The sequence below is a fragment of the Kitasatospora sp. NPDC059599 genome (assembly GCF_042735125.1).
Classification (GTDB): Bacteria; Actinomycetota; Actinomycetes; order Streptomycetales; family Streptomycetaceae; genus Kitasatospora.
Map to the genome: position 1 here is coordinate 6269 of NZ_JBHWCL010000050.1, position 48268 is coordinate 54536.

General features: G+C 73.3%; 45 protein-coding genes and 1 pseudogene. 27 read left to right on the top strand and 19 right to left on the bottom strand.

Annotated elements, in window-relative coordinates; all coding sequences use genetic code 11:
• Positions 1-65: 65 nt before the first annotated feature.
• Positions 66-359 (bottom strand): hypothetical protein, encoded by a 294-nt coding sequence (locus tag ACFV04_RS19025; protein WP_360262119.1) that lies wholly within the window; start codon positions 357-359, stop codon positions 66-68.
• Between the two features lie 38 nt (positions 360-397).
• Positions 398-1201, bottom strand: coding sequence for a PspA/IM30 family protein (locus tag ACFV04_RS19030; protein ID WP_380342823.1), 804 nt, complete (start codon positions 1199-1201; stop codon positions 398-400).
• 300 nt (positions 1202-1501) lie between these two features.
• On the opposite strand from ACFV04_RS19030, the gene ACFV04_RS19035 reads away from it, so the two are divergent.
• Together ACFV04_RS19035 and ACFV04_RS19040 are read left to right on the top strand one after the other, a co-directional pair.
• On the top strand, positions 1502-2101 hold the full coding sequence (locus tag ACFV04_RS19035) for a DUF3043 domain-containing protein (protein WP_380342820.1): 600 nt from the start codon (positions 1502-1504) through the stop codon (positions 2099-2101).
• A gap of 158 nt (positions 2102-2259) precedes the next feature.
• Positions 2260-3000, top strand: a complete 741-nt coding sequence (locus ACFV04_RS19040; RefSeq protein WP_380342913.1) for a class I SAM-dependent methyltransferase — start codon at positions 2260-2262, stop codon at positions 2998-3000.
• A gap of 31 nt (positions 3001-3031) precedes the next feature.
• Here ACFV04_RS19040 and ACFV04_RS19045 read toward each other — a convergent pair whose 3' ends face one another.
• Positions 3032-3232 carry a hypothetical protein gene (locus ACFV04_RS19045; protein WP_360262116.1) on the bottom strand — a complete coding sequence of 67 codons (201 nt, stop codon included), beginning with the start codon at positions 3230-3232 and terminating at the stop codon, positions 3032-3034.
• Between the two features lie 97 nt (positions 3233-3329).
• On the opposite strand from ACFV04_RS19045, the gene cobU reads away from it, so the two are divergent.
• From cobU to ACFV04_RS19080, 7 genes are all read left to right on the top strand, one after another.
• Positions 3330-3902: a bifunctional adenosylcobinamide kinase/adenosylcobinamide-phosphate guanylyltransferase gene (cobU, locus tag ACFV04_RS19050; RefSeq protein ID WP_380342817.1), complete on the top strand. Its 573-nt coding sequence runs from the start codon at positions 3330-3332 to the stop codon at positions 3900-3902.
• Between the two features lie 28 nt (positions 3903-3930).
• Positions 3931-5055 (top strand): nicotinate-nucleotide--dimethylbenzimidazole phosphoribosyltransferase, encoded by a 1125-nt coding sequence (locus ACFV04_RS19055; protein ID WP_360262115.1) that lies wholly within the window; start codon positions 3931-3933, stop codon positions 5053-5055.
• A gap of 162 nt (positions 5056-5217) precedes the next feature.
• Positions 5218-6009 (top strand): adenosylcobinamide-GDP ribazoletransferase, encoded by a 792-nt coding sequence (locus tag ACFV04_RS19060; protein WP_380530341.1) that lies wholly within the window; start codon positions 5218-5220, stop codon positions 6007-6009.
• 257 nt (positions 6010-6266) lie between these two features.
• Positions 6267-7769, top strand: coding sequence for a leucyl aminopeptidase (locus tag ACFV04_RS19065; RefSeq protein ID WP_380342810.1), 1503 nt, complete (start codon positions 6267-6269; stop codon positions 7767-7769).
• Positions 7770-8166: 397 nt separating this feature from the next.
• Positions 8167-9555, top strand: coding sequence for a dihydrolipoyl dehydrogenase (lpdA, locus tag ACFV04_RS19070; protein WP_380342807.1), 1389 nt, complete (start codon positions 8167-8169; stop codon positions 9553-9555).
• Between the two features lie 81 nt (positions 9556-9636).
• Positions 9637-11409: a 2-oxoglutarate dehydrogenase, E2 component, dihydrolipoamide succinyltransferase gene (gene sucB / locus ACFV04_RS19075; protein WP_380530345.1), complete on the top strand. Its 1773-nt coding sequence runs from the start codon at positions 9637-9639 to the stop codon at positions 11407-11409.
• A 208-nt stretch (positions 11410-11617) separates the two neighbouring features.
• Positions 11618-12133, top strand: a complete 516-nt coding sequence (locus tag ACFV04_RS19080) for a DUF4240 domain-containing protein (protein WP_380342910.1) — start codon at positions 11618-11620, stop codon at positions 12131-12133.
• A 77-nt stretch (positions 12134-12210) separates the two neighbouring features.
• Here ACFV04_RS19080 and ACFV04_RS19085 read toward each other — a convergent pair whose 3' ends face one another.
• Positions 12211-13332 (bottom strand): DUF2510 domain-containing protein, encoded by a 1122-nt coding sequence (locus ACFV04_RS19085; RefSeq protein ID WP_380530348.1) that lies wholly within the window; start codon positions 13330-13332, stop codon positions 12211-12213.
• A gap of 199 nt (positions 13333-13531) precedes the next feature.
• Positions 13532-14029 carry a GNAT family N-acetyltransferase gene (locus tag ACFV04_RS19090; protein WP_380530351.1) on the bottom strand — a complete coding sequence of 166 codons (498 nt, stop codon included), beginning with the start codon at positions 14027-14029 and terminating at the stop codon, positions 13532-13534.
• 137 nt (positions 14030-14166) lie between these two features.
• Here ACFV04_RS19090 and ACFV04_RS19095 point away from each other — a divergent pair, with 137 nt between their 5' ends.
• A complete protein-coding gene (locus ACFV04_RS19095) occupies positions 14167-15072 on the top strand; it encodes a TIGR01777 family oxidoreductase (protein WP_380342798.1) in 906 nt (301 codons plus the stop codon).
• 356 nt (positions 15073-15428) lie between these two features.
• Entirely contained in the window at positions 15429-16760 is a 1332-nt protein-coding gene (locus ACFV04_RS19100; RefSeq protein WP_380342796.1) for an NAD(P)/FAD-dependent oxidoreductase, read from the top strand.
• 213 nt (positions 16761-16973) lie between these two features.
• Here ACFV04_RS19100 and ACFV04_RS19105 read toward each other — a convergent pair whose 3' ends face one another.
• Positions 16974-18842, bottom strand: coding sequence for a regulator (locus tag ACFV04_RS19105; RefSeq protein WP_380530355.1), 1869 nt, complete (start codon positions 18840-18842; stop codon positions 16974-16976).
• Between the two features lie 309 nt (positions 18843-19151).
• On the opposite strand from ACFV04_RS19105, the gene ACFV04_RS19110 reads away from it, so the two are divergent.
• From ACFV04_RS19110 to ACFV04_RS19140, 7 genes are all read left to right on the top strand, one after another.
• Entirely contained in the window at positions 19152-19913 is a 762-nt protein-coding gene (locus tag ACFV04_RS19110) for a 3-hydroxybutyrate dehydrogenase (RefSeq protein ID WP_380530358.1), read from the top strand.
• A 128-nt stretch (positions 19914-20041) separates the two neighbouring features.
• A complete protein-coding gene (locus tag ACFV04_RS19115; protein ID WP_380530360.1) occupies positions 20042-21421 on the top strand; it encodes an MFS transporter in 1380 nt (459 codons plus the stop codon).
• Positions 21422-21551: 130 nt separating this feature from the next.
• Positions 21552-23462: a helix-turn-helix domain-containing protein gene (locus ACFV04_RS19120; RefSeq protein ID WP_380530363.1), complete on the top strand. Its 1911-nt coding sequence runs from the start codon at positions 21552-21554 to the stop codon at positions 23460-23462.
• A 95-nt stretch (positions 23463-23557) separates the two neighbouring features.
• A complete protein-coding gene (lipB, locus tag ACFV04_RS19125; RefSeq protein ID WP_380342907.1) occupies positions 23558-24328 on the top strand; it encodes a lipoyl(octanoyl) transferase LipB in 771 nt (256 codons plus the stop codon).
• Positions 24329-24529: 201 nt separating this feature from the next.
• Positions 24530-25483, top strand: a complete 954-nt coding sequence (gene lipA / locus ACFV04_RS19130) for a lipoyl synthase (RefSeq protein ID WP_360262101.1) — start codon at positions 24530-24532, stop codon at positions 25481-25483.
• Between the two features lie 110 nt (positions 25484-25593).
• Positions 25594-25863 carry a hypothetical protein gene (locus ACFV04_RS19135; protein WP_380530366.1) on the top strand — a complete coding sequence of 90 codons (270 nt, stop codon included), beginning with the start codon at positions 25594-25596 and terminating at the stop codon, positions 25861-25863.
• Positions 25864-26025: 162 nt separating this feature from the next.
• Positions 26026-26724, top strand: a complete 699-nt coding sequence (locus ACFV04_RS19140; RefSeq protein ID WP_380342780.1) for a DUF4191 domain-containing protein — start codon at positions 26026-26028, stop codon at positions 26722-26724.
• A 190-nt stretch (positions 26725-26914) separates the two neighbouring features.
• Here the strand turns inward: ACFV04_RS19140 and ACFV04_RS19145 are convergent, their stop codons facing one another.
• On the bottom strand, positions 26915-27382 hold the full coding sequence (locus tag ACFV04_RS19145; protein WP_380530369.1) for an RDD family protein: 468 nt from the start codon (positions 27380-27382) through the stop codon (positions 26915-26917).
• 286 nt (positions 27383-27668) lie between these two features.
• Between ACFV04_RS19145 and glnA the strand changes: the two genes are divergently transcribed.
• The gene (gene glnA / locus ACFV04_RS19150) at positions 27669-29081 is read left to right on the top strand and encodes a type I glutamate--ammonia ligase (protein ID WP_360262097.1); all 1413 of its coding nucleotides are present in this window, start codon (positions 27669-27671) and stop codon (positions 29079-29081) included.
• A gap of 70 nt (positions 29082-29151) precedes the next feature.
• Here the strand turns inward: glnA and ACFV04_RS19155 are convergent, their stop codons facing one another.
• A complete protein-coding gene (locus ACFV04_RS19155; RefSeq protein ID WP_380530371.1) occupies positions 29152-30270 on the bottom strand; it encodes a fatty acid desaturase family protein in 1119 nt (372 codons plus the stop codon).
• Between the two features lie 7 nt (positions 30271-30277).
• Complete coding sequence (locus ACFV04_RS19160) at positions 30278-31333, bottom strand: ferredoxin reductase (protein WP_380530373.1); 1056 nt, start codon at positions 31331-31333, stop codon at positions 30278-30280.
• An 87-nt stretch (positions 31334-31420) separates the two neighbouring features.
• Between ACFV04_RS19160 and ACFV04_RS19165 the strand changes: the two genes are divergently transcribed.
• Complete coding sequence (locus ACFV04_RS19165) at positions 31421-32560, top strand: PucR family transcriptional regulator (RefSeq protein WP_380342745.1); 1140 nt, start codon at positions 31421-31423, stop codon at positions 32558-32560.
• Positions 32561-32903: 343 nt separating this feature from the next.
• Here the strand turns inward: ACFV04_RS19165 and ACFV04_RS19170 are convergent, their stop codons facing one another.
• On the bottom strand, positions 32904-34001 hold the full coding sequence (locus ACFV04_RS19170; RefSeq protein ID WP_380342742.1) for a PP2C family protein-serine/threonine phosphatase: 1098 nt from the start codon (positions 33999-34001) through the stop codon (positions 32904-32906).
• A 163-nt stretch (positions 34002-34164) separates the two neighbouring features.
• Positions 34165-35382 carry a cytochrome P450 gene (locus ACFV04_RS19175; RefSeq protein WP_380530377.1) on the bottom strand — a complete coding sequence of 406 codons (1218 nt, stop codon included), beginning with the start codon at positions 35380-35382 and terminating at the stop codon, positions 34165-34167.
• Between the two features lie 232 nt (positions 35383-35614).
• Between ACFV04_RS19175 and ACFV04_RS19180 the strand changes: the two genes are divergently transcribed.
• Positions 35615-35971: an arsenate reductase family protein gene (locus ACFV04_RS19180; RefSeq protein ID WP_380530380.1), complete on the top strand. Its 357-nt coding sequence runs from the start codon at positions 35615-35617 to the stop codon at positions 35969-35971.
• A 35-nt stretch (positions 35972-36006) separates the two neighbouring features.
• Here the strand turns inward: ACFV04_RS19180 and ACFV04_RS19185 are convergent, their stop codons facing one another.
• On the bottom strand, positions 36007-36477 hold the full coding sequence (locus tag ACFV04_RS19185) for a pyridoxamine 5'-phosphate oxidase family protein (RefSeq protein WP_360268101.1): 471 nt from the start codon (positions 36475-36477) through the stop codon (positions 36007-36009).
• A gap of 143 nt (positions 36478-36620) precedes the next feature.
• Between ACFV04_RS19185 and ACFV04_RS19190 the strand changes: the two genes are divergently transcribed.
• On the top strand, positions 36621-37181 hold the full coding sequence (locus ACFV04_RS19190; RefSeq protein WP_380530383.1) for a DUF1697 domain-containing protein: 561 nt from the start codon (positions 36621-36623) through the stop codon (positions 37179-37181).
• Between the two features lie 136 nt (positions 37182-37317).
• Positions 37318-37863 carry a DUF1707 and FHA domain-containing protein gene (locus ACFV04_RS19195; RefSeq protein WP_360268095.1) on the top strand — a complete coding sequence of 182 codons (546 nt, stop codon included), beginning with the start codon at positions 37318-37320 and terminating at the stop codon, positions 37861-37863.
• A 64-nt stretch (positions 37864-37927) separates the two neighbouring features.
• On the opposite strand, the gene ACFV04_RS19200 is transcribed toward ACFV04_RS19195, so the two are convergent.
• Positions 37928-38890, bottom strand: a complete 963-nt coding sequence (locus ACFV04_RS19200) for a DUF1152 domain-containing protein (protein ID WP_380342731.1) — start codon at positions 38888-38890, stop codon at positions 37928-37930.
• Positions 38891-38985: 95 nt separating this feature from the next.
• On the opposite strand from ACFV04_RS19200, the gene ACFV04_RS19205 reads away from it, so the two are divergent.
• Positions 38986-39579, top strand: coding sequence for a DUF6891 domain-containing protein (locus ACFV04_RS19205; protein WP_380530387.1), 594 nt, complete (start codon positions 38986-38988; stop codon positions 39577-39579).
• 55 nt (positions 39580-39634) lie between these two features.
• Here ACFV04_RS19205 and ACFV04_RS19210 read toward each other — a convergent pair whose 3' ends face one another.
• Both ACFV04_RS19210 and ACFV04_RS19215 read right to left on the bottom strand, forming a co-directional pair.
• Complete coding sequence (locus ACFV04_RS19210; protein WP_380342727.1) at positions 39635-40036, bottom strand: hypothetical protein; 402 nt, start codon at positions 40034-40036, stop codon at positions 39635-39637.
• Between the two features lie 225 nt (positions 40037-40261).
• Positions 40262-41098 carry a hemerythrin domain-containing protein gene (locus tag ACFV04_RS19215; protein WP_380342724.1) on the bottom strand — a complete coding sequence of 279 codons (837 nt, stop codon included), beginning with the start codon at positions 41096-41098 and terminating at the stop codon, positions 40262-40264.
• A gap of 224 nt (positions 41099-41322) precedes the next feature.
• Between ACFV04_RS19215 and ACFV04_RS19220 the strand changes: the two genes are divergently transcribed.
• On the top strand, positions 41323-41844 hold the full coding sequence (locus ACFV04_RS19220) for a SigE family RNA polymerase sigma factor (protein WP_360268082.1): 522 nt from the start codon (positions 41323-41325) through the stop codon (positions 41842-41844).
• 218 nt (positions 41845-42062) lie between these two features.
• On the top strand, positions 42063-43052 hold the full coding sequence (locus ACFV04_RS19225; RefSeq protein ID WP_380530391.1) for a hypothetical protein: 990 nt from the start codon (positions 42063-42065) through the stop codon (positions 43050-43052).
• A 119-nt stretch (positions 43053-43171) separates the two neighbouring features.
• On the opposite strand, the gene ACFV04_RS19230 is transcribed toward ACFV04_RS19225, so the two are convergent.
• The gene (locus ACFV04_RS19230) at positions 43172-44221 is read right to left on the bottom strand and encodes an alpha/beta hydrolase (protein WP_380342718.1); all 1050 of its coding nucleotides are present in this window, start codon (positions 44219-44221) and stop codon (positions 43172-43174) included.
• A gap of 422 nt (positions 44222-44643) precedes the next feature.
• Between ACFV04_RS19230 and ACFV04_RS19235 the strand changes: the two genes are divergently transcribed.
• The gene (locus ACFV04_RS19235; RefSeq protein ID WP_360268073.1) at positions 44644-45387 is read left to right on the top strand and encodes an SDR family oxidoreductase; all 744 of its coding nucleotides are present in this window, start codon (positions 44644-44646) and stop codon (positions 45385-45387) included.
• A gap of 168 nt (positions 45388-45555) precedes the next feature.
• Here ACFV04_RS19235 and ACFV04_RS19240 read toward each other — a convergent pair whose 3' ends face one another.
• From ACFV04_RS19240 to ACFV04_RS19250, 3 genes and pseudogenes are all read right to left on the bottom strand, one after another.
• Positions 45556-45777, bottom strand: coding sequence for a hypothetical protein (locus ACFV04_RS19240; protein WP_360268070.1), 222 nt, complete (start codon positions 45775-45777; stop codon positions 45556-45558).
• Between the two features lie 136 nt (positions 45778-45913).
• Positions 45914-47674 (bottom strand): carbohydrate-binding module family 20 domain-containing protein, encoded by a 1761-nt coding sequence (locus tag ACFV04_RS19245; RefSeq protein ID WP_380530395.1) that lies wholly within the window; start codon positions 47672-47674, stop codon positions 45914-45916.
• A gap of 317 nt (positions 47675-47991) precedes the next feature.
• A pseudogene (locus ACFV04_RS19250) lies at positions 47992-48268 on the bottom strand (hypothetical protein); the annotation flags it as partial.

Genomic DNA, 48268 nt, shown 5'->3' on the forward strand with positions numbered 1-48268 from the left:
CGCGAAAGGGCGGGTCCCCTCCTGGTGGAGGGGACCCGCCCTTTCGTCTGGCAGCAGCCGCAGCGTTACTCGGGGAAGCCCGGGATCACGCCTTCGCCGTCGGCCATCAGGAGGTCGCGGACCTCGTCGATCGTCGCGTCCGCACTCGGCAGGATCAGCTCGGACGGCTCCAGCGAGTCCAGCGGCACCGGGGTGCCGTACTGCTTCACCGCCTCCAGCAGCTTGCCGTAGGCCCGGCGGAAGAGCTCCTCGTCCCCCGAATCCACTGCGGTGACGAGCTCGGAGTCGAGCTCGTTGAGCAGGTTCAGGTGGTCCTCGCCCACCTCGAACTGCCCTTCACCCATGACCCTCATGATCATGCCGTGCGTCTCCCTGGTTCGTGGGGGTCGAGCTCAGATCACTTGTTGTAGTTGATGCGCGGGGTGTCCTGCTGCTGCTGCGGCTGGGCCTCGGGCTTGCCCTGCTCGATCGCGGCCGGACCCGAGGCGGGACCGCCGGACAGCTCGGCCTTCATCCGGGCCAGCTCCAGCTCGACGTCGGACCCGCCGGCGACGCGCTCCAGCTCGGCCTCGATGTCGTCCTTGCGGCCGAGACCGCTGGCGTCGTCGAGCGCGCCCGAGGCGAGCAGCTCGTCGATCGCACCGGCCCGGGCCTGCATCTGGGCGGTCTTGTCCTCGGCGCGCTGGATGGCCAGGCCGACGTCACCCATCTCCTCCGAGATCCCGGAGAAGGACTCGGCGATGCGGGTCTGCGCCTGCGCGGCGGTGTACGTCGCCTTGATGGTCTCCTTCTTGGTGCGGAAGGCGTCCACCTTGGCCTGAAGCCGCTGGGAGGCGAGGGTGAGCTTCTCCTCCTCGGCCTGCAGCTGCTGGTACTGCGTCTCCAGATCGGTGATCTGGGACTGCATGTTGGCCTTGCGGGTCAGCGCCTCGCGGGCGAGGTCCTCACGGCCGAGGGACAGCGCCTTGCGGCCCTGGTCCTCGTACTTGGCCGACTGCTGCTGGAGCTGGGTCAGCTGGAGTTCGAGGCGCTTTCGCGAGGTCGCGACGTCCGCGACACCACGCCGTACCTTCTGCAGCAGTTCGAGCTGCTTCTGGTAGGAGTAGTCGAGCGTCTCACGGGGATCCTCCGCCCGATCCAAGGCTTTGTTCGCCTTGGAGCGGAAGATCAGCCCCATACGCTTCATGATTCCGTCGCTCATGGGCCTCGGGTGCCCCCTTCTCCGGGCTGCGGTCTTATCTCGTTACCAGACACGACGAGTGTATGTGCAGCGAGCCCATCGCCGCAGTGCACCTGCCTGCAACAAGACTGCTACAGCGACCAGGGGTGTTTCCTCCTCCCCCGGGTGGATCCGCCCCTCATCCCCCCCATCGTCCATCCGACTGATCCCCTACGGGAAGCCCCCGGGAAACCCGGTTCGGGCGACCACCCCGCGGTATCGATATGCGTTCGGTTCCGAGGGCACCCGTGGAAGCGGCTCCGCACCCCGTACGCTGGGGGTGTGTTCCGACGCCGTTCAGATGATGCCGCCGCCTCCGCCACCGTGCTGGAGAAGCAGGACGAGACGCCCCAGGCCCGCCACCCGGAGGCCAAGAAGGGCCGCCCCACCCCCAAGCGCAACGAGGCCGAGGCCCACCGGCGCACCCGGGTGACGGTGCCCAAGGACCGCAAGGAGGCCAGCCGCCAGGCCCGCGACCGGATGCGGGGCGAGCGCGAGAAGCAGCGCCAGGCGCTGATGAACGGCGACGAGCGGCACCTGCCGGCCCGCGACAAGGGCCCGGTGCGCAAGTTCGCCCGTGACTACGTGGACGCCCGCTGGTCGCTCGCCGAGTTCTTCCTCCCGGCCGCCGTGGTCATCCTGGTACTGAGCATCATCAAGGTCCAGCAGATCCAGGTGCTCTCCACGCTGCTGTTCCTGCTGTTCTTCGTCTTCGTGATCCTGGACTTCGCCCGCCTCGGCCTCGGCCTGCGCAAGCAGCTCGCCGAGCGGTTCCCGACCGAGAACACCCGCGGCACGGTCGCCTACGGCATCATGCGCACCCTGCAGATGCGCCGGCTGCGCCTGCCCAAGCCGCAGGTGCGGCGCGGGGAGAAGCCCTGACCGCCGAACCGGTCGACTCCGGCTGGGCCCCGCCTTCCTGGGAGGGGCCCGGCCTGTACGCGCTGCCGGGGCAGGGCCACGGCGGCCACGACCGGCTGGCCCAGGAGCGCCTGCTGCCCTCGCGCAGCGGGTCCTTCGCCGGCGGCACCGCCGCCTGGCTGGACCGGCTCGGCGGACTGCGCAACTTCGTCCGCCAGGAACTCGTCTCGCGCCAGCTCGCCGAACAGCTGACCGGCCGCAGCGCGCAGCGGGTCCTGGACATCGGCTGCGGCCAGGGCACCCAGGCCCTGCGGCTGGCCCGGGCCGGCCACCACGTCACCGGGATCGACTCCGACCCGGTCGCGCTCGGCGTCGCCCAGGGGGCGCTCGCCGAGGAGCCGGCGGAGGTCCGCGGCCGGCTGCAGCTGCTCAGCGGGGACGGCCACCAGTGCGGGCGCTGGTTCGGCCCGCGCAGCTTCGACGTGGTGCTCTGCCACGGCGTCCTGATGTACCTGCCCGACCCGGACCCGATGATCGCCTCACTGGCCCGGCTGCTGGCCCCCGGCGGACTGCTCTCGCTGCTGGTCCGCAACCGCGACGCGCTCGCGCTGCGGCCCGCCGCCGCCGGCGACTGGCGGGCCGCGCTGCACGCCTTCGAGAGCGACCGGTACTACAACCGGCTCGGGCTGGCCGCCCGCGCCGACCGGCTCGCCGACCTCTCCGTCACCCTCTCCGAGGTGTCGGTGCCGCTCCGGCACTGGTACGGCGTGCGGGTCTTCACCGACAACGCCCCCGACGACGCGGCCCCGCCGGTCGACGGACGGCAGCTGGCCCAGCTGCTGGAGGCCGAGGACCGGGCCGGCCGCACCGACCCGTACCGGCAGGTCGCCGCGCTGCTGCACGTGATCGGGGCGAAGTAGGGCGCCTGCCGCGCCCGCCCCGGCCGAGGGCCTACTCCTCGTGCAGGCTCATCGCGTAGACGACCCGGTCGTCCTCCAGGAGCACCGCGGTGTCGACGCCGTCCTCCGCGAGCTGCTTCCAGGACTCGCCGATCCAGGTCTCGGCGTCCCCCTGGCCGGCGAACTCCTCCTGGCTGCCGCCGGGCGTCACCGCGCTGCCGTCCGCCTTCTCGTACCGCCACGTCCACGCCATGCCCGGCTCCTCCCACTGACGACACTGCCTGTGTTGCTGCGCACCTTAGCCTGCCCGGCCGGATCTTCCGTATGCCTCGTCCGGCAGGATGTCCGGCATGGCGACCCTCCCCCCGCTCCCCCGCACGCTGCTGCTCGGCGGCGCCCGCTCCGGCAAGTCGACCCGGGCCGAGCAGCTCCTCGCCGACCGCCCGGACGTCCTGTACGTGGCCACCGGCGGCACCCGGGACGGGGACGACGAGTGGGCCCGGCGGGTCGCGCTGCACCGCGAGCGCCGGCCGGCGAGCTGGCGCACCGCCGAGACCTGTGACCTGGAGGCCGTGCTGGCCGACACCGCCGATCCGGCGCCGGTGCTGGTCGACTGCCTGGCGCTCTGGCTCACCGCCGTGATGGACGAGTGCGACGCCTGGGACGACGGGGTCTGGGAGGACCGGGGCGAGGCCGCGGTGCAGCGGCGCTGCGAGGCACTGGCGGCGGCCTGGGCGGCCACCGGGCGGACGGTCGTCGCCGTGAGCAACGAGGTCGGCATGGGTGTCGTCCCCGCCACCGCCGCCGGGCGGCGCTTCCGCGACACCCTGGGCCGGCTCAACATGGCCGTGGCGGACGCCTCGGAGCGGGTCCTGCTGGTCGTGGCGGGGCAGGTGCTGACCGTCAAGCCAGCCGCGGGCTGAACATCTTCGGCGTGTAGCCTTCCGGACGATGGACACGACCGTGGATCTCGATACGTTCTCCTCGCTCGTCGAGCGCCCCGACGAGAGCGCCCGGCGGGCCGCCGACGAACGCTGGCAGGCCGCCGACCGACCGCGCGGCGGGCTCGGCAGGCTGGAGGAACTGGGCAGCTGGCTGGCCTCCGTGCAGGGTCGCTCCCCGGTGCGCCCGGTGTCTGCGCCCAAGGTGCTGCTGTTCGCCGCCGACCACGGCGTGGCGGCACTCGGCGTCTCCCGGATGCCCGCCGTCGGCGGCACCGCGGCCCGGGTGCGGGCCGTGCTGGACGGCACCGCGCCGGTGGCCAAGCTGGCCGCGCGCTACGGCGCCGACGTGCGGGTCGTCGACGTCGCGGTGGACGTCGACCCGGCCGACTTCCCGGACGAGGTGGTCGCCCACCGGATCCGGCGCGGCTCCGGGCGGATCGACGTCGAGGACGCGCTCACCCCGGAGGAGACCGCCCGGGCCTTCCGGGCCGGCATGGCCGTCGCCGACGAGGAGGCCGACGCCGGCACCGACCTGGTACTGCTCGGCGACCTCGGGGTCGGCTCCACCACGGTGGCCGGCGTCCTGGTCGGCGCGCTGTGCGGAACGGACGCGGCGGCGGTCACCGGGCGCGGCTCGGGCATCGACGACCGGGTCTGGATGGTCAAGTGCGCCACCATCCGGGACTCGCTGCGGCGGGCCCGGCCGGTGCTCGGCGACCAGCTGGCGCTCCTCGGCGTCACCGGCGGGGCCGACTTCGCGGCGATCACCGGCTTCCTGCTGCAGGCGGCCGTCCGGCGGCTGCCGGTGGTGCTGGACGGTGTGGTCGCGGCGGCCTGCGCGCTGGTCGCGCAGCGGATCGCCTTCCGCGCACCCGAGTGGTGGCGGGCCGGGCAGTCCAGCGGCGAGCCGGCCCAGGCGAAGGCGTACGACCGACTGACCCTGACGCCGCTGCAGGACCAGGGGATCACCATGGGCGAGGGCGTCGGCGCGCTGCTCGCGCTGCCGCTGCTGCAGGCGGCGGGGGACGCGCTCTCGGACGAGACCCCGAAGCCGTTCGTACCGGCGGCGCCCGCCGCGCCGAAGGAGCAGCCGAGGCTGCCCTCGGCGGCGGACCTGCTGCGGAAGCTGTAGGCGGCAGGGCCGACCGGGCGCCGGAGACCCAGGGCCGGAGACCGGGACCGGGACCGGGCCGTCGCCTCGGTCCCGCGCGATTTCCCGCGCCCCCGGGCGGACGCCCGGCAGTCCGGAGAACGCCCCGCGCAGGGGCGTTCCCGCGGTGAGAGGAACGCGTTGATGACGGACCGCACTGCTCGGGCCACGTGGGAGGACGGGCTGCGGTTCGGGTTCGGGACCCTGTCCGTGCTGCGGGTGCGGGTGGAGCGCTGGGACCGGGCGGCGGGGGCCCGGGCGATGGCGACGGCCCCGCTGGTGGGACTGGTGCTGGGCGCGCTGGCCGCCGGGGCGGGGGCGCTGGTGGCCTGGCGGGCCGGCGGGCCGCTCGGGGCGGTGGCCTCGGTGGGCGTGCTCGCCGGGCTGACCCGGGGCTTGCACCTGGACGGCTTGGCGGACGTCGCCGACGGGCTCGGCAGCGGGAAGCCGGCCGAGGACGCGCTGCGCATCATGAAGCAGTCCGACATCGGCCCGTTCGGCGTGCTGACCCTGGTCCTCGTACTGCTGGCCCAGACCGCAGCACTGGCCGGTCAGTTCGGGCACTCGCCGCTGCGCGGCGCGCTCGCGGTGCTCGCCTCGGCGACGGCCGCCCGCTGCGCGCTCGCCTGGGGCTGTCTGCGGTCGGTGCCCGCCGCCCGGCCGGGCGGGCTGGGCGCGGTGGTCGCGAGCACGGTGACACCCGCCGGGGCGGTCGCCGGGACGGCCGGATCGGCACTCGTCCTGGCCGCACTCGGACTGTTCGACGGATGGTCAGCTCTCCGTCTCCCGCTGGCCCTTGTGTTCGGGGTCGGCTGCGCCCGACTGCTGCTCGGGAGGTGCGTGCGGCGCTTCGGCGGAATCACCGGGGACGTGCTCGGGGCGATGGCCGAGACCGCCGCGACGGGAGCGCTGTTCGCCCTGGCGTTGCTCGGCTGACACCGGGCGGCGCGTGATCCCAGCATGCGGACTACCATGCGTGGAGCACCGCAGCCCTGCACCGTGGCAGGTCCTGCCCGCCCGGCGCGTTCCGAGGAGCCGGGGCCTCCGGTGTGCGCGGCCGCTCCGGCGGGCGCGCGCAACCAGGGGGCCCGGACCCGGAGGCCCGCCGGCGGACGGCCTGCGACGGCGGGCTGCGCCGGTGCGGCAGCCGCGCCGCGACCGGCCGTGGACCGCGAAAGAACAGGACGCATTACGTGACTGCATTGTCTGTGAGCACCTCCTCCGCCGCCTCGCTGCGCGCGGACGCCCTGGTGGTCGGTGTCGCCAAGGGCCCGAAGGGCATCGTGCTGGCCCCCGGCGCCGAGGCCGTGAACGAGGCGTTCGAGGGCAAGCTGGCCGAGGTCCTCAGCACCCTGGGCGCGACCGGCGCCGAGGGCGAGGCCGTGAAGGTCCACTCCCCCGCCGGCCTGAAGGCCGCGCTCGTGCTCGCGGTCGGCCTCGGCGAGGCCGGCGAGGAGGGCTACGGGCTCGAGGCGCTGCGCCGCGCCGCCGGTGTCGCCGCCCGCGCCCTGGCCGGTGCCAAGAAGGCTGCGCTGGCCCTGCCGGCCGAGTCCGCCGCGGAGATCGAGGCGGTCGCGCTGGGCGGCCTGCTCGGCTCGTACGCCTTCGGCACGTACAAGGGCAACGGCAACGGCAAGGAGCCGGTCGGCGAGCTGGTCCTGCTGGCCGCCCGCAAGGGCAGCAAGGACGCCAAGGCCGCCGTGGAGCGGGCCGCCGCGCTCGGCGAGGAGATGAACCGCGCCCGCGACCTGGTCAACACCGCCCCGAACGACCTGAACCCGAAGAGCTTCGCCGCGATCGCCCAGGCGGCCGGCAAGGAGCACGGCCTCAAGGTCGAGGTGCTGGACGAGAAGGCGCTGACCAAGGGCGGCTTCGGCGGCCTGCTGGGCGTCGGCGTCGGCTCGACCAACCCGCCGCGCCTGGTGAAGGTGGCCTACACCCACCCGAAGGCCAAGGCCACCCTGGCGTTCGTCGGCAAGGGCATCACCTACGACTCGGGCGGCATCTCGCTGAAGCCGGCCGGCCACAACGAGACCATGAAGTGCGACATGGCCGGCGCCGCCGCCGTGTTCGCCGCCGTGGTGGCCGCCAAGCGCCTGGGCCTGGCCGTCAACGTGACCGCCTGGCTGGCGCTGGCCGAGAACATGCCGTCCGGCTCCGCCACCCGCCCGGGCGACGTGCTGCGGATGTACGGCGGCAAGACCGTCGAGGTCCTGAACACCGACGCCGAGGGCCGTCTGGTGCTGGCCGACGCCATCGTGCGGGCCGGCGAGGAGAACCCGGACGTCATCGTCGACGTGGCCACCCTGACCGGCGCCATGGTGCTGGCCCTGGGCAACCGCACCTTCGGCGTGATGGCCAACAACGACGAGCTGCGCGACGACCTGCACGCCCTCGCGGGCGAGGTGGGCGAGCAGTCCTGGCCGATGCCGCTGCCCGCCGACCTGCGCAAGGGCATGACCGAGTCGACCATCGCCGACCTGGCCAACATGGGCGAGCGGATGGGCGGCGGCCTGGTGGCCGGTCTGTTCCTCAAGGAGTTCGTGGCCGAGGGCATCGACTGGGCGCACCTGGACATCGCCGGCCCGGCGTTCCACGAGGGCGCCCCGTTCGGCTACACCCCGAAGGGCGGCACCGCGAGCGCGGTGCGCACCCTGGTCCGCTTCGCCGAGCGGACGGCGAACGGCAAGGCCTGATCAGGCACCCGCCGAGACGGGGCCCGGCGCGTGCGCGCCGGGCCCCGTTCGCGTCCCGGTCCGGTTACCTACGAGTAGGACGGGCGGCCGGGTCGCACCCTTGTTCGCTGCGGGCGAAACTTTGTTCCACAGTGCGGAAGAGACCGCCGCGGATGGCGCGGAAGACCCCCGTCCGGCGGCTGTCAATACTGCGCTGAGCTGCGATGATGCCCATCCGTGGGGGGTATTCCCGCCCCGGTGACCACTCCGTGGGACACCTCGGGGGTGGACCCGGACATCAGCTACCGCGAACAAGTGCGAAGATGTATTTCCGGCACGACTGGGCGCCTCACAAAGGCTTCCGACCCACCGGACCGTACCGGCCCGGCGACCCACCCCATTGCATGGAGGACGTGACGTGGCGAACGACGCCAGCACCGTTTTCGACGTAGTCATTCTCGGAGGCGGAAGCGGCGGTTACGCCGCGGCGCTCCGCGCCGCTCAGCTGGGCCTGAGCGTCGCCCTGGTCGAGAAGGGTGAGCTGGGCGGCACCTGCCTGCACCGCGGCTGCATCCCGACCAAGGCGCTGCTGCACGCCGCCGAGATCGCGGACGAGACGAAGGAGGCCGCCGAGTTCGGCGTGCTGGCCACCTTCCAGGGCATCGACATCAACGGCGTCCACAAGTACAAGGACGACGTCATCGCCGGCCTGTACAAGGGCCTGCAGGGCCTGGTGGCGTCCCGCAAGGTCACCTTCATCCAGGGCGAGGGCAAGCTCTCCTCGCAGACCTCGGTGGACGTCAACGGCCAGCGCATCGAAGGCCGCCACATCGTCCTGGCCACCGGTTCCGTGCCGCGCTCGATCCCGGGCCTGGAGATCGACGGCAACCGCGTCATCTCCTCGGACCACGCCCTCAAGCTCGACCGCATCCCGAAGTCAGCCGTCATCCTCGGCGGCGGCGTCATCGGCGTCGAGTTCGCCTCGGTCTGGAAGTCCTTCGGCGTCGAGGTCACCATCGTCGAGGCCCTGCCGCACCTCGTTCCGCTGGAGGACGAGAACTCCTCCAAGCTGCTGGAGCGCGCGTTCCGCAAGCGCGGCATCAAGTTCGAGCTGAAGGCCCGCTTCTCGGGCGTGGAGTACACCGAGACCGGTGTCCGCATCTCCACCGAGAACGGCAAGCAGATCGACGCCGACCTGCTGCTCGTCGCCATCGGCCGCGGCCCGGTCTCGGCCGGCCTCGGCTACGAGGAGAACGGCGTCGCGATGGACCGCGGCTACGTCCTCGTCGACGAGTACATGCGCACCAACGTGCCCACCATCTCCGCGGTCGGTGACCTCGCCCCGACCCTGCAGCTGGCCCACGTCGGCTTCGCCGAGGGCATCCTGGTCGCCGAGCGCCTGGCCGGCCTCAAGCCCGTGCCGATCGACTACGACGGCGTCCCGCGCGTGACCTACTCCAACCCCGAGGTCGCCTCCGTCGGCATCTCCGAGGCCAAGGCCGTCGAGCTGTACGGCAAGGACAAGGTCGTCACCCTCAAGTACAACCTGGCCGGCAACGGCAAGAGCAAGATCCTGAAGACCGCCGGCGAGATCAAGCTCGTCCAGGTCAAGGACGGCGCCGTGGTCGGTGTCCACATGGTCGGCGCCCGCATGGGCGAGCAGGTCGGCGAAGCCCAGCTGATCTACAACTGGGAGGCCCTGCCGGCCGAGGTCGCGCAGCTCATCCACGCGCACCCGACCCAGTCCGAGGCCCTGGGCGAGGCGCACCTGGCGCTGGCCGGCAAGGCCCTGCACGCGCACGACTGATCGCGCCCCACCCCCCTTTTCCGGTACTTCCCGTACGCAAGTACTTCCCGTACGCAAGACTTGATAGGAGTCGCTGAAACCATGGCGGTCTCAGTAACACTGCCCGCGCTGGGCGAGAGCGTTTCCGAGGGCACCGTCACCCGTTGGCTGAAGGCCGAGGGTGAGCGTGTCGAGGTCGACGAGCCGCTGCTGGAGGTCTCGACCGACAAGGTCGACACCGAGATCCCGGCCCCCGCTTCCGGCATCCTCTCCTCGATCAAGGTCGGCGAGGACGAGACCGTCGAGGTCGGCGCCGAGCTGGCGATCATCGACGACGGCTCCGGCGCCCCCGCGCCCGTCGCCGCCCCGGCCGCCGAGGCCGCGCCCGTTGCCGCTCCGGCTCCGGTCGCTGCTCCGGCTCCGGTCGCCGCCCCGGCCCCGGTCGCCGCCCCGGCCCCCGTCGCTGCCCCGGCCCCGGTCGCCGCCCCGGCCGCCCCGGCCGGCGACGCCACCCCGGTGCTGCTGCCCGCCCTGGGCGAGTCCGTCACCGAGGGCACCGTCACCCGCTGGCTGAAGGCCGAGGGTGAGACGGTCGAGGTCGACGAGCCGCTGCTGGAGGTCTCGACCGACAAGGTCGACACCGAGATCCCGTCCCCGGTCGCCGGCACCCTGGTGAAGATCCTGGTCGGCGAGGACGAGACCGCCGAGGTCGGCGCCCAGCTCGCGCTGATCGGCGCCGCGGGTGCCGTCGCCGCCGCCCCGGCCCCGGTCGCCGCTCCGGCCCCGGTCGCGGCCCCGGCCCCCGTTGCCGCTCCGGCTCCGGTTGCCGCTCCGGCCCCCGTTGCCGCTCCGGCTCCGGTTGCCGCTCCGGCCCCCGTTGCCGCTCCGGCTCCGGTCGCTGCCCCGGCTCCGGTCGCTGCCCCGGCTCCGGTCGCCGCCGCTGCCGACAACGGTGACGCCTACGTCACCCCGCTGGTGCGCAAGCTCGCCGCCGAGCACGGTGTCGCGCTGTCCTCCGTCGCCGGTACCGGCGTCGGCGGCCGCATCCGCAAGCAGGACGTCATCGCCGCCGCGGAGGCCGCCAAGGCCGCTCCGGCCCCCGTCGCCGCTGCCGCCCCGGCCGCCGCGCCGAAGGCCGCCGCCGCGCCGTCCGCCCTGCGCGGCCAGACGGTCAAGATGACCCGCATGCGCAAGGTCATCGGCGACAACATGATGAAGGCCCTGCACGAGCAGGCCCAGCTGACCAGCGTGGTCGAGGTGGACATCACCAAGATCATGTCGCTGCGCGGCAAGGCCAAGGACTCCTTCCTCGCCCGTGAGGGCGTGAAGCTGTCCCCGATGCCGTTCTTCGTCAAGGCCGCCGCCCAGGCGCTGAAGGCCCACGCGGTCGTCAACGCCCGGATCAACGACGCCGAGGGCACCATCACCTACTTCGACACCGAGAACATCGGTATCGCGGTGGACTCCGAGAAGGGTCTGATGACCCCGGTCATCAAGGGTGCGGGCGACCTCAACATCGCCGGCATCTCGAAGAAGACCGCCGAGCTGGCCGGCAAGGTCCGCGACAGCAAGATCACCCCGGACGAGCTGTCGGGCGCCACCTTCACCATCAGCAACACCGGTTCGCGCGGTGCGCTGTTCGACACCGTGATCGTGCCGCCGAACCAGGCCGCCATCCTGGGCATCGGCGCCACCGTCAAGCGCCCGGTCGTCATCGAGGCCGACGGCGGCACCGCCATCGGCATCCGCGACATGACCTACCTGTCGCTCTCCTACGACCACCGCCTGGTGGACGGCGCCGACGCCGCCCGCTACCTGGTCGCGGTCAAGGAGATCCTGGAGGCCGGCGAGTTCGAGGTCGAGCTCGGCCTCTGACCCCTCCACGGTCCTGCGGAACCCCGCGTCGTCCCCGGACGGCGCGGGGTTCCGCCGTTCCCGGCCGCGTCCGGCCGTTCCCGCGGCCCGATCTGCCGCTGCCGGACGCCGATCCGCGGTCCCGGACCCCCGATCCGCCGTTCCCGGCCCGGGCCACGCCGGGTCATGGCATGCGCGGACGCGGACGAACGGGGATGCTGGAGCGGTGATTGACGAGACGGACTTCTGGCAGATCATCGACGAAACCCGGGACGCCGCCGACGGCGACCCCGACGAGCAGGCCGACCGGCTGGTGGAGCAGCTCGTCCGACTGACCCCGGACGACGTGATCGACTTCGCCCGGCTCTTCGAGGCGCGGTTCCAGCGCGCCTACCAGTACGACCTGTGGGGCGCGGCCTACCTGCTGCTGGACGGCGCCTCCGAGGACACCTTCGACTACTTCCGCTGCTGGCTGATCGCCCAGGGCCGGGAGGTCTTCGAGGGCGGGCTGATCGAACCGGACGACCTGGCCGACCTGTTGCCCGAGTTCGACGAGGAGGAGGACGGCGAGGCCGAGGACATCGGCTACGCCGCCGACGAGGCGTACGAGCGGCTGACCGGGCTGCCGCTGCCCGAGGTGGGCGGGCGGCAGGCCGGACGGCCGTCCGGTCCCTCGCTGGACTTCGACGACCCGGACGTCATGGCGAAGCGCTTCCCCAAGTTGTGGGAGCGGTACGGGGACTGAGCGGGCCCGCCGCCCGGGTGTCGGGCCGGCCGCTGCCCCGGGGGGCGGGCCGGCCCGGGCTCGGGCCGGCCCGGTGCTCAGGTGGAGCTGCCGGACGAGCTGTCCTGCTGGACGCCCTTGAGGATCTGGTCCAGTACCGAGGGGTCCGGCGCGGACGGGTCGTCGTCCACGCCGCCCTCGAAGACCACGTAGCCGCCGCCCTTGGCCGGGACGGCGGCCAGCAGGACGTACCCCTGGGTGCCGTCCGAGGTGCGGATGTGCCAGCGCGTGGCGTAGCCGAGCACGCCGGCGACGCTGACGTAGCCGGAGCCGTAGTCGGTGTGCGAGGTGATCCCGGTGAAGATCTGCCCGGCGTAGGTGGGCATCGTGGCGTCGGCGGCCGCCTTGGGGGTGGCGCCCTGGACGGTGTCCTTCTCGACCGAGAACTGGCCGCGGATGCAGGAGTTGCCGTCCGCGCAGGTGTAGCGGCCGCTGCCGAGGTAGACCGTGGAGTGCGCGGAGTCGGCCACCGCGTCCCAGCCGTCGAACACCGGGACGGTGATCGCGTGCTGCGGGTCGGGGACGGTGGTCTTCAGCACCGGTGCGGGCTTGGGCGCCGGCACCGTGGGGCTGGTGGTGGGCCGGGTCGGGGTGGGGCTCGGGGCGGGGCCGTCGCTCTGGGTGACGGTGACCGTGGGCGCCGGGGTCGGGTCCGCCTTCGGGTCCCCGCCGCCGGTGCCGAACACGATCGCGGCGGTGATCGCGCCCACGGCCAGCACGCCGACGGAGATGCCGATGGCCAGGCCGGACCTGTTCCCGGCGGGGGCCGGGGGCGGGTAGCCGGGCCCCGGGTAGCCGTAGCCCGCGCCCTGGGCCGCCGGGTAGCCGGCCTGCCCCGGGTACCCGGCCTGCCCCGGGTACCCGGGCTGTCCCTGGTGGGCCTCCTGGCCCGGGTAGCCGTAGCCGGCCGCCGGGGAGCCGTCCTGCCCCGGGTAGCCGTAGGCCGGGGGCGTGGTGGCGCCGCCGGGGTAGCCGTAGCCGGGCTTCCGGTCGGAGGGCTGCCAGGCGGCCTCGGTCGGGGCCTCGGCGAGCGGTCCGGCGCCGCCCTGGAGCGGCCTGACCTCGTTGGTCCAGGCGTTGCCGTCCCACCAGCGCTCGTGACCGGGGGTGCCGTCCGCACCCGGAACCGGGTACCACCCGGGAGGCGTCGAGTTGCTCACGGCCGTACGGTACCCGCCGGGGCGGCGGTCCAGACAGGGCGAGCGGGTCACGACTCTGCACCGCCTCCGCGCCGCTTCGAGTCGGCTTCGACCCCGCTCCGAGTCCGCTCCGGGTCCGCTCCGGGTCGGCTGCGGGTGCGCCCCGGTGCGGCGGGCGCGCGCCGTCCGGGACGCGGGTCGCCGCCGGGGATCCCGGGGCTCAGTCGACCAGCCGCCGGGCCATCAGGACGTCGTCCACGTAGGACCCGTCGATCAGGAACTCCTCGGCCAGTGAACCCTCGACGGTGAACCCGCAGCTCTCGTAGAGGCGGCGGGCCGGGGTGTTCCAGCCGAGCACCCGCAGGGTCATCTTCCGGGCGCCCTCGGCCCGGGCCGCGTCGCAGACCGCCTCGACCAGGAGGCGGCCGACGCCGCGGCCGCGGACCGTGCCGTCGACGGCCAGGCCCTGGATCTGGCGGACGTGGCCGTTGGCGGCCAGCCGGGTCGGCGGGATCCGGCGGACGTAGCCGACGATCCGGCCGCCCAGAACGGCCAGCAGGTACTGCTCGGGGGTGTGGCGTTCGTCGAAGACCGCGTCGTCGGCGGGCGGTTCCGGGGAGACGTCGGACAGGGTGGACCAGGCGGCGCGGTTGAGGACGGCGAGTTCGCGCTCGTCCTCGGGCCGCGCCGGACGGATGATCAGATCGTCGTCGGGCATGCGCGTCATGCTAGTGAGGCGCCTGCGGACGTGACGGGCGGTCGGGACGGCCGGGATGGCCGAGAACCGTGGGAACGGCGGGGCCCGTCGGCAGGGTCGGAAGGCCCGGGACGCCCGGGAACTGCGAGGATGGGCGCATGCGCATCGCTGTCACGGGTTCCACGGGATTGATCGGTTCGGCGCTCGTCCGCTCCCTGCTGGCGGACGGCCACGAGGTGGTCCGGCTGGTCCGGCACCGGTCCAGGACGGGCCCGCAGCCCGACGGCAGCACGGCGATCGGGTGGAACCCGTTGCTCGGCGAGGTCGAGCGGGACGGGCTGGCCGGCGTCCAGGCGGTGGTGCACCTGGCCGGCGCCGGGGTCGGCGACCGCCGCTGGACGGACGCCTACAAGCGGGAGATCCGGGAGAGCCGGGTCTACGGCACCGAGACGCTGGCCGTGGCGCTGGCCGAACTCAAGGAGCCGCCCCGGGTCCTCGTGAGCGCCTCCGCCGTCGGCTGGTACGGGCAGACCGACGACCGGGTGATCGACGAGGACTCCCCCGCCGGCGACGACTTCCTGGCCGAGGTCTGCCTGGAGTGGGAGGCGGCGGCCAGGCCGGCCGAGCGGGCCGGGATCCGGGTCGTCCACCCGCGCACCGGGATGGTGCTGTCCGCGGCCGGCGGGGCCGGCGGGCGGCTGTTCCCGCTGTTCCGGCTGGGCCTGGGCGGTCGGCTCGGCAGCGGGCGGCAGTACTGGAGCTTCATCTCGCTGCACGACGAGGTGGCCGCGCTGCGCTTCCTGATCGACCACGACGACCTGTCCGGCGCGTTCAACCTGACGGCGCCGAACCCGGCGACCAACGCCGAGCTGACCACCGCGCTCGGGCGGGCGCTGCGGCGGCCGACGCCGTTCCCGGTGCCGGAGGCGGTGCTCAAGGTGGTGCTGGGCGAGCTGGCGGTCGAGGTGGTCGGCAGTCACCGGGTGGTGCCCCGACGGCTGTCGGACGCGGGTTTCCGCTTCACGCACCCGGACGTGTACTCAGCGGTGCTCGCGGCGCTGTGACGTACTCGCGCGGGGCTCCGTGCGTACCTCCGACTACGGCATCCACCCTGGCCAGGGGCATATGCCGGTCGGGGGTCGGACGGGGCTCCGGGAGGGGGCGCACGGGAGCACACAACGGGCGCGCCGCACGCCCCCGGTGACCGTACGCGCCCGCCGACCCCGAACCCGGCCGCCACGGCGCACTGTCCGTGACCGCGCCCCCGTCCGGTGCCGCACAACCCCTGCCGGCCTTCGAATCCGGCTCGATGCGCTTGTCTGATGCTCACACTGACTGGGCATCACCCTCCTCGGACCGTGTCCCGGCACCCCGCTGCCTGCGTCGGCCGGAGCCCCGGGACCAGGGAGGGAGCACCCCAGTGCCCACGTACGACTTCACCCGCCGCGCTCGTCGGCCGTCCGACCCGGACGTCGTCGTGGTCGGCGCCGGACTCGCGGGCCTGGCCGCCGCCCGCGCGCTCACCGGCCACGGCCTCGCCGTTCAGGTCCTCGAAAGCAGCGACCGGATCGGCGGCCGAATGGCCACCCGCGAACTGGACGGATTCCGGCTCGACGACGGCAGCCACCTGCTGAACACCGCCTTCCCCGAGCTGCGCCGCACGCTCGACCTCGACCGCCTCGACCTGCGCCCGCTCGCACCCGGCGTACTCGTGCACAGCGGCGGCCGCCGGTACCGCGCCGGGGACCCCCAGCTCACCACCGCCCGGCAGGCCGCCATCCGGGCCCCGCTCGGCAGCCCGCTGGACAAGGCCAGGCTCGGCAACTGGCTCGGTCGGCTCGCCACCACCCCGATCGCCCGGCTGCAGGCCCGACCCGAGACCACCACCGCCCGCGCGCTGGCCGGCCACGGACTCGCCCCGCGCACCGTCGACGGCTTCCTGCGCCCGCTGCTCAGCGCCCTGCTCAGCGATCCCGCACTCGGCACCAGCAGCCGGGTCGCCGACCTGGTGCTGCGCTCGTACGCCCGCGGGCGGCTCTGTCTGCCCGCCGGCGGAATCGCGGCGGTGCCCGCCCAGCTGGCCGCCACCCTGCCCGCCGGCACCGTCCGCACCGGGGTGCAGGTCACCTCGATCAGCGCGGACGGCGTGGAGACCCTCCACCACGGGCGGATCGGCGCCCAGGCCGTCCTGGTCGCCACCGACGCCCGCTCGGCCGCCGCACTGCTGCCCGGGCTACGGCTACCGGACTTCCACCCCGTCACGACCTTCTACCACGCGGCCGACCGGGCCCCGGTGGGCGAAGCCGTGCTGCTGCTCGACGGCGACCGGCCGAACGGGCACCCGCCGCTGGTCTCGCACTCGCTGGTGCTCAGCGAACTGCACCCCTCGTACGCCCCGGCCGGACAGGCACTGGTCGCCACCACGCTGCTCGGGCGGCGCGCCTTCGACGCGGGCGGCCCGGCCGGACTCGAACCGGCCGTCCGGGCCCGGCTCGCCGAGCTGTACGGCACCGCGACGGCGGGCTGGCAGTTCCTCAGCGTGCGGCACGTCCCGGACGCGCTGCCCGCGATGCCGCCGCCGCACAACACCCGGCGCCCGGTGCGACTGCTGGCCGGGCTGTACGTCGCCGGGGACCACCGGGACACCAGCACCGTGCAGGGCGCGCTGGTCTCCGGGCGGCGGGCGGCCCGGGCGGTGCTGCGCGACCTCGGCGTCCCGGCCGACGCGCGGGAGGTGGAGGCGGCGGCCTGAGGGCGCCGCGTTCCGGGCCCCGGGGCCGACCGCTCCGGGCCCGGGGCGGCTCCGGGCCCGTCACGCCCGCGCCTTGCCGGGCGGCGGCCCAGGCGGCGGGCCGCAAGCGACGGCGGCCCGCAGGCGACGGGCCGCAGGGCGCGGGGAGGCCTGCGCCCCGGGCCGGGAGGCGGTGAGCGCCCGGCCCGGGAGGCGGCCCGGACCCCACCCCCGTCAGATCACCCCCGCCTGGCGGGCCGTCTCCTCGAAGGCGCGGGCCACCGGGCTGCCGCGGTAGGGCGTGAGGCGGCGGTGGAAGTCCCGGACGTACTCCAGCGAGCGGGCCGAACGCATCTCCCCCGCCGCCCGCAGCGCGTCGGTCGCCATGGTGCAGGCCTCGTCGAGGTCCCCCATGCCGAGCCGGGCGGTGGCCAGCACCAGCCGGCAGAAGATCCGGCTGCGCGCGTAGGCGGGCGAGCGCAGCCGCAGTGACTTCTCGGCGTGCTGCGCGGCGGTGCGCCACTGCTGCAGGTCGCGGTAGCAGTGGGCGAACTCGTCGGAGAGCTGTGCCTCGTCGAAGTACCGTGCCCAGGCGGGGAGTTCGTCGCCGGTGCGGGCCGCCGCCAGGGCCCGTTCGGCGCGCACCAGGGCGGTGGTGCAGGACCGGACGTCGCCCAGCAGGCCGTGCCCGCGGGCCTCGGCGGCGTGCATCAGCGACTGGACCACCGGCGGGACGGCCGTGCCCACACCCTGCTGGGCGACCCGGGCGAGCTGGACCGCCTCCCGGCCGTGGCCGAGGTGGACGGCCTGCTGGCTCATCGTCACCAGCACGTAGCCGCCGAGCGCGCGGTCCCCCGCGGCCTGGGACAGGCGCAGCGCCTGGACGAAGTAGCGCTGGGCGAGCCCGTGCGCGGCGATGTCGAAGGACGTCCAGCCCGCCAGCCGGGTCAGGTCGGCGACCGCGCCGAACAGGGCCCGGCCGATCTGCTCGCCGTAGCGGCCGCGCAGCATCGGCTCGGCCTCGCTCTCCAGGTAGCGGACCAGCGCCTGGCGGGCGTGGCCGCCGCCGTAGGCGTGGTCGAGCGCGCGGAAGAGGTCGCCGACGGCGCGGATGGCGGCGATGTCGCCGCGGCCGACCCGCAGGGCGGGGCGGGACTCGCGGGCCGGGTCGGTGTACGGCGGCTCGACGGCGACCGGTGGACGGCGGCTCTGGGTGGGCACCCGCCCGATGGTGGGGGCGGTGCCGGTCGTCCCTGCGGTGCTGCGCGCGGTGGGCGCCCCGGGCAGGCCCACGGCCGGGCCGCGTGCCGGGCTCACGGGGGACGCGCCCGGCGCGCCCTGTGCGGCGCCGGTGGCGGGGCCTGAGCCGGCGGGCGGCGGGCCGGTGGCGGTGTCCTGGCGGGTCAGCGTGGAGCCGTCCCGGGCGACCCGCTCGTCGGTGCGGCCGATCAGCCAGTCCCGGCTGGGCACGACCAGTCCGGCCGGGGTGAAGGCGATCCGGCGCAGCTCGGACTGCGGGCCGTTGTCCTTGCGCCACATGCTCGCCACGATGTCCACCGCCTCCTGCGGGGTCTCGGCGAACTCCAGGCCGGCGTAGACCGGGGCGCAGGCGTCCAGGCCGAGGTCCTGGGCGGTGAGGCGGCGGCCCAGGCGGCGGGTGAAGACCTCGGCGATCAGGGCCGGGGTGGCGCCGCGGGGCTGCTGGCCGCGCAGCCAGCGGGTGACCGAGGTCTTGTCGTAGCGCAGGTCGAGGCCGTGTTCCAGGCCGAGTTGGTCGACCCGGCGGGCCAGGCCGGCGTGCGAGAAGCCGGCCTCCTCGATCAGCGCGGCGAGCTGGCCGTTCTGCGGGGCCGGGCCGGAGTGGCCGGTGCTCCGCGCGGGCGCGGGTGCGACGGGGCTCTCGTGCCGGTCGGGTGTGGCCTGCTCGGGCAGCCGCATTTCGTCGGCGGTCGGGTCGTCGGCGGTCAGCGTGTCGCCCGTCAGGGCGTCGGGGGCCAGGGCGTCGGGGGCGTCCGGAAGGCTCCGGCCGACCGGACCTCGGTGCCGGCCGAGCGGGTCGAGCGGTCCGTACGCCGGGTTGTCGGTTGCAGGCCGTTGGGGCATGTCTGTCAACACCTCTCGGACGTCGCACCGGGCTCTACCAGCACTTCGGCGGCCTGGGGCGGCGCCCCCTGTCGGGAATCGGCGTGAATGTAGCGAGCATTCGGGCGCTATGGGCGGATCTGACCGAGCAATCCTCCGAACGGGTGAAGCAACCGCGCCCATTGTGGGGAAGCGGGGTCACCATGGGTTTGGCCTTCCGCGGTCGAACCGTCGATCGAGGGTCGTAGTGGTTGCCGCCACAGCCCGGCGGAACGCTGTGGTGGCCCGCCACATGGGAGGCGGGGCGCCGGATTCCTACCGTTCTCGGCCATGGACACCACTACAGCCCGTCCGCTCGACGGCCGTACCGCGCTGGTCACCGGGGCCGCCTCGGGCATCGGCCGGGCCTGCGCCGAGGCCCTCGCCGGGGCCGGGGCCCGGGTCTACGTCGTCGACCTCGCGGCCGCCCCCGCCGAGGAGGTCGCCGAGCGGATCGGCGGGCTCGCGATCGTCACCGACCTCGCCGACCCCGGGGCCGTGGACGCCCTGCCGGACGACGCCGACATCGTGGTCAACAACGCCGGACTCCAGCACGTGGCGCCCGTGCACAAGTTCCCGCCCGAGCGCTTCACCCTCATCCAACGCGTGATGGTCGAGGCCCCGTTCCGCATCCTGCGCCGGACCCTGCCGCACATGTACGCGCGGGAGTGGGGGCGGGTCGTCAACGTCTCCTCGGTCCACGGCCTGCGGGCCAGCGCCTTCAAGTCCGCGTACGTCACCGCGAAGCACGCCCTGGAGGGCCTGAGCAAGACGGTCGCCCTGGAGGGCGCGCCGCACGGCGTGACCAGCAACTGCATCAACCCCGGCTACGTCCGGACCCCGCTGGTGGAGAAGCAGATCGCCGCCCAGGCGCTCGCCCACGGCATCCCCGAGGACGAGGTGGTCGAGCGGGTCATGCTCGACCGCACCGCCGTGAAGCGGCTGATCGAACCCGACGAGGTCGCCCAGCTCGCCCTCTGGCTCTGCTCCCCCGCCGCCTCGTACATCACCGGCGCCAGCCTCCCGGTCGACGGCGGCTGGACGGCGCACTGACCGCGGGGCCGTGGCCCCGCACGCCATGAACCGATCGCACGGTATGTGGCCCGCCCACATAGGCCTCCGCCCGGCGGATTCCTACCTTGTGGCGACATCGTCTCCCCCGGCCCTGGAAGTGGTGGCACATGAACGCCCCTGCAAGCGGTACGGCTGCGCGCACCTCACTCCCGAGAGTGGTGGCGGCCAGCCTGATCGGCACGACCATCGAGTGGTACGACTACTTCCTCTACGGCACGGCCGCGGCGCTGGTGTTCGGGAAACTGTTCTTCCCGCACAGCGACCCGCTGACCGGGACGCTGCTGGCGTTCCTCACCTACGCGATCGGGTTCGCGGCGCGGCCGGTCGGGGCGCTGGTGTTCGGACACTTCGGCGACCGGGTCGGGCGCAAGAAGCTGCTGGTGCTGAGCCTGCTGCTGATGGGCGGGTCGACCACGGCGATCGGCCTGCTGCCGACGTACGACTCGATCGGCGTCGCGGCGCCGGTGCTGCTGACCGCGCTGCGGCTGGTGCAGGGCTTCGCGCTCGGCGGCGAGTGGGGCGGGGCCGTGCTGCTGGTGTCGGAGCACGGGGACCGGCGCCGACGGGGCTTCTGGGCGTCCTGGCCGCAGGGCGGGGCGCCGGCCGGGAACCTGCTGGCGGCGGGGGTGTTGTCGCTGATGACGTCCGTGCAGTCGGAGTCGGCGTTCCTGTCCTGGGGGTGGCGGGTGCCGTTCCTGCTGTCGGCGGTGCTGGTCGGGGTCGGGATGTGGATCAGGCTCGCGGTGGACGAGTCTCCGCTGTTCCGGGCCGCGCTGGCGGCCCGGCGGGACCGGGCGACCGTCGAACAGCCGCCGCTGGTCGGCGTGTTGAGGCACCACTGGCGGGAGGTGCTGGTGGCCATGGGGGCGCGGATGGCGGAGAACATCTCGTACTACGTGATGACGACGTTCGTGCTGACCTACGCCGTCACGCACGCGCACTTCGCCAAGCAGAGCGCGCTGAACGCCGTACTCATCGGCTCCGCGGTCCAGTTCGCGCTGATCCCGCTGTTCGGCGCACTGTCCGACCGGGTCGGCCGCAAACCGGTGTACCTGGTGGGCGCGGTCGGGGTCGGGGTCTGGGCGTTCGTCTTCTTCGGCCTGGTGGACACCCGCTCGTTCGGGTCACTGGTCCTCGCGGTGACCGTCGGGCTGGTCTTCCACAGCGCGATGTACGCGCCCCAGGCGGCCTTCTTCTCCGAGATGTTCGCCACCCGCCTGCGGTACTCGGGCGCCTCGATCGGGGCCCAGTTCGCCTCCGTGGCGGCCGGCGCCCCGGCACCGCTGATCGCCACCGCCCTGCTCAAGGACTACGGCAGCGCCACCCCCATCTCGGTGTACGTCGCCGTCGCGGCGGCGCTCACCGTCCTCGCCGTGCTCTGCGGGCGGGAGACCAGGGGGCAGGACCTCGCCGAGGCCGGGGCGCCGCAGGGCCCGGAGGGGCAGCCGGCGGACGCCCCGGCAGCCGGCAAGCCCGCCGTCGCCTGAGGTTCGTGACCGGAAAGCCCGCCCCGGCCCCCGGACGACGGCTGCGAGGACCGCCGTCGCCCGGGGGCCGAGCCGCTACCATCGCGATTCCCCGGAATCGACGGACCGACGCCGATTGGCGGCACGCACCATGACCCACCCTCACGAGAGCGCCGCGCCCGCGCTGCGGCGGCTGCTCGACCTGCTCGCCTCGGGCGCCGCCACCGAGGACTTCGCCGACGTGCTGGCCGACGCCCGCCGCCGCGGGGCGCCGGCCGCCGTCCTCGCCGAGATCGACGACGCCACCTGGCAGGCCCTGCGGGTCCACCGGACCCTGCGTCAACACCGACGCCGGGAAGCAGAGTTGACCGCCCTGTTCGACACCGCCGGGGACCTGGCCGCCTCCCGGGAGCCGGACACCGTGCTCCAGGCGATCGTCCGCCGGGCCCGGATGCTGCTCGGCACCGACACCGCCTACCTGACCCTGCCGGACGAGACCGCGGGCGACACCTACATGCGGGTCACCGACGGCTCGGTCTCCGTGCTCTTCCAGACCCTGCGGCTCAGCCTCGGCGACGGCCTGGGCGGACTGGTCGCGCAGACCGCCCGCCCGTACGCGACCCCCGACTACCGCGCCGACGAGCGCTTCCACCACACCGGCACGATCGACGCGGGCGTGCTGGACGAGGGCCTGGTCGCGATCATCGGGGTGCCGCTGCTGATCGGCGGACAGGTCATCGGCGTCCTGTTCGCCGCCGACCGCACGCCGCGCGCCTTCTCCCCCGACGAGGTCGCGCTGCTCTGCACGCTGGCCGCACACGCCGCGATCGCCCTGGACACCGCCAAGTCGCTCGCCGACACCCGGGCCGCGCTCGCCGAGCTGAACACCGCCAACGAACTGGTCCGGGCACACTCCGCCGCCGTCCAGCGCGCCGAGCAGGCGCACGACCGGCTCACCGACCTGGTGCTGCGCGGCGCCGAGGTGCCGGACGTCGCCGCCGCCGTCGCGGCACTGCTGGGCGGCGAGATAGCGGTCCTCGACGCCGAGGGCGAGCCGCTGGCCGGCCGGTCCGCACCCGCCGCCGAGCTGGCCGGGGCGGTCGCCGCCTCCCGGACCGAGGGCAGGTCCGTGCTCCACGGCGAACTGTGGGTCTGCGCGGTGCTGGCCGGGCACGACGCGCTCGGCACCCTGGTGCTGCGCGGCAGGCCCGACCTCGACGACGCCGACCGGCGGCTCTTCGAACGGGCCGGCGTGGTGACCGCGCTGCTCCTGCTGCTGCGCCGGTCGGTGGCCGAGACCGAGAACCGGATCCGCGGCGAACTGCTCACCGACCTGCTGACCGCGCCGGAGCGCGACCCCGCCGGGCTCACCGCGCGCGGCCGCCGGCTCGGCGTCGACCTCGCCCGGCCGCACCTGGTGCTGGTCGCGGAACCGGCCGAACCCGCCGGCGCGGACCGGGGCCGGCTGGCGGGCGCGGCCCGGCGGTACCTGTTCGGCTCCCGGGGTGTCAGCGCCGAGCACGGCGAGGCCGTGGTGCTGCTGGTGCCCGTCGAGGCCGGCACCGCCGGGGATCCCGAGGAGACCGCCCGGCAGGCCGCCGAACAGCTCGCCCGGCTGGCCGGGTTCCCGGTCACCGTCGGCGGGGCCGGCCCGTCCGCCGGCCCCGCCGCACTGGCCGCCGCCCACGCCGAGGGCCTGCGCTGCGTCCGGGCGCTGCGCGTGCTCGGCCGCGCCGGGGAGGGCTCCTCGGCCCGCACGCTCGGCTTCCTCGGGGTGCTGCTCGGCGACGGCCACGACGTGGACGGCTTCGTCGGCGCGACGCTCGGCCCGCTGCTCGCGTACGACGCCAGGCGCGGCACCGAGCTGGTCCGCACCCTGCGCGCCTACTTCGACTGCGGCGGCAGCCTCACCCGGGCCAAGGACGAGCTGCACGTCCACGTGAACACGGTGGTCCAGCGGCTCGACCGGGTCGAGGCGCTGCTCGGGCAGGACTGGAACCACCCCGAGCGGTCCCTGGAACTCCGGCTCGCGCTGCGGCTGCGGCTGCTGGCGGGAGGCTGAGGATCCGGCCGGGCCGGGGCGTACAGTGGCGAGGTTGGTCTCGAACGCCTGGCAAGGAGCTCAAAGCGGTGAGCGAGAACGTGCGTTTTGTTCACATGGGCATAGGTGAGCGCACCGTGTCCTATCAGGAGGCGTGGGAGGAGCAGCAGCGGCTGCACGCGCTGCGGGTCGCGGACGAGATCCCCGACACCGTCCTGCTGCTGGAGCACCAGTCCGTGTACACCATGGGCAAGCGCACCAATCCCGCCGACCTGCCGCTGGACGGCACCCCGGTGGTCGAGGTCAACCGGGGCGGCGAGATCACCTGGCACGGCCCCGGCCAGCTGGTCGGCTACCCGATCGTCAAGCTGCCCGACCCGATCGACGTCATCGCCTACGTCCGCCGGCTGGAGGAGGCGCTGATCCGCGCCGCCGCCGAGTTCGGCATCGGGACCACCCGGGTCGAGGGCCGCAGCGGCGTCTGGGTGCTGGGCGACTCCCTCCCGGACGCCGTGGTCGACCCGGCCCAGGTGGTCGACATCGGCAGACTGACCCTGCGGATGGGCCTGCCGCTGGGCATCGACCCGCGACTGGCCGGCCCCGAGTACGCTCCCTCCAACGCCGGGCAGCGCGGCGACGACCGCAAGCTCGCCGCCATCGGCGTGCGGGTCGCCCGCGGGGTGACCATGCACGGCTTCGCGCTGAACTGCGACCCGGACATGACCTGGTTCGACAAGATCGTGCCGTGCGGCATCCGGGACGCGGGTGTGGCCTCGCTCTCCGGCGAGCTGAAGCGCGGGCTCCCCGTCGCCGAGGCGGCGCCGGTCGTCGAGCGGCACCTGGCGGAGCTCTTCGCCGAACTGCCCGAACCGGCGCTCAGCCGCTGACCCGCCCGGCACCCGGCCGGCGCCCCACGCCGGTGCCCGGCCGCCCACCCGGCGGGCACGGCCCGAGGGAAAGCCCCGAGCACTGGGAATCTACTCACCGGTAGTCGTGTTGCCCTGCGATTGCAGGGCGGCAGGCCCGGCGAAGGCCGTACAACCACAGGCGTACCCTGGGGGTACCCCGTCTAGTTCTAGGAGTCGCACGTGTCCGCTGTCGCACCCGACGGCAGGAAGCTTCTCCGCCTGGAGGTCCGCAACAGCGAGACCCCCATCGAGCGGAAGCCCGAGTGGATCAAGACCCGCGCGAAGATGGGCCCGGAGTACAACGCCCTCCAGTCGCTGGTGAAGAAGGAGGGGCTGCACACGGTCTGCCAGGAGGCCGGCTGCCCCAACATCTTCGAGTGCTGGGAGGACCGCGAAGCGACCTTCCTCATCGGCGGTGACCAGTGCACCCGCCGCTGCGACTTCTGCCAGATCGACACCGGCAAGCCCGCCGAGTTCGACCGTGACGAGCCGCGCCGGGTCGCCGAGTCCATCGTCACCATGGACCTCAACTACGCCACCATCACCGGCGTCGCCCGCGACGACCTGGAGGACGGCGGCGCCTGGCTGTACGCCGAGACCGTGCGCCAGGTGCACGCGATGACCGCCGACCGCGAGAGCGGCCGCACCGGCGTCGAGCTGCTCATCCCCGACTTCAACGCGGTGCCCGAGCAGCTGGCCGAGGTCTTCTCCTCCCGCCCCGAGGTGCTCGCGCACAACGTCGAGACGGTGCCGCGGATCTTCAAGCGGATCCGTCCCGCGTTCCGCTACGAGCGCTCGCTGGACGTCATCACCCAGGCCCGCGCGGCCGGACTCGTCACCAAGTCCAACCTGATCCTGGGCATGGGCGAGACCCGCGAGGAGGTCAGCCAGGCGCTCGCCGACCTGGTCGGCGCCGGCTGCGAGCTGATCACCATCACCCAGTACCTGCGCCCCTCGCTGCGCCACCACCCGGTGGAGCGCTGGGTGAAGCCGCACGAGTTCGTCGAGCTCCAGCAGGAGGCCGAGGAGCTGGGCTTCGCGGGTGTCATGTCGGGCCCGCTGGTGCGTTCGTCGTACCGGGCCGGCCGGCTGTACCGGCAGGCGCTGGAGCGGCGCGAGCAGGCCGCCGTCTGACGGTCGGGTCGACTTTGAGCCATTGGAAGGGCGGAGCCGCGGCTCCGCCCTTCCGGGTTTCACCACGCTTTGACTGCCTGGTCACGGACTGGTAACACGGGGTGGGGACGATGGACGCACAGCGAGCGTTCGATTCTTCTCAGCCACAAGAGGAGCTGTTCGGCATGGGAATGCGGATCCGGTCGGTGAGGGTGGCGCTGCGGTTCGCCGAGAGCGTCCTGCTGGCGCCCGGCCAGCAGCACGCGCGCCGCAACGCCTGGGCGGCGGTGTGCGAGGACCGCCGGCACGCGGCGGACCGGCGGCACGAGGCGGACCGCCGGCACGCGGCCGCGACGGTCGAGACCGCCGGCACGGCGGGGACCCGCTCCACCCGGCACTGAGACCGAGCGGCGGAGTCCACGACCCGCGGGGCCCCGGCGGTGACGGTCCGGCGTCGGCGAGGGCTCCGGACGTCGCTGTGCGCGACGACGTGCAGGCACACGGGTCACGGTTCGGGCGAACGGGTACCCGGGCTTGGATATCCCCTACCGGTGCCACGTACCATGAGCGTTATGGCGAGGGAAACATCCGAGAACCCCGGGCGACTGAAGCAGATCCGCCTGGCGTACAACATGACCAAGAAGGTCGACACCAAGATCGGCCTGATCATCGCCGGCGTCGGCCTGCTGACCTTCGGCGTGTTCCTCGCCATCGGCTTCGCAATCGACCACCCCGTCTACCTGGGCATCCTGGGCTTCATCGTGGCCGTGCTGGCCATGGCGATCGTCTTCGGGCGCCGGGCCGAGCGCGCCGCGTTCGGACAGATGGAGGGGCAGCCGGGGGCCGTCGCGGCGGTGCTGAACAACATCAAGCGCGGCTGGAGTTCCAACACCACCCCGGTCGCGGTCACCCGCAACCAGGACGCGGTCTACCGCGCGGTGGGCCGGGCCGGCATCGCTCTGATCGGTGAGGGCAACCCGAACCGGGTGCGCCAGCTGCTGGCCTCCGAGAAGAAGAAGATGGCCCGCGTGGTCGGCGACGTGCCGGTGCACGACATCGTGGTGGGCAACGGCGAGGGCGAGATCCCGCTGAAGAAGCTGCAGGTCCACCTGATGCGCCTGCCCCGCGCCATCACCGCCGCCCAGGTCACCGAGACCAACGACCGCCTGCGCGCGCTGGGCGATCTGCTCTCCAAGGCGCCGATCCCCAAGGGCCCGATGCCCAAGGGTGCCCGGATGCCCAAGGGCGGCCAGGCCCGCTGACCCTCCCCCGCCCCTGACGACACGAGAACGGCCCCGCCGCGGAAGCTCCGCGGCGGGGCCGTTTCGGTGTCCTGGGGTTCCGGGGTTCCGGGGCTCCGGGGGCGGTTCGCCGCTCCGGGGCTCCGGAGGCGCGTTCCACTCCGGACGTCGCTCCGCGTCGCGCGCCGGCGGAGCGGACCGGCGGCCGGTGCTAGATCCGGACCTCGACCGTGCCGACCGCCTTGTCGTGCAGGCCCCGGGTGTCGCGGTCCCAGACCAGCGGGGGCACCACCAGGCAGAGCAGCAGGGTGCGCAGCAGGACCTGCGGGATGGACGCGCGGCCGCCGTCCAGGCGCATCACGCGGAGGCCGAACAGCCGCTTGCCGACCGTCGTGCCGGTCGTGGCCAGCAGCAGGGCCGCGACCAGGAAGTACAGCGGGCTGGTCCAGAGGTTGGCCTCGGCCTGGTCGCCGCGGGCGATCAGGCCGTACGAGATCAGGGCGACCAGCCAGCCGTCCACGAACAGGGCGCCGATCCGGCGGCCGGGGCCCGCGATGGAGCCGGGGCCCTCCTCGGGCAGCCCGAGGCGCTCGCCGCGGTGCCCGAAGTCGGTGCCCATCTTCTCGGCGGCCGCCTTAGGGCCGTCGATCCACGATCCCAACGCTTCTCTGGTGTCCACGAATCCACACTAACCGGGCTGACGGCCCGCACCGTCACCGGCACCCCTCCCCCGCGGGACACCCTCCCCGACCGGGTGAATCCGGCTCCGGCGGCTTTCCCCGCAATCTTCCAGTGGTCCAGACCACTTGGGGGAGGCCGCCCAGGTCGGCGAGGCGATTTGCCCGATCCCGTACGGCTTTGCCGCCCGTCCGGGGGCTGCGGTTAACATCGAGGAAACGAACGGGTCACCGACTGGAAACGACCCATTCCTAGGGTGAGCCCAATTCGCACGCCGAGGAGGATGGATGTTCAACAACGCCGCCGAAGTGAAGCAGTTCATCCAGGACAACGACGTCAAGTTCGTCGATGTCCGGTTCTGCGACCTGCCGGGCGTCTTGCAGCACTTCTCCGTACCTGCGGCGACCTTCGATCCGTCCGAGATCCTGATGTTCGACGGCTCGTCGATCCGCGGTTTCCAGGCCATCCACGAGTCCGACATGGCACTCGTGCCGGACCTCGCCACGGCCCGGCTCGACCCCTTCCGGGCCGAGAAGCACCTCAACATCAACTTCTTCATCCAGGACCCGGTCACCGGCGAGGCCTACAGCCGCGACCCGCGCAACGTCGCCAAGAAGGCCGAGGCGTACCTCGCCTCCTCCGGCATCGCCGACACCGCGTTCTTCGGGCCCGAGGCCGAGTTCTACGTCTTCGACTCGGTCCGCTTCGAGACCAGCGCCAACGCGTCCTTCTACCACATCGACTCGGAGGCGGGCGCCTGGAACAGCGGCGCCGCCGAGGGCGACGCCCGCGGCTACAAGGTCAAGTACAAGGGCGGCTACTTCCCCGTACCGCCGGTCGACCACTTCGCCGACCTGCGCGCCGAGATGTCGCTGGAACTCGCCAAGGCCGGGCTGGAGGTCGAGCGCCAGCACCACGAGGTCGGCACAGCCGGCCAGGCCGAGATCAACTACAAGTTCAACACCCTGCTGCACGCCGCCGACGACCTGATGCTGTTCAAGTACATCATCAAGAACGTCGCCTGGCGGAACGGCAAGACCGCCACCTTCATGCCGAAGCCGATCTTCGGCGACAACGGCTCGGGCATGCACGTCCACCAGTCGCTGTGGACCGACGGCTCGCCGCTCTTCTACGACGAGCAGGGCTACGCCGGCCTCTCCGACACCGCCCGCTACTACATCGGCGGCCTGCTGCGGCACGCCCCCTCGCTCCTGGCGTTCACCAACCCCTCGGTGAACTCCTACCACCGCCTGGTGCCGGGCTTCGAGGCGCCGGTCAACCTGGTCTACTCGCAGCGCAACCGCTCGGCCGCGATCCGCATCCCGATCACCGGCTCCAACGCCAAGGCCAAGCGCATCGAGTTCCGCGCGCCGGACCCGTCCTCCAACCCGTACCTGGCCTTCTCCGCCATGCTGATGGCCGGCCTCGACGGCATCCGCAACAAGATCGAGCCGCTGCAGCCGGTCGACAAGGACCTCTACGAGCTGGCCCCCGAGGAGCACGCCAACGTCCCGCAGGTGCCCTCCTCGCTCCCGGCCGTCCTGGAGGCCCTGGAGGCCGACCACGAGTACCTGCTCGCGGGCAACGTCTTCACCCCGGACCTGATCGAGACCTGGATCGACTTCAAGCGCACCAACGAGATCGCCCCGATCGCGCTGCGGCCGCACCCGCACGAGTTCGAGCTGTACTACGACCTGTAAGAGGCCCCAATGCGGCCGTACCCGGCGGTGCCGCCGGGTACGGCCGCAAGCTCTGAACCGACACCGGGAATCAGCCCGCGACGAGCGCCTTCTCGCGGGCCGGTGTCTTGACCTTGGGCTTCTTGTTCGGGAGCGAGAGCCGGACGACCTTGTGCCACGCGGAGAACACCTGCTTGGGCAGCGGCCCGGTGACGTACTCCAACTCGTACTTCTCGAACAGCGCGCGCACCTTCACCGCGACTTCGGCGTACCGGTTGCTCGGCAGGTCCGGGAACAGGTGGTGCTCGATCTGGTGGGACAGGTTGCCCGTCATGAAGTGCATCGCCCTGCTGCCGCTGATGTTCGCCGAGCCCATCATCTGGCGCAGGTACCACTGGCCGCGCGTCTCGCCCTTGACCGACTGGCGCTCGAAGACCTTTACGCCCTCCGGGAAGTGCCCGCACATGATCACCGAGTGGGACCAGACGTTGCGGACCACGTTCGCGGTGAACGTGGCGGCGAGCGTGGTGAGGAACGACGGGCCCGACAGCAGCGGGTGGATCACGTAGTCCTTGAGCACCTGCTTGCGGATCTTGCGGCCCACGGCCTTGGCCCGTGCGCGGAACTCCGGGTTCCTGCGGCGGCGCTTGTGCAGGTTCTTGCCGAGTTCGAGGTCGTACGCGGCGATGCCGTACTCGAAGAAGCAGGCGTTGACGAAGTTCCACAACGGCTGGCCGAGGTGGAACGGGTGCCACTTCTGGTCCTCGTCGACGCGCATGATGCCGTAGCCGAGGTCGTTGTCCTTGCCGATCACGTTGGTGTACGTGTGGTGCAGCTCGTTGTGCGAGTGCTTCCACTGCTCGGCCGGCGAGACGTGGTCCCACTCCCAGGTGGTGGAGTGGATCTTCGGGTCCCGCATCCAGTCCCACTGGCCGTGCAGGACGTTGTGGCCGATCTCCATGTTGTCCATGATCTTCGCCACGGACAGGCCGGCAGTGCCGAGCAGCCACGCGGGCGGGAAGATCGAGAACAGCAGCACGCCCCTGCTGGCCAGTTCGAGCTTGCGCTGCGCCGAGATGACCTTGCGGATGTAGGCAGCGTCTTTCTCGCCACGGTCGGCGATCACCTCGTCACGGATCACGTCCAGCTCGCGGCCGAGCTCCTCGATCTGCTCCGCGGTCAGGTGGGCGGTGGGGTCGATGGCGGTCAAAGTGCTTCTACCGTTCGATGTCGCAGGGGCCCGCCGCGGCGGACACGCAGGTCTGGATGAGGACGCCCGGCTCGGCCTCGGTGATCTCGCCGGTGCGCAGGTCGCGGACGGCGCCCGCCTTGAGCGGCGTGACGCAGCCGAAGCAGATGCCCATGCGGCACCCGGAGGGCATCAGCACGTCGGCTTCCTCGCCGATGTCCAGCAACGGCGTGGCGCCGTCCGCGTCGACGGTCTTGCCGGTGGCACTGAACGTGACCTCGCCGCCGTCGCCGGCGATGACGATGCGGGGGCGGAACCGTTCGGTGTGCAGGCGCTCTCGGACGCCGTGCTCGGTCCAGTGCTCCTCTGCGGCGTCGAGCAGGCCCGCGGGCCCGCAGGCCCAGGTCTCGCGCTCGGCCCAGTCGGGCACGAGTTCGTCGAGACGGGCGATGTCGAGCCTGCCGCCCGTGTCGGTGTGCACCTCGGTGAGGCGCAGCTTCCTGTCCGCGACCAGGTCGTGCAGTTCACTGCGGAAGATCACGTCTTGCGGCTGTGGCGCGCAGTGGATCATGACGACGTCGTCGAACTCGGTGCCGCGCAGCATGCCCATCACGGGCGTGATGCCACTGCCCGCCGTCAGGTAGAGCACCTTGGCGGGCTTGGCATGCGGCAGCACGAAGTCACCGGTCGGCTGGTCGAGCTGGATCAGCGTGCCCGGTGTCGCCCTGTGGACCAGGTGGTTGCTGACCTTGCCGTCCGGGATCGCCTTCACGGTGATCGTGATGCGGCCGTCCCGGCGGTTCGTCGGTGACGTGATGGAGTAGGCACGCCACAGGCGCCTCCCGTCGACCTCGACCCCGATCCGTACGTACTGACCGGCCGTGTGGCCGCGCCAGCCCCGTCCCGGCCTGATCACGACGGTCGCGGCATCAGCCGTCTCCGGGTGCACGGCCTCGATGCGCCCACGCAGGTCGGCGCCCGCACGCAGCGGGCTGATCAGGTCGAGGTAGTCCGACGGCAGCAGCGGCGTCGTGACCATCTCCAGCAGTTTCCACGCCCTGCTGCGGAGGGCTGCACTCGTCATGACTCCAGCTTGCTGCGCCTCAGGGCGTAAAGTCCTGACCGTAGGACGTAAATCTGGTCGGCTGAATTGTTCGCAGGGAACAAGAACGTGAGCCATGCAATCCGGAGGGCCAGCGAGCTGGTACTGGACGAGACGACGGTCACCGCGCTTCGGGCCGCGCTGACGGCCACCGCCGACGAGGTCGTCCAGGCAATCATCGACGAGGTCCCTCCCTATGCGAACGCCCTTTCGGGCCGCATGGGCGGCACCATCCGCCGAGCCGTCCGCACCGCCCTGGGGCACTACCTGGACCTCGCGAGCGGGAACGCCACGGGTGGCGACGCCGGTGACGCAGCCTACGAGCTGGGCCGCGGCGAGGTGCGCGACGGCCGTTCGATGGACGCCCTGCTCAGCGCCTACCGCGTCGGCGCCCGCGTGGCCTGGCGATGCCTCGCGGCGGGTGCCGTACCCGCAGGTCTGCCCGCCGCCGAAGTCGCCAAGTTCGCCGAGCTGACCTTCGCCTACATCGACGAGCTCTCCGCCGCGAGCGCCGCGGGCCACGCCGACGAACTGGCCGCCCGGGGCAGGGCCCACGAGCGCCACCTGGAACACCTGGCCCGCGACCTCCTCGTCGGCGCGAGCCCGGACGTGCTGCTGGTCTCCGCTCAACGGGCCGGGTGGCAGCCCCCGGTTTCGCTGACCGCAGTCCTGCTGCCCGCAGCCCTGGCCCGGCCTGCCTACCGCCTGCTCGACCCGGGCACTCTCGTCCTCGACGATCTGCCGGACGCCACCGGTGCACTGCTCGTCCCGGACGCCGACCGGTCACACCTCTTGCGACAGCTGACCGACCGCACCGCCGTGGTCGGCCCGGCACGGCCGTGGACCCGTGCGTCCGCCTCGTACGCACGAGCCGTACGTGCGCGCTCCCTCTCCTCCGACATTCGCGATACCGAGGAGCACCTGCCCGAGCTGGTGCTGAGCGCCGACGTGGACGCGTTCGCAGACCTGCGCGCCCGAGCCCTCGCACCGTTGCGGACCGTGCCCGTCGCGACCGCACGGAGGCTGGAGGAGACGTTGCGGGCGTGGCTGCTGCACCAGGGCAGGCGGGACGAGGTGGCGGCGGCATTGTTCGTCCATCCGCAGACAGTCCGGTACCGGATGGCGCAGCTGCGGGAGCTGTTTCCGGATCTCGCCTCGCCGGACCGGGTCCTTGAACTGACCCTGGCGGTGGGTCTTCGGGGCAGCTGACGCGTACGTCGACCGTCCGCGACCGCGTCCGCGTCCGGACCGGACCGGACCGGACATCATGCTCAGCGCTTCACCACTCGTCTCGTCCGTTGAAACCGCTGCGTGTGCACCGGCTGTGGAACGATCCTCCACAAGGTCCCTGTCTCCGCAGGTCAGAGACATGTTCGAGTATGACGACGACCTGTAGGCCGTACGGCGTTCCGAAGCCCCCGCCCCGGTGGACCGTTCACCAGGGCGGGGGCTTCGGATGTTCGGGGCCCGGGCGGGCCTGGCGAGCCGGGCAGGCGGGCCGGGTGAGGACACCGGCCGGGCCATGAACGTCGGGGCTCCGGGACGTCCGGGGCTACGGGACGTCCGGGGTGAGGGCGAGGACGGCGAGGTCGTCGGCGAGCAGGCCGGCGTACCGGTGGACGTCCTCGGCCAGGAAGGAGACCAGCCGGTCCGGCGCGGTGGTGCCGAGGGCCGCGAGCCGCGGGGCCAGCGGGTAGAAGGCCCCGGTGGCGTCCCGGGCCTCGCTGACGCCGTCGGTGTAGAGCAGCACGGTGTGGCCCGGGGGCAGGGCGACGGCGGTCGGCTTGCCGCACTCCTCGACGGGCCCGAGGTGGCCGAGGCCCAGCGGGAGCTCGTCCGCGCAGGACACCGGGGCTATCGCGCCGCCGGTCAGCAACAGCGGGGTGGTGTGGCCGCGGTTGACGATCTCCACGCAGTCGGAGCCCGGCCGGTACTGCAGCAGCACGGCCGTGGCGAACAGTTCGTCGTCGCCCCGGTCGGCGGCGTCGCGCAGGACCGCGCGGTCCAGCTGGTCGGCGAGGTCGACCAGCCCCGGGGTGTCGTACGCGGCCGCCCGGAACGCACCGAGGACGTCGGCGACCGTACGGACCGCGCCGAGGCCCTTGCCCCGGACGTCGCCCAGCAGGACCCGCACGCCGAAACGGGTGTCGCACACCTCGTACAGGTCGCCGCCGACCAGCACCTCGGCCTGGGCCGAGCGGTAGAGGCCGGCCACCCGCAGTCCGCCGGCCCGCTCGGGCACCGGCCGCAGCACGGTCCGCTGCAGGGTCTCGGCGACGGTGCGGGCCTGCAGCAGGTTGCGGTTCTGCCGGGTGCGCTGCCACGACAGGGCGGTGCCCATCACGCCGGAGAGCAGCGTGGCGATGTAGACCCAGACGTGGTGCTGCTCGTTGATGTGGCCCGCACGCAGGGCCAGGACCAGCTGGAGCACCAGGGAGCCGACGGTGGCGGTGGCGGTCAGCACCGGGCCGTAGCTGAACGCGGCCACCACGGGCAACGCGGTGAGCAGGAAGCCGGCGGCGACGGCGTCCGGGACGACCGCCTCCGCGACCAGGTCCAGCACCAGCAGGACGACCGGCAGCCACGGGACCCAGCGCGGCACCCGGGGCTCCAGCGCGGCGGGGCGCGACGGGCGGGGTGCTGTGGGCACGGCGGGACCTCCTGGCCGGTGGCCGCTCCGGACGATGAGTCCGGAATAGCCGGTTTCGTCCCTCCATGCTCTCCCACGAACGGCCCAGTCACGAACGGCCGAACGTCCCGTTCTCCGGGCCGGCCCGTCCGGGCCCCGGGCGTGGCCGGCGGTCGGGACGCGGTCAGCGCACGGTCACCGGCAGGGTCTCGTACCCGCGCAGGACCAGGCGGTCCCGCCGGGTGGCGACACCGCCGGGGGCGAGCCGCGGGAAGCGGTCCAGCAGTGCGGGCACGGCGACCTCCGCCTCCAGCCGGGCCAGCTGGGAGCCCAGGCAGAAGTGCTGGCCGCCGCCGAAGCTGAGCGGCTGGCTGTCGGTGCGGGTCGGGTCGAACTCGTCGGGGCGCTCGTACCGGGCCGGGTCGCGGTTGGCCGCGCCGATCAGCAGGGTCACCTCGCTGCCGAGCGGAACGGGCAGCCCGTCCACGGCCAGGCCCTCGGCCAGTGCGACCCGCCCGGTGGCCTGCACCGGGGAGTCGAAGCGCAACACCTCGTCGGCGAAGCCGGCCGGGGCGACCGCGCCGTTGCGCAGCCCGGCGGCCGCCCCGGGGTGGCGGAACAGCAGGGCGAGGCCGTTGCCGAGCAGGTTGGTGGTGGTCTCGAAGCCGGCCACCAGCAGCAGCACCAGGTTGGCCAGCAGTTCCTCGGCGGAGAGCCGCCCGCTGTCGTCGGCGGCGATCCGGGCGAGGTCGCTGACCAGGTCGTCCTGCGGGCGGGCCAACCGCTCGGCGGCCAGTTCCGTGAAGTACCGGGACAGCTCGTCCGCCGCCCGGTCGGCCGCGGTCAGTTCACCGAGGTCCTCGCTGATCTCCAGGACGGCGGTCAGGTCGGAGGCCAGGCCGCGGAACAGGTGACGGTCCCGCTCGGGGACACCGAGCAGCTCGCAGATCACCCCGACCGGCAGCCGGTAGGCGAACGCGTCCATGAAGTCCACCGGCGAGCCGTCGGCGCCCTGCTCGGCCATCCCCTCCAGCAGCCGGGCCACCGCCGCCTCCACGGCCGGGCGCAGCGCGGCGACCCTGCGGGCGGTGAACACCGAGGCGATCAGCGAGCGGACCCGGGGCTGGTCGGGGGCGTTGCGCTGGAGGATCGAACGGCCGAAGAGGGCGAGCGAGGAGTGCGCGAGGAACTCCGGGGCCAGGCCCGCCATCATGTCGGCGGTGGCGACGCCGAAGGCGGGCGTGCGCAGCACCCTGTTGACGGCCGCGTAGCCGCTGACCACGAACACCCCGTCCCCGGCCGGGGCCACCGGGCCCAGCTCCCGTGCCTTCGCGTACAGCGGGTACGGATCGGCCTTGACCCCGGTCTCCGTCAGCAGCTCGATGATCGTCGCACCGTCCACGCGGTTCTCCCCTCCCGAGATCACGGGATCGCCCGCCCCGTCCTGGTTCGTGAACCACCGGCGGCCGGGCCGGAGTTCCCGTCCGGGACGGTCCGGTGCCCGGCGGGTGCGCGGCGGGTGCGTGCCCCGGCGGTTCGCCGCCGGGGCGGGCCGGGCGGTTCAGGCGGTTCGGGCGGTTCGGCGCCGGTCACGGCGGGGCGGGGCCCGGGGCCGGCTCGGTAGGCTGGCCCGCATGGAGATCTGGATCAACCCGCGCTGCGGCAAGTGCCGGAGCGCGCTCGGCGAGCTGACCGCCGCCGGGGTCGAGTACACCGTGCGGCGCTACCTGGAGGACCCGCCGACCGCGGCCGAGCTGGAGCAGGTGCTGGAGCGCCTCGGCCTGGAGCCGTGGGACATCACCCGCACCGACGAGCAGGTCGCGAAGGACCTGGGGATGAAGGACTGGCCCCGGGAGGCGGATGAGCGGGCCCGCTGGATCGCGGCGATGGCCGAGCACCCCATCCTGATCCAGCGCCCGATCATCACCGCGGACGACGGGCACGCCGTCGTGGCCCGCACCCCCGACGCCCTCAAGTCCGTCCTGCCGTGAGCCCCGCCCGCTGACCGGTCGGGCCGTCCGGCCGGTCAGTGCAGCCGGACCGTCTCCACCGGGCGGCCCGGGTGCCAGTTGTGGACCAGCAGGTGCTCGCCCTCGACCGCGGTGTGCACCACCTGGTCGAGCTCCAGCCGGAAGGCGTGGAACGGGGTGGGCGGCGGCTGGGGCAGATCGGCGGCGAACGCGGCGAGTTCGGCCTCGTCGGTGATCTCGACCGCCCGGCCGGAGACCTTGGAGTCCCCGCCGGCCATGGTCTCGTCCCCCGGGTGCGCGTGCAGGGCGAAGCGGGCGTCGCGCTGGAGGTCGCGCGCCTTGACCGCGCCGTACATCGACCCGATCCACAGGTCGGCGCCGACGAACTCGACCTCCGTCCCGCTGACCCGGGGCGAACCGTCCTTGCGCAGCGACGCCAGGACGTGGTGCTTGTTGGCCTCGAAGCGGGCCCGCACCAGGGGCGCCAGATCGGGAGCCTGCTGCTCGAAATCCTGCCAGGTAGCCATGGCGCCAGTCTGGCACCGGGCACCGACAACCGCCGTCCGCGCGGCGCCGGCCGGGCGGCACCGCGGGCCGGTGTCGTCCCGCGGACCGCTGTCACAGGGCGTTGTCACAGGCCGCTGTCACAGGCCGGTGCCACACTGGCGGGGTGACCACCACGACCACGTACATCGCGTTCCTGCGGGCCATCAACGTCGGCGGCCGGACGGTGAAGATGGAGCGGTTGCGGGCGCTCTTCGCCGAACTGGGGCTGGCGGGCGTCCGCTCGTACATCCAGAGCGGCAACGTCTTCTTCACCACCGACGGGCCGGCCGGCCCGGCCGAGCGCGCCGCGCTGACCGGGCGGATCGAGGAACACCTGGAGCAGGCGCTCGGGTACCCCGTGCCGGTGATGCTGCGGACGGTGGACGAGGTCGCCGACCTGCTCGCCGCCGAGCCCTTCCGGGGCGTCGAGGTGACACCGGACGTCCGGCTGGTGGTCGCCTTCCTCTCCGAGCCGCTGCCCGCCGGACTCGCCCTCCCGCACCGCTCGCCGAAGGGCGACGTCGAGGTGCTCGGCGCCGATCCGGGGGCCGCCTACGTGGTGATCCACCTGCAGGACGGCAAGTGGGTCACCAAGGACATGTTCGGCAAGGAGTACCGGGGCTCGGTCACCTCCCGGTTCCTGCACACCACCGAGAAGATCCTGGCCGCCGCCCGCAAGGCCTGACGACCCGTACGGCCTGCCCGAACGACGCGGAACCGCGTGGCCGGGGGCGGCGTCTGGACTGCCGTGACGTACGAACCACGCGCCCGCGGACGGCGTGATCTGGACAGCCCGAGTCGGCCGAGCCGACAATTCGGCCATGACGCCTCCTGAGTTCCCCACCGGCCGGCACCGGCCCTCCGACGCCGAACGGGACCAGGCGCTCGGGGTGCTGAAGGACGGCGCGGGCAGCGGGCGGCTCTCGCACGACACCTTCCTCGGCCGGATGGACATCGTCCTGCAGGCCACCAGCCGCGGCGAGTTGGACGCGGCGGTGGCCGGGCTGCCGACCGGTGGGCCGGTCGAACGGTTCGTGCTGCGCACGGTCGGCCGGGTCTCCGGCTTCGGAGACCGGCTGAACCGGGCCTGGCGCACCGAGCGGCTGCCCGGGCTGAGCCTGCCGCAGGCCGGCGCCGCACTGCTGACGATCGGCCGGATCCCCGGCTCGGGGCTGCGACTGCACGACGCCTCGGTCTCCCGGAACCACGCCGAACTCCGGCACGAGGACGGCTGCTGGGTGCTGTACGACCTCGGCTCGACCAACGGCACGCACGTCAACGGACGCCGGATCGCGGGCGGCGTCCGGGTCGGCCCGGGCGACCAGGTGCGCTTCGGGAACCTGGAGTTCCGGCTCGCCGCGCTCTGAGGCGCCGCGCCGCCCTGGTCGGCCGGTGCGGTGAGTGCGGGAACTGCCGCGTTGGCCGCTGCGGTCAGTGCGGGAACTGCCGGGGCGGCCGCTGCCGGGGGAGTTCGTCCTGGAACTCCGCGATGGCGGTGGCGATCTGGCGGGTCACCACGGTCCGCTCCAGCCGGTCCAGGTAGAGGTGCTCGGCGGCCAGCGCCTCGACGGTGACGCCGAAGTAGACCGCCATCAGCGGGTTGACGAACAGGTCGCTGCCCTTGGTCCGCTCGGTGAACCGGACGTCACCGAACTCGCCGCGCAGGGCCGCCGCCACCGAGCCGTTGACGATGCTGGGGTGCTCGGGGAAGGCGGCCCGGGCGTGCTCGACGGCGTCCAGGTAGAGCGCCCCCTCCCGACTGTCACGCGGGACGGAGAAGGCGCCGAGGTAACCGCCGGCCCGGTCCAGCGCGGCGAGGTTCTCCAGCACCAGCGCGTGGTTGACGCCGTGGAAGGCGTCGATGCCGAAGCCCAGGCAGGCGACCAGCCGCTCGGGCACCTCGGTGAGCCCGGCCACCGCTGCCAGGCTGGCCATGTCCTCCTCGGGGGTGCCGAGTCCGGCTTCGTCGCCGCGCATCAGGATGTCGGTGCCGCCGTCCACCAGCAGGACGGCGTCGACGCCCAGCCGGGCGACGAGTGAGCGGTAGGCGTCGCGCAGCGGCTGCACGCCCACCGACGGGAAGGCCCACACGGTGTCGGGCATCCGGTGCCGGTGCAGCCAGCGGGCCAGCGTGCGCTCCGGGAAGTAGCCCTCGGGGCCCGGGGTGTCCGGCCGGACCATGGCCACGTCGGGATCCGCCCATACCTCCAACGGCAGGCCGTAGAGGTGGGTGAAGGAGAAGTTGGCCAGGTGCACCTGCTTGCCCGCGGCCCGCAGGGCGAGGGCGATCGGCAACCCGGCGTACACGTCGAATCCGCCGCCGGCGCCGGCGATCAGGATGCTCTCGGCGGCCAGCAGCCGGGTGATCAGCGGGGGTTGCAGCAGTGAGGTCACCGGCGGACGGTAGCACCGCGCGGCCCGGACGGCCCCGGTCGGGCCGAGCCCAACCCTCCCGGCCGACTGTCGGTGGCGGGTGCGAGGATGCGGACATGACCCAGGAGACGGCTCTCACCCCCGACGTACTGCGCGAAGCCCGGGAACGGGCCGCCGAGTTGATCCGGTGCGGCTTCCAGGAGCCGGACGAGATAGCCGAGTCCCTGATCGAGGTCCTCGACGACCAGGGGCTCACCCCGGAGGAGGCGGAGCGGATCGTCGCCCCGCTGTGGAGCGCGCGGCTGGCCGAGCAGGCGGCGTGGCCGCGGGTCACGGACGTGGACCGTCTGGCCGACGCCTTCGACGCGCTGGAGGACCAGGGCGTCGTCGCGGCCATGGACTTCACCTGCTGCGCGGGCTGCGGTTACGCGGAGATCGGTGGCGAGGCCGAGGAGGACTCCTCCGGGTTCGTCTTCTTCCACCAGCAGGACACCGAGTCGGCGGCCGCCGGACAGGGTCTGATGCTGCGCTACGGCGTGTTCCGTTCCGACGGGGAGCCGGCCGAGGTCTCGGAGCGCCGGACGGCGGGGATCGGACGGGTCGTGGTCGGCGCGCTGGAGGCGGCCGGCCTCTCGGTGGAGTGGGACGGATCGCCGCACACGGCGATCCGGGTCGCTCCGTTGGAGTGGCTCAACCGCCTTCCGGAGTAGGCGGTCGGGGGGCGCCGGGGAGGGTCGAGGGCGGCGGGTGGGCGCCGGGGAGCGGTCAGTCGCGCTCGACGTGCACCTCGGCGAAGTGGTCGCTCTTGTCCGCCTTGCGGATGGTGACCTTGACGTTGCCGACGGCGGTCTCGGAGTCCTTGTCGACGGTCTTCTTGGTGTCGCCGATGGTCACCTCGGCCGAGCTGTCGGTGATGTGAGCGATCGTCATCTTCATCGGGTTGTCGCCGCCGAAGACCTTGACGGTCTTGGAGGCGTCCGCGCCGTCGGTCTTGATGCCGACGGTGCACTTGTGGTCGTCGAGGCAGAGCGCCACGCCGCCCTCACAGGCGGCCAGTCCGGCGCCGAGCGTCAGGACGGCGCCCGCGGCGAGGATCGCCGAGCCGAACCGGAAGCGGGTCCGGAGGCTGGTGCGGTGGGCCTTGGCAGTGCTGCTCGCTGTGGTCATGTCCTCGACGGTAGTGGACCGGACACGCCCAGCCATCGGTCGTCGGCGGGAGGCCTGCCCTGGTGCAGCCCGGATCGGCCGGGCGATCGAACCCCGAGAGCGGTGGGTCGAATCCCCTAGGGGTCATCGGGAGTTGTCCGGCGGACCGGCTGTCCGACGGGCTGCAGCATATGCCGGAGGCTCATGCCACGCGCGTAGATCGAAGGCCCGCGAAAACGCCGGCGGTCAGTCGGCGACGCTCCCCAGGCCGCCGAAGCCACTGCCGGCGCCGCCCCCGAGGCCCTCCCCCGGGCCGTCCTCAGCGCCGCCACCCGGTCCCCACAGCGGCGCGGTGCAACGCTGGTAGGTCGCCTGCCAGTGCGGCCAGTTACGGGCCACGTCGTCGTCGCACTCGGCCAGCAGCCGCTCCACCGCAGCGGGATCGACGCCGTCCAGCAGCCAGGCCAGCGCGTCCGCCGTGCCGGGCCCGTCCGCCACCCGCAGCAGGTCCAGCAGCTCGCCCAGGCCGCCGAGCCGGGAGCCGTCGGCCACCACCCGCTCCATCCGGGGCAGCAACTGGCGCTCCTCGATGCGCAGGTGGGTCTCCAGCCGCGCCGCCAGGTCCTCCATCGCGTACGCGACCGGCCAGGCGCTGCCGGTGTCCCGGCTGGCGATCCGGACCAGCGTGGTGACCCGGGTGAACGAGTGGTCGAGGTTGTGGTGGTCGGCCTCCAGCCAGTTGAGCAGCAGCCGCAGCTCGGGCGCGAAGCGGCGCACGATCGGCCAGATCCGGGTGTCCTGCTGCTCGTGGTGGCAGGTCAGCATCGCGGTCATGAAGGTCCAGTGCCGCAGCAGCGCCTCCCCCTTGTCCTCCTCGTCGGGCTGGAGCAGCCGCAGCGCGTTGGGCAGCCGGGCGAGGTCCCGGCGCAGCGCGGCGTGCACGAGCCGCAGCCCGGCGAACCGCACGGTGGCCGGGTCGTCGTCCGTGGTGCGCCCGCACGCGTCCGCACCACGGGGGGCGACGCCGGGCTGTCCCTGCGCGGGCACGGCGGGGGCGGGCTGGGGCAGCAGGTGGATCGGCATGGGACTCTCTTCACGGCTTGGGGCAGGACGGGTGGTGGCGGCCGGTGAGGACCACCCCAGCCAAGGTGCCCGCAGTCGATCAGAAGCGAATCAATGTCCGATTGACGCGCAGGTCAGGACGTTTATCGGAGCGGACGCAACGCTCTGCGGCGCCCGTCCCGTGCTACCGGGCGAGGGCCCGCGCACCGGGCGCGCCCGGGAGTCCAGGGGAACAGCGAGGCCGCATGTCACCGGAGCAGGAGCAGTCGTTCGACGAGTTCGTCGCGGGGCGGTACGCCGCGCTGCGCCGCACCGGCTACCTGCTCTGCGGCGACTGGCACCTCGCCGAGGACCTCGCGCAGACCACGCTGGTGAAGCTGTACTCGCGCTGGGGCCGCCTGCGCGACCCGGAGTCCGCGGCCGGGTACGCCCGGACCACGCTGGTCCGCACCTACATCGACACCCGGCGCCTGCGCCGCTCGCACGAACTGCCCTCGCCGGACCTGCCGGAGCCGCCGGCGACCGGGCCGCGGGCCGCGGCCCCGGCCGACCCGGAACGCCGGCTGGCCCTGCTGGCCGCGCTCGCCAAGGTCACCCCGGCCTACCGGGCGGCGCTGGTGCTGCGGTTCTGGGAGGACCAGTCGGTCGAGGCGACGGCGGCGGCCCTGCGGCAGAGCACCGGCACCGTGAAGTCCAACACCAGCCGGGGACTGGCCCAGTTGCGCGTGATCCTCGGCGATTCACTGTTGGAGATCGCGGCGGGCTGAGCCCGGCCGGGCGGGGCCGGACGCACGACGCGACGGTGCGCACGACGGGACCGGACGCACGAGGGGGCGGGACGCACGAGGGGACGGTACGCACGAACCGGCCGGCCACACCCGCCGGCCGACGGGACCGGGCCCGCGACCGCCGGAGCCGGGCGCAGGGGCGCAACGGGTCGCCCGGGACGAGCGAGCGACGAGCGAGAGACGAGAGGGAATCGGGATTGAACGGGGACGATCCGGCGTTCGACGCCGACGACATGGGCGCGCTGTTCCGCGCGGTCCTGGACCAGCCGGAGCCGGCCGCTCCCCCGGAGCTGCTGCCGGAGGTCCGCCGCTCCGGCAACCGGCTGCGCCGCCGGCGCCGGCTGCTGGCGACGGTCGCGACCGCGGCGGCGGTGGGCCTGCTGGCCACGGCGGGCTGGGCGGTCCGCGGGCGGTCCCCGGCGGAGCACGACGGCCGGGTGCTCCTCCCGGCGGCGAGCGCGCCCGTCGCGCCGTCCGTCGCGCCGAGTCCGTCCGCGTCGGCGTCGCCGACGCCGTCGGTCACGCCGTCCCCGATGGCCGGCGGCACGGCCGGGGGGACGGACGACTGGACGGAGGACGGGACGGACGGGACGGACGGGACGACGACCGTGGGCGTGGCCACGGAGGGCAGCCCGGCCCTGTTCGCCCTGCTGCGCGCCCACCCGCCCGAGGAGATCGGGAAGGCCTCCAGGGGCGTCAGCTCGGAGAACTTCCTGCTGACCAGGAAGGACGGCGGCACGGTCGCGGTGACCAGGCGCCTGGACGGGCCCTCCGGGGCGCTCGGCGGCGCCACCTCACCGTGCGGAACGCCCATGCCGGGCAGCTCGGGCCCGAAGAGCCCGGAGGGCGAGGACTGCGTGGGCATGAAGCTGCCGGACGGCTCGATGGTCTGGGCGATGCACCCGGTCTCGGTCACCCCGCGCGGCCGGGAGGCCGCGCTCCGGCTCGTCACCCCGGACGAACTGGCCTACACCCTGCTGTTCGTCCGGGCCGAGGCCCGGCCGTACCCGCAGCCCGACGATCCGACGGTGGCGCTGCCGCAGCTGTTGATCCTGGCCGGGCAGTCGGGGTTCCGGAAGGCGGTCCAGGACGGCTGGGGGGACCCGGTCACCGCGCCATCCAGGACCCGCCCCTCGGCCGGAACCCCCGGCCCGTCCACCTCGCCCCGTCCGCCCGCGCTCCCCTGACCGCCCGCGGGCGGGCCCGGGGTCCCGGCCGTGGCGCCCCGGCGTCCCGGCGGCCGAGACCCGGCGAAACGCCGGGAACGGCAGGAACGGCAGGAACGGCAGGAACGGCAGGAACGGCCTCAGTCGGCCGCCGGCCCCGCCAGGTTCTTGCTCAGCCACTCCAGGGTGTCCGGGATCATCTTCTTGAAGTCCGAGGTCAGGTGCTTGCCGCCGGGCTGCTCGTAGTACGTGATGCCGACCGGCGCGGCGGCCTTGGCCACCCAGGACTTGACCACCTTGGTCTCGTACGGGTTGGCGCCGCCCGCGGTGACCAGCATCTTCACGTCGGCCTTGCCCTGCGCGACCAGCACGTCGGGGTTGTTGGCCGCGCGCTCGGCGTCGTGGCCCTTCCACAGGCCCGAGTCCGGGATGAAGTAGCCGTCGATCGGCACCGCGGCCTTGTAGACGTCCGGGTACTGCAGGGCGAGCTTGGCGCTGCAGAAGCCGCCGGTCGAGGCGCCCATCACGCCCCAGCCGTCGCGGCCCTGCACGGTGCGGAAGTTGGCGCGGACGAAGTCCGGGATGTCCTGGGCCATCCAGGTGCCCATCTTGGGCTGGCCCGGGATGTCGGAGCAGTCCAGCGCGTTCTTCTCGTCGCCGTTGAAGTTCTGCACCGGCATGACCATGATGAACGGGTGGGCCTTGCCCTCCTTGACCAGCCGCGCGTTCTCCTCCTGGATGGGCAGCTGGTTGTCGGTCCAGGTGTTGTAGCCGTTGCTCTGGCCGCCCGCGAAGAGGGTGAGCACCGGGAAGCCGGTCTTGGCGAACTTGGGGTCGTTGTACTCGGGCGGCAGCCAGACCCAGACCTTGCCGGCGACACCGGACTTGGCGCCGGTCACGGTGGTCAGGAAGATCGGTCCGGCCGTGGTGTCCCGGGCCTTGGCGAGGTTGGCGTTCGGGCCGGTCGGCATCAGCACCTTGCCGGGCGTCGGCGCCGCACCGTCCGGGGTGCCCGTGCCGCCGCCCGCCGGGGTGCCCGAGGCGCTGCCGCTCGCGGCCGGGGAGGCACCCGACGTGGCACTGTCCCCCTTCCCACCACCGGAACTGCCGCAGGCCGCGAGTGAGGCGGCCAGGGCGAGCACGGCGGCGCCGGACAGGACGGCACGGGAACGGGACGACTGCCTAAGCACGGTGAGGACTCTCCGACCGATGTCGCGCCCGGTCCGTCTGACCGGGCGGCGGCCCCCCGGTGGGGCCGGACAGACCCGGGGGCACGACGCTGGCACGACCCCCGGAGTGGTGGCCCGCCGTCCCTCGCGGGGGCGTGCCTTCCTGCGATCTTATGACGTGGGCCGGGGTGGCCCGGTTGCGCGGTGACCACCGGAAATCCAATGTTTGTTCGCGATCAGGCAAAATCCTTCACCACTCCCGTCAGGCGGCGGGGGCCGGGCGGCGGGGGTCACCGCGGGGGCACAGCGGCGGCCCCGTCCGGGCGCCGGATCTTGGGTGCTTCCGACCGGTGACGGCGGCCCGCGGATCGGGAACGATCTCAGCGAGCCGACGTCACCGGCATCCCCGCAGCACCGGCGACACCGTCCCCGAGGAGAGCCCCATGCCCCAGCAGATCGCCGTCGTCACCGGAGCCGGGAGCGGCGTCGGCCGGGCCGTCGCGGTCGAACTGGCCGCGGCCGGCTGGCTGCCCGTGCTGGCCGGCCGACGGGCCGAACCGCTGCACGGGACCGCCCGGCTCTGCGGCGCTCCGGCCGACGTGGTGCCGACCGACGTCACCGACCCGGCCGCCGTGGACGCCCTGTTCGCCGCGACCGTCGAGCGCCACGGCCGGGTGGACCTGCTGTTCAACAACGCCGGCAGCTTCGGCCCGGCCGTCCCGGTGGAGGAGTTGGAGGTCGAGGCCTGGCGGGCGGTGGTCGACCTCAACCTGACCGGCGCCTTCCTCTGCGCCCGGGCGGCGTTCCGGCAGATGAAGGCCCAGGACCCGCAGGGCGGCCGGATCGTCAACAACGGCTCGATCTCGGCGCACGTCCCGCGCCCGCACTCGATCGCCTACACCGCGACCAAGCACGCGGTCACCGGCCTGACCAAGTCGCTGTCCCTGGACGGCCGTCCCTACCGGATCGCCTGCGGGCAGATCGACATCGGCAACGCGGCGACCGACATGACGGCGGCGATGGGCGCGGGCGTCCGGCAGGCGGACGGCCGGATCGCCCCCGAGCCGACCATGGACGTGGCCGACGTCGCCCGGACCGTTCGGCACATGGCCGCGCTGCCGCTGGAGGCCAACGTGCAGTTCGCCACCGTGATGGCGACGGCCATGCCGTACATCGGGCGCGGCTGATCCGGCTCCGCGCCGTTCACTCGTCGCACGCGTCTCGCACGTCCTGCGCATCTCGCATGTCTTGCGCGTCTCGCACGTCCTGCGCGTCTCTCACGTCTTGCGCGTCTCGCACGTCCTGCGCATCTCGCACGCTTGCGCGTCTCCCGCGTTTCACGAGTCCCGCGCGTCTCACTCGTCGTGCGAGTGCCGGTAGCGCAGCACCCCGCCGTCCTCCTCCAGCCGGTAGACGCTGGTGGTGGGCCAGTACTCGCCGCTCTCGGCGGCGGGCAGTTCGGCGCGGAGCACCATCCGCAGGGCGGGCGGCGGGGCGTCCGCGTGGACGCGCTTGCGGTGTCCGTCCCAGCGGCCGCCGCACAGTTCGAGGTCCAGGACGAGGGGGGTGGTTCTCATGCCGCGATGGTGCCAGCGCCCCCGCGTCCGCCGGAGGTTTCGGAGCCTGCGGCCACCCGCACGAGGGAACCCCGTCAGGCCAGGCTGACGGGGTTCCGGGGGTGCGGGGGCTACGGCGCCGGGCTGCGGCGGAGGGTCACGGCCGCCAGGTGTCGTTCAGCGTGACGACCCCGCCGGCGGGCACGGTCGCCGTCCGGTTGGCACCGGACTCCCAGGTCACCGCGCCGCTCGCGTCCTTGCGGACGTACTTGTACTGGACGGAGGTCCCGGCCGGCAGCGAGAGCGCCAGCGACCAGACCGGGTAGCCGGCGGAGGACAGCGGCAGTGCCTTCGCCGGGTCCCAGCCGCCGAGCGCCGCGGCGTCGCCGACCACGTAGACGTCCTGCCCGTACGCGGTGGTCGCGTTGACGTCGAACGAGGCGCCGGAGACGCCCGCCCCCGGCTGGACGTACAGCGCGACCGCGTCGCCCGCGCCCACCGTCGCGGTGAACTGCCCGTTGGCGCCGACCTGGTAGGTCGGGCCGGTGCAGCCGCCGCCCGGCTGCGGGTCGCCGTGCTGGACGTCGCAGTAGGTGCCGGCCGGCAGCCCGGTCTGGAAGGTCCGGGTGATCGCGCCGCTCTCGTGGTTGAGCGCGACGTAGCCCTTGTTGCCGCGGCCGAAGGCGATCGCGTTGTTGCCGTTGGACCACCAGTCGGTCACCCCGGTGCCCGCCACGGCGTTGCGGAAGCCGACCATGTTGGCGACCTGCCGCCAGGCGTGGGTGCAGTTCCAGCCGTCCTGGTAGCAGGCGTTGACGGTGCCGCCGTTGGGCGGGCCGTCGTCCTTGTTGGTGAAGGAGTAGCCGGAGTAGACGTTCGGCGAGCCGTAGGTGGAGGCCAGCAGGAAGACGTTGGCCAGCGTGTAGGTGTTGCCGTAGGTGTAGTTGAGGGTGGAGCCGTTGCGCTCGGTGTCCCAGTTGTCGAGGAAGCTGCGCGCCTGGCTGCTCGGCAGGTAGCCCCAGGAGGCGCCCCAGCCGTTGAGGTTCGCGAGCTTGTCGGCGGTGAAGATGCGCTTGAGGTCGGTGCCGACCCGGAACTCGTCCACGTCGCCGTTGCCGGTGTACTCGGACGGCTGGATCGGCTCGCCCGCGCCGTAGATGACCTCCTGGACCCAGTAGGCCTTGGGGTCGGCCGTCTTGGCCTTGATCGCGGCGAGGTCGGCGGCGGCGATGTGCTTGGCCGCGTCGATCCGGTAGCCGTCCACCCCGAGCGAGCCGAGGTCGTCGAGGTAGTGCGCGATGGTGGTCTGGACGTAGGAGCTGCCGGTGTCCAGGTCGGCGAGGTTCACCAGCTCGCAGTTCTGGACGTTCGAGCGGTCCTGGTAGTTGCCGATCGGCTGGCGGCAGGAGTGGAAGTCCTGGTCCTGGTAGGTGCCGGGGTAGTCGTACTTGCTGTACGCGGTGCCGCCGGTACCGGTGCCGGAGCCGGCCGACATGTGGTTGACCACCGCGTCGGCGATGACCTTGACCCCGGCCGCGTGGCAGGTGTCGACCATGTTCTTGAAGGACGTGCGGTCGCCGAGCCGTCCGGCGATCCGGTAGCTGACCGGCTGGTAGGAGGTCCACCACTGCGGTCCCTGGATGTGCTCCTGGGGCGGCGAGACCTCGACGAAGCCGTAGCCCTTCGGGCCGAGCGTCGAGGTGCAGGCCTGGGCGACGGAGTCGAAGCGCCACTCGAAGAGGGTCGCGGTGACGTCCTTGCCGTTGTTCGCGGGCGGGGCGGCCTGGGCTGCGGGGGCGCCGACGGCGGTGCCGAGCGAGAGCGCGAGCGCCGCCGAGGCGGCGAGTGCGCCGGCCGCGCGGGCGGGCCTGGGGGTCCCCCCGGCCGAAGGCCGGGGGGAGGTGGGGGTGGTGACCACGTCGTCTCCTGGGGGTGGCTGGGGGTGGGCAGCCGGAGGTGAAGCCTGCAGGAAGTTTCTGTAACTTGCCGGAAACTTGCAGCGCTGAACCTAGGGTCGCCGGGAGACACCGTCAAGGCCCTGGGAAGATACGTTTCTGCATCGCCGTCCGCCACGGCCCGCCACCCGCCGCACCGACCTCCACCCCACCACCACACCACCGCCCACGGGTGGCGGGCCCGACCCGCTGCCGGACACGGCAAGGGCCCGGCAGCCGTAGCCGCCGGGCCCCTCACCTGTCCTGGTTCACCGGCCCCTCAGGAGGAGCCGACCCGGGTTCAGCCGGTCTGGACGGAGGTGTCGTCGATGACGAAGCTCGTCTGCAGCGAGGAGTCCTCGACGCCGTTGAACTTCACGGTGACCGTCTGGCCCGCGTAGGCCGAGAGGTCGAAGGTGCGCTGCTGGTAGCCCGCCGCGGCGTCCACGTTGGAGTAGGTCTTCAGCGTGGTGCCGTTGACCGACACGGTCAGCTTGTCGTACGCCGTGGTGCCCGACTCCGCGGTGTCGATGTGCAGCCAGAAGCTCAGCGTCGCCTTGCAGCCCGCCGGGATGCTC

What these genes read in the sequence shown, in the direction of transcription:
- sucB (WP_380530345.1), top strand. Translation starts at nt 9,637, where the DNA reads ATGGCGGTCTCAGTAACACTGCCCGCGCTGGGCGAGAGCGTTTCCGAG.
- ACFV04_RS19180 (WP_380530380.1), top strand. Translation starts at nt 35,615, where the DNA reads ATGGAGATCTGGATCAACCCGCGCTGCGGCAAGTGCCGGAGCGCGCTC.
- ACFV04_RS19195 (WP_360268095.1), top strand. Translation starts at nt 37,318, where the DNA reads ATGACGCCTCCTGAGTTCCCCACCGGCCGGCACCGGCCCTCCGACGCC.
- ACFV04_RS19135 (WP_380530366.1), top strand. Translation starts at nt 25,594, where the DNA reads ATGGACGCACAGCGAGCGTTCGATTCTTCTCAGCCACAAGAGGAGCTG.
- lipB (WP_380342907.1), top strand. Translation starts at nt 23,558, where the DNA reads ATGGGCATAGGTGAGCGCACCGTGTCCTATCAGGAGGCGTGGGAGGAG.
- ACFV04_RS19210 (WP_380342727.1), bottom strand. Translation starts at nt 40,036, where the DNA reads ATGACCACAGCGAGCAGCACTGCCAAGGCCCACCGCACCAGCCTCCGG.
- cobU (WP_380342817.1), top strand. Translation starts at nt 3,330, where the DNA reads ATGGCGACCCTCCCCCCGCTCCCCCGCACGCTGCTGCTCGGCGGCGCC.
- ACFV04_RS19045 (WP_360262116.1), bottom strand. Translation starts at nt 3,232, where the DNA reads ATGGCGTGGACGTGGCGGTACGAGAAGGCGGACGGCAGCGCGGTGACG.
- ACFV04_RS19055 (WP_360262115.1), top strand. Translation starts at nt 3,931, where the DNA reads ATGGACACGACCGTGGATCTCGATACGTTCTCCTCGCTCGTCGAGCGC.
- ACFV04_RS19160 (WP_380530373.1), bottom strand. Translation starts at nt 31,333, where the DNA reads ATGACGAGTGCAGCCCTCCGCAGCAGGGCGTGGAAACTGCTGGAGATG.
- glnA (WP_360262097.1), top strand. Translation starts at nt 27,669, where the DNA reads ATGTTCAACAACGCCGCCGAAGTGAAGCAGTTCATCCAGGACAACGAC.
- ACFV04_RS19185 (WP_360268101.1), bottom strand. Translation starts at nt 36,477, where the DNA reads ATGGCTACCTGGCAGGATTTCGAGCAGCAGGCTCCCGATCTGGCGCCC.
- ACFV04_RS19115 (WP_380530360.1), top strand. Translation starts at nt 20,042, where the DNA reads ATGAACGCCCCTGCAAGCGGTACGGCTGCGCGCACCTCACTCCCGAGA.
- ACFV04_RS19235 (WP_360268073.1), top strand. Translation starts at nt 44,644, where the DNA reads ATGCCCCAGCAGATCGCCGTCGTCACCGGAGCCGGGAGCGGCGTCGGC.
- ACFV04_RS19120 (WP_380530363.1), top strand. Translation starts at nt 21,552, where the DNA reads ATGACCCACCCTCACGAGAGCGCCGCGCCCGCGCTGCGGCGGCTGCTC.
- ACFV04_RS19220 (WP_360268082.1), top strand. Translation starts at nt 41,323, where the DNA reads ATGTCACCGGAGCAGGAGCAGTCGTTCGACGAGTTCGTCGCGGGGCGG.
- ACFV04_RS19090 (WP_380530351.1), bottom strand. Translation starts at nt 14,029, where the DNA reads ATGCCCGACGACGATCTGATCATCCGTCCGGCGCGGCCCGAGGACGAG.
- ACFV04_RS19105 (WP_380530355.1), bottom strand. Translation starts at nt 18,842, where the DNA reads ATGCCCCAACGGCCTGCAACCGACAACCCGGCGTACGGACCGCTCGAC.
- ACFV04_RS19025 (WP_360262119.1), bottom strand. Translation starts at nt 359, where the DNA reads ATGATCATGAGGGTCATGGGTGAAGGGCAGTTCGAGGTGGGCGAGGAC.
- ACFV04_RS19110 (WP_380530358.1), top strand. Translation starts at nt 19,152, where the DNA reads ATGGACACCACTACAGCCCGTCCGCTCGACGGCCGTACCGCGCTGGTC.
- ACFV04_RS19030 (WP_380342823.1), bottom strand. Translation starts at nt 1,201, where the DNA reads ATGAGCGACGGAATCATGAAGCGTATGGGGCTGATCTTCCGCTCCAAG.
- ACFV04_RS19205 (WP_380530387.1), top strand. Translation starts at nt 38,986, where the DNA reads ATGACCCAGGAGACGGCTCTCACCCCCGACGTACTGCGCGAAGCCCGG.
- ACFV04_RS19140 (WP_380342780.1), top strand. Translation starts at nt 26,026, where the DNA reads ATGAGCGTTATGGCGAGGGAAACATCCGAGAACCCCGGGCGACTGAAG.
- ACFV04_RS19060 (WP_380530341.1), top strand. Translation starts at nt 5,218, where the DNA reads ATGACGGACCGCACTGCTCGGGCCACGTGGGAGGACGGGCTGCGGTTC.
- ACFV04_RS19240 (WP_360268070.1), bottom strand. Translation starts at nt 45,777, where the DNA reads ATGAGAACCACCCCCCTCGTCCTGGACCTCGAACTGTGCGGCGGCCGC.
- ACFV04_RS19215 (WP_380342724.1), bottom strand. Translation starts at nt 41,098, where the DNA reads ATGCCGATCCACCTGCTGCCCCAGCCCGCCCCCGCCGTGCCCGCGCAG.
- ACFV04_RS19095 (WP_380342798.1), top strand. Translation starts at nt 14,167, where the DNA reads ATGCGCATCGCTGTCACGGGTTCCACGGGATTGATCGGTTCGGCGCTC.